Annotated in this window: 52 protein-coding genes and 4 pseudogenes (2 of these 56 cut by a window edge); 27 read left to right on the forward strand and 29 right to left on the reverse strand. The window is 63.0% G+C overall.

The window, feature by feature from the left end:
* On the reverse strand, window positions 1-477 hold the 5' portion of the coding sequence (locus ACVWWD_RS13750; RefSeq protein ID WP_015316499.1) for an FCD domain-containing protein. It extends 327 nt beyond the left edge of the window; only the first 477 of its 804 coding nucleotides appear in the window; the start codon lies at window positions 475-477; its stop codon lies beyond the left edge, outside the window.
* Between the two features lie 208 nt (window positions 478-685).
* Between ACVWWD_RS13750 and ACVWWD_RS13755 the strand changes: the two genes are divergently transcribed.
* From ACVWWD_RS13755 to glcF, 4 genes are all read left to right on the forward strand, one after another.
* Window positions 686-2,008 carry a DUF3422 family protein gene (locus tag ACVWWD_RS13755; protein ID WP_023771362.1) on the forward strand — a complete coding sequence of 441 codons (1,323 nt, stop codon included), beginning with the start codon at window positions 686-688 and terminating at the stop codon, window positions 2,006-2,008.
* Between the two features lie 156 nt (window positions 2,009-2,164).
* Window positions 2,165-3,661 carry an FAD-linked oxidase C-terminal domain-containing protein gene (locus ACVWWD_RS13760; RefSeq protein WP_352547302.1) on the forward strand — a complete coding sequence of 499 codons (1,497 nt, stop codon included), beginning with the start codon at window positions 2,165-2,167 and terminating at the stop codon, window positions 3,659-3,661.
* A 30-nt stretch (window positions 3,662-3,691) separates the two neighbouring features.
* A complete protein-coding gene (locus ACVWWD_RS13765; RefSeq protein WP_457103123.1) occupies window positions 3,692-4,897 on the forward strand; it encodes an FAD-binding protein in 1,206 nt (401 codons plus the stop codon).
* 10 nt (window positions 4,898-4,907) lie between these two features.
* On the forward strand, window positions 4,908-6,233 hold the full coding sequence (gene glcF / locus ACVWWD_RS13770) for a glycolate oxidase subunit GlcF (RefSeq protein WP_023782437.1): 1,326 nt from the start codon (window positions 4,908-4,910) through the stop codon (window positions 6,231-6,233).
* Between the two features lie 8 nt (window positions 6,234-6,241).
* Here glcF and ACVWWD_RS13775 read toward each other — a convergent pair whose 3' ends face one another.
* Entirely contained in the window at window positions 6,242-7,162 is a 921-nt protein-coding gene (locus ACVWWD_RS13775; protein WP_457103124.1) for a bifunctional 5,10-methylenetetrahydrofolate dehydrogenase/5,10-methenyltetrahydrofolate cyclohydrolase, read from the reverse strand.
* A gap of 287 nt (window positions 7,163-7,449) precedes the next feature.
* Window positions 7,450-8,193 carry a L,D-transpeptidase gene (locus ACVWWD_RS13780; protein WP_023771357.1) on the reverse strand — a complete coding sequence of 248 codons (744 nt, stop codon included), beginning with the start codon at window positions 8,191-8,193 and terminating at the stop codon, window positions 7,450-7,452.
* 212 nt (window positions 8,194-8,405) lie between these two features.
* Here ACVWWD_RS13780 and ACVWWD_RS13785 point away from each other — a divergent pair, with 212 nt between their 5' ends.
* On the forward strand, window positions 8,406-9,044 hold the full coding sequence (locus tag ACVWWD_RS13785; protein WP_023771356.1) for a DNA-3-methyladenine glycosylase I: 639 nt from the start codon (window positions 8,406-8,408) through the stop codon (window positions 9,042-9,044).
* Between the two features lie 11 nt (window positions 9,045-9,055).
* Here the strand turns inward: ACVWWD_RS13785 and ACVWWD_RS13790 are convergent, their stop codons facing one another.
* A complete protein-coding gene (locus tag ACVWWD_RS13790) occupies window positions 9,056-9,307 on the reverse strand; it encodes a hypothetical protein (protein WP_023771355.1) in 252 nt (83 codons plus the stop codon).
* 253 nt (window positions 9,308-9,560) lie between these two features.
* Here ACVWWD_RS13790 and hisS point away from each other — a divergent pair, with 253 nt between their 5' ends.
* From hisS to ACVWWD_RS13810, 4 genes are all read left to right on the forward strand, one after another.
* Entirely contained in the window at window positions 9,561-11,084 is a 1,524-nt protein-coding gene (hisS, locus tag ACVWWD_RS13795) for a histidine--tRNA ligase (protein WP_352546765.1), read from the forward strand.
* Window positions 11,081-12,202, forward strand: coding sequence for an ATP phosphoribosyltransferase regulatory subunit (locus ACVWWD_RS13800; RefSeq protein ID WP_352546766.1), 1,122 nt, complete (start codon window positions 11,081-11,083; stop codon window positions 12,200-12,202). The genes hisS and ACVWWD_RS13800 overlap by 4 nt, the downstream gene beginning before the upstream one ends.
* Window positions 12,199-12,897, forward strand: a complete 699-nt coding sequence (gene hisG, locus ACVWWD_RS13805) for an ATP phosphoribosyltransferase (RefSeq protein ID WP_352546767.1) — start codon at window positions 12,199-12,201, stop codon at window positions 12,895-12,897. The genes ACVWWD_RS13800 and hisG overlap by 4 nt, the downstream gene beginning before the upstream one ends.
* Before the next feature lie 92 nt (window positions 12,898-12,989).
* The gene (locus ACVWWD_RS13810) at window positions 12,990-14,762 is read left to right on the forward strand and encodes an AMP-binding protein (RefSeq protein ID WP_352546768.1); all 1,773 of its coding nucleotides are present in this window, start codon (window positions 12,990-12,992) and stop codon (window positions 14,760-14,762) included.
* A gap of 7 nt (window positions 14,763-14,769) precedes the next feature.
* On the opposite strand, the gene ACVWWD_RS13815 is transcribed toward ACVWWD_RS13810, so the two are convergent.
* A complete protein-coding gene (locus tag ACVWWD_RS13815) occupies window positions 14,770-16,314 on the reverse strand; it encodes an alpha/beta fold hydrolase (protein ID WP_457103626.1) in 1,545 nt (514 codons plus the stop codon).
* 174 nt (window positions 16,315-16,488) lie between these two features.
* Between ACVWWD_RS13815 and ACVWWD_RS13820 the strand changes: the two genes are divergently transcribed.
* Complete coding sequence (locus ACVWWD_RS13820) at window positions 16,489-17,130, forward strand: class I SAM-dependent methyltransferase (RefSeq protein ID WP_023771349.1); 642 nt, start codon at window positions 16,489-16,491, stop codon at window positions 17,128-17,130.
* Between the two features lie 16 nt (window positions 17,131-17,146).
* Here ACVWWD_RS13820 and ACVWWD_RS13825 read toward each other — a convergent pair whose 3' ends face one another.
* On the reverse strand, window positions 17,147-17,434 hold the full coding sequence (locus ACVWWD_RS13825) for a hypothetical protein (protein WP_352546771.1): 288 nt from the start codon (window positions 17,432-17,434) through the stop codon (window positions 17,147-17,149).
* A 24-nt stretch (window positions 17,435-17,458) separates the two neighbouring features.
* Here ACVWWD_RS13825 and ACVWWD_RS13830 point away from each other — a divergent pair.
* Window positions 17,459-17,815: pseudogene (locus tag ACVWWD_RS13830) on the forward strand (ATP-binding cassette domain-containing protein); the annotation flags it as partial.
* Between the two features lie 19 nt (window positions 17,816-17,834).
* Here ACVWWD_RS13830 and ACVWWD_RS13835 read toward each other — a convergent pair.
* A complete protein-coding gene (locus tag ACVWWD_RS13835) occupies window positions 17,835-18,743 on the reverse strand; it encodes a hydrogen peroxide-inducible genes activator (RefSeq protein ID WP_023771345.1) in 909 nt (302 codons plus the stop codon).
* A gap of 178 nt (window positions 18,744-18,921) precedes the next feature.
* Here ACVWWD_RS13835 and katG point away from each other — a divergent pair, with 178 nt between their 5' ends.
* A complete protein-coding gene (gene katG / locus ACVWWD_RS13840; protein ID WP_352546773.1) occupies window positions 18,922-21,132 on the forward strand; it encodes a catalase/peroxidase HPI in 2,211 nt (736 codons plus the stop codon).
* 68 nt (window positions 21,133-21,200) lie between these two features.
* On the opposite strand, the pseudogene ACVWWD_RS13845 reads toward katG, so the two are convergent.
* Window positions 21,201-21,878, reverse strand: a pseudogene (locus ACVWWD_RS13845) (MIP family channel protein).
* Window positions 21,879-22,194: 316 nt separating this feature from the next.
* Between ACVWWD_RS13845 and ACVWWD_RS13850 the strand changes: the two are divergent.
* The 5 genes from ACVWWD_RS13850 (at window position 22,195) to guaA (ending at window position 26,953) form a co-directional block, all read left to right on the forward strand.
* The gene (locus ACVWWD_RS13850; protein WP_352546774.1) at window positions 22,195-23,484 is read left to right on the forward strand and encodes an RsmB/NOP family class I SAM-dependent RNA methyltransferase; all 1,290 of its coding nucleotides are present in this window, start codon (window positions 22,195-22,197) and stop codon (window positions 23,482-23,484) included.
* Between the two features lie 73 nt (window positions 23,485-23,557).
* On the forward strand, window positions 23,558-24,010 hold the full coding sequence (locus tag ACVWWD_RS13855; protein WP_352546776.1) for a TspO/MBR family protein: 453 nt from the start codon (window positions 23,558-23,560) through the stop codon (window positions 24,008-24,010).
* 93 nt (window positions 24,011-24,103) lie between these two features.
* Window positions 24,104-24,562 (forward strand): PaaI family thioesterase, encoded by a 459-nt coding sequence (locus tag ACVWWD_RS13860; protein WP_015316525.1) that lies wholly within the window; start codon window positions 24,104-24,106, stop codon window positions 24,560-24,562.
* A gap of 104 nt (window positions 24,563-24,666) precedes the next feature.
* Entirely contained in the window at window positions 24,667-25,335 is a 669-nt protein-coding gene (locus tag ACVWWD_RS13865; RefSeq protein ID WP_352546777.1) for a 5'-methylthioadenosine/S-adenosylhomocysteine nucleosidase, read from the forward strand.
* Between the two features lie 55 nt (window positions 25,336-25,390).
* Window positions 25,391-26,953 (forward strand): glutamine-hydrolyzing GMP synthase, encoded by a 1,563-nt coding sequence (gene guaA / locus ACVWWD_RS13870; RefSeq protein WP_023782420.1) that lies wholly within the window; start codon window positions 25,391-25,393, stop codon window positions 26,951-26,953.
* 35 nt (window positions 26,954-26,988) lie between these two features.
* Here the strand turns inward: guaA and ACVWWD_RS13875 are convergent.
* From ACVWWD_RS13875 to ACVWWD_RS13885, 3 genes and pseudogenes are all read right to left on the reverse strand, one after another.
* Window positions 26,989-27,138 (reverse strand): annotated as a pseudogene (locus tag ACVWWD_RS13875) (helix-turn-helix transcriptional regulator); the annotation flags it as partial.
* Window positions 27,139-27,523: 385 nt separating this feature from the next.
* On the reverse strand, window positions 27,524-27,985 hold the full coding sequence (locus ACVWWD_RS13880; RefSeq protein WP_352546779.1) for an IS3 family transposase: 462 nt from the start codon (window positions 27,983-27,985) through the stop codon (window positions 27,524-27,526).
* Window positions 27,986-28,055: 70 nt separating this feature from the next.
* Window positions 28,056-28,949 (reverse strand): LysR family transcriptional regulator, encoded by an 894-nt coding sequence (locus ACVWWD_RS13885; protein WP_352546780.1) that lies wholly within the window; start codon window positions 28,947-28,949, stop codon window positions 28,056-28,058.
* Window positions 28,950-29,049: 100 nt separating this feature from the next.
* Here ACVWWD_RS13885 and ACVWWD_RS13890 point away from each other — a divergent pair, with 100 nt between their 5' ends.
* Both ACVWWD_RS13890 and ACVWWD_RS13895 read left to right on the forward strand, forming a co-directional pair.
* On the forward strand, window positions 29,050-29,844 hold the full coding sequence (locus ACVWWD_RS13890) for an SDR family NAD(P)-dependent oxidoreductase (protein WP_352546782.1): 795 nt from the start codon (window positions 29,050-29,052) through the stop codon (window positions 29,842-29,844).
* Window positions 29,845-30,010: 166 nt separating this feature from the next.
* On the forward strand, window positions 30,011-30,172 hold the full coding sequence (locus ACVWWD_RS13895) for a proline racemase family protein (protein ID WP_435052987.1): 162 nt from the start codon (window positions 30,011-30,013) through the stop codon (window positions 30,170-30,172).
* Window positions 30,173-30,503: 331 nt separating this feature from the next.
* Here ACVWWD_RS13895 and ACVWWD_RS13900 read toward each other — a convergent pair whose 3' ends face one another.
* The 7 genes and pseudogenes from ACVWWD_RS13900 to ACVWWD_RS13930 all read right to left on the reverse strand — a co-directional run bounded on the left by ACVWWD_RS13900 (window position 30,504) and on the right by ACVWWD_RS13930 (window position 35,562).
* Window positions 30,504-30,971 carry a metallophosphoesterase family protein gene (locus ACVWWD_RS13900; protein ID WP_352546783.1) on the reverse strand — a complete coding sequence of 156 codons (468 nt, stop codon included), beginning with the start codon at window positions 30,969-30,971 and terminating at the stop codon, window positions 30,504-30,506.
* 11 nt (window positions 30,972-30,982) lie between these two features.
* Window positions 30,983-31,890, reverse strand: a pseudogene (locus ACVWWD_RS13905) (MBL fold metallo-hydrolase).
* Window positions 31,891-32,197: 307 nt separating this feature from the next.
* Entirely contained in the window at window positions 32,198-32,830 is a 633-nt protein-coding gene (locus ACVWWD_RS13910; RefSeq protein ID WP_023782414.1) for a class I SAM-dependent methyltransferase, read from the reverse strand.
* An 88-nt stretch (window positions 32,831-32,918) separates the two neighbouring features.
* Entirely contained in the window at window positions 32,919-33,332 is a 414-nt protein-coding gene (locus ACVWWD_RS13915; protein WP_352546786.1) for a nuclear transport factor 2 family protein, read from the reverse strand.
* A 63-nt stretch (window positions 33,333-33,395) separates the two neighbouring features.
* Window positions 33,396-33,995 carry an NADPH-dependent F420 reductase gene (locus ACVWWD_RS13920; protein ID WP_352546787.1) on the reverse strand — a complete coding sequence of 200 codons (600 nt, stop codon included), beginning with the start codon at window positions 33,993-33,995 and terminating at the stop codon, window positions 33,396-33,398.
* A gap of 31 nt (window positions 33,996-34,026) precedes the next feature.
* Entirely contained in the window at window positions 34,027-34,779 is a 753-nt protein-coding gene (locus ACVWWD_RS13925) for an SDR family NAD(P)-dependent oxidoreductase (RefSeq protein ID WP_352546789.1), read from the reverse strand.
* Window positions 34,780-34,827: 48 nt separating this feature from the next.
* The gene (locus ACVWWD_RS13930) at window positions 34,828-35,562 is read right to left on the reverse strand and encodes an SDR family NAD(P)-dependent oxidoreductase (protein WP_352546790.1); all 735 of its coding nucleotides are present in this window, start codon (window positions 35,560-35,562) and stop codon (window positions 34,828-34,830) included.
* A gap of 228 nt (window positions 35,563-35,790) precedes the next feature.
* Between ACVWWD_RS13930 and ACVWWD_RS13935 the strand changes: the two genes are divergently transcribed.
* Window positions 35,791-36,687 carry a LysR family transcriptional regulator gene (locus ACVWWD_RS13935; RefSeq protein WP_352546792.1) on the forward strand — a complete coding sequence of 299 codons (897 nt, stop codon included), beginning with the start codon at window positions 35,791-35,793 and terminating at the stop codon, window positions 36,685-36,687.
* A 64-nt stretch (window positions 36,688-36,751) separates the two neighbouring features.
* Here the strand turns inward: ACVWWD_RS13935 and ACVWWD_RS13940 are convergent, their stop codons facing one another.
* From ACVWWD_RS13940 to ACVWWD_RS13965, 6 genes are all read right to left on the reverse strand, one after another.
* On the reverse strand, window positions 36,752-37,492 hold the full coding sequence (locus ACVWWD_RS13940) for a ribonuclease activity regulator RraA (protein WP_352546793.1): 741 nt from the start codon (window positions 37,490-37,492) through the stop codon (window positions 36,752-36,754).
* Window positions 37,493-37,515: 23 nt separating this feature from the next.
* The gene (locus tag ACVWWD_RS13945; protein ID WP_352546794.1) at window positions 37,516-38,679 is read right to left on the reverse strand and encodes a mandelate racemase/muconate lactonizing enzyme family protein; all 1,164 of its coding nucleotides are present in this window, start codon (window positions 38,677-38,679) and stop codon (window positions 37,516-37,518) included.
* A gap of 33 nt (window positions 38,680-38,712) precedes the next feature.
* On the reverse strand, window positions 38,713-39,810 hold the full coding sequence (locus ACVWWD_RS13950) for an ABC transporter ATP-binding protein (RefSeq protein ID WP_352546796.1): 1,098 nt from the start codon (window positions 39,808-39,810) through the stop codon (window positions 38,713-38,715).
* 10 nt (window positions 39,811-39,820) lie between these two features.
* A complete protein-coding gene (locus ACVWWD_RS13955; RefSeq protein WP_023771325.1) occupies window positions 39,821-40,711 on the reverse strand; it encodes a carbohydrate ABC transporter permease in 891 nt (296 codons plus the stop codon).
* Window positions 40,708-41,667 carry a carbohydrate ABC transporter permease gene (locus ACVWWD_RS13960; RefSeq protein WP_352546797.1) on the reverse strand — a complete coding sequence of 320 codons (960 nt, stop codon included), beginning with the start codon at window positions 41,665-41,667 and terminating at the stop codon, window positions 40,708-40,710. Before ACVWWD_RS13960 ends, ACVWWD_RS13955 begins: the two co-directional genes overlap by 4 nt.
* A gap of 75 nt (window positions 41,668-41,742) precedes the next feature.
* Window positions 41,743-43,221, reverse strand: a complete 1,479-nt coding sequence (locus tag ACVWWD_RS13965; RefSeq protein WP_031240557.1) for an ABC transporter substrate-binding protein — start codon at window positions 43,219-43,221, stop codon at window positions 41,743-41,745.
* Window positions 43,222-43,405: 184 nt separating this feature from the next.
* Between ACVWWD_RS13965 and ACVWWD_RS13970 the strand changes: the two genes are divergently transcribed.
* The 5 genes from ACVWWD_RS13970 (at window position 43,406) to ACVWWD_RS13990 (ending at window position 48,393) form a co-directional block, all read left to right on the forward strand.
* Window positions 43,406-44,116 carry a GntR family transcriptional regulator gene (locus ACVWWD_RS13970; protein WP_457103125.1) on the forward strand — a complete coding sequence of 237 codons (711 nt, stop codon included), beginning with the start codon at window positions 43,406-43,408 and terminating at the stop codon, window positions 44,114-44,116.
* A 56-nt stretch (window positions 44,117-44,172) separates the two neighbouring features.
* Window positions 44,173-45,339 (forward strand): mandelate racemase/muconate lactonizing enzyme family protein, encoded by a 1,167-nt coding sequence (locus ACVWWD_RS13975; RefSeq protein ID WP_457103126.1) that lies wholly within the window; start codon window positions 44,173-44,175, stop codon window positions 45,337-45,339.
* A 55-nt stretch (window positions 45,340-45,394) separates the two neighbouring features.
* Window positions 45,395-46,753, forward strand: a complete 1,359-nt coding sequence (locus ACVWWD_RS13980) for a mandelate racemase/muconate lactonizing enzyme family protein (RefSeq protein WP_457103127.1) — start codon at window positions 45,395-45,397, stop codon at window positions 46,751-46,753.
* Between the two features lie 104 nt (window positions 46,754-46,857).
* Window positions 46,858-47,184: an NIPSNAP family protein gene (locus tag ACVWWD_RS13985; protein WP_457103128.1), complete on the forward strand. Its 327-nt coding sequence runs from the start codon at window positions 46,858-46,860 to the stop codon at window positions 47,182-47,184.
* Between the two features lie 9 nt (window positions 47,185-47,193).
* Entirely contained in the window at window positions 47,194-48,393 is a 1,200-nt protein-coding gene (locus ACVWWD_RS13990; protein WP_457103129.1) for a mandelate racemase/muconate lactonizing enzyme family protein, read from the forward strand.
* 111 nt (window positions 48,394-48,504) lie between these two features.
* On the opposite strand, the gene ACVWWD_RS13995 is transcribed toward ACVWWD_RS13990, so the two are convergent.
* The 5 genes from ACVWWD_RS13995 to ACVWWD_RS14015 all read right to left on the reverse strand — a co-directional run bounded on the left by ACVWWD_RS13995 (window position 48,505) and on the right by ACVWWD_RS14015 (window position 53,464).
* Window positions 48,505-49,098: a DJ-1/PfpI family protein gene (locus ACVWWD_RS13995; RefSeq protein WP_015319191.1), complete on the reverse strand. Its 594-nt coding sequence runs from the start codon at window positions 49,096-49,098 to the stop codon at window positions 48,505-48,507.
* Between the two features lie 68 nt (window positions 49,099-49,166).
* A complete protein-coding gene (locus tag ACVWWD_RS14000; RefSeq protein WP_023771318.1) occupies window positions 49,167-50,117 on the reverse strand; it encodes a substrate-binding domain-containing protein in 951 nt (316 codons plus the stop codon).
* A 55-nt stretch (window positions 50,118-50,172) separates the two neighbouring features.
* Window positions 50,173-51,171, reverse strand: a complete 999-nt coding sequence (locus ACVWWD_RS14005) for an ABC transporter permease (protein ID WP_457103130.1) — start codon at window positions 51,169-51,171, stop codon at window positions 50,173-50,175.
* Window positions 51,159-52,751, reverse strand: coding sequence for a sugar ABC transporter ATP-binding protein (locus tag ACVWWD_RS14010; RefSeq protein ID WP_023771316.1), 1,593 nt, complete (start codon window positions 52,749-52,751; stop codon window positions 51,159-51,161). Before ACVWWD_RS14010 ends, ACVWWD_RS14005 begins: the two co-directional genes overlap by 13 nt.
* Before the next feature lie 11 nt (window positions 52,752-52,762).
* A complete protein-coding gene (locus tag ACVWWD_RS14015) occupies window positions 52,763-53,464 on the reverse strand; it encodes a GntR family transcriptional regulator (RefSeq protein WP_352546810.1) in 702 nt (233 codons plus the stop codon).
* 152 nt (window positions 53,465-53,616) lie between these two features.
* On the opposite strand from ACVWWD_RS14015, the gene ACVWWD_RS14020 reads away from it, so the two are divergent.
* Together ACVWWD_RS14020 and ACVWWD_RS14025 are read left to right on the forward strand one after the other, a co-directional pair.
* Entirely contained in the window at window positions 53,617-54,843 is a 1,227-nt protein-coding gene (locus tag ACVWWD_RS14020) for an iron-containing alcohol dehydrogenase (RefSeq protein ID WP_457103131.1), read from the forward strand.
* Window positions 54,844-54,860: 17 nt separating this feature from the next.
* Window positions 54,861-56,033 carry the 5' portion of an NAD-dependent succinate-semialdehyde dehydrogenase gene (locus ACVWWD_RS14025; RefSeq protein WP_457103132.1) on the forward strand. Its footprint extends 315 nt past the window's final position, so only the first 1,173 of its 1,488 coding nucleotides appear in the window; its start codon is at window positions 54,861-54,863; the stop codon falls past the right edge of the window.

The raw sequence follows: 56,033 nt of genomic DNA on the forward strand, positions 1-56,033 counted from the left end.
GATCGCATGGTGGAATTCTACGTCGATTTCTGCCTCGTCGTCGAAGTCGCCGGTGCGATGCGCCTCATCCATGCGCGCCATGATGCGGTCGAGCAGGGCAAGGTCTTCGGGTGTGGCGCGCCGCGCCGCGTATTCGGCGGCTATGCCCTCGACCTCGCGGCGATACTCCAAATAGTCCGTCACCGCCTTGCGATGCGTCGAGATCAGATCCGCCACCGGCTTGGTAAACAACTGGCCGATAATGTCGGCGACATGCGTGCCGCCGCCGGCCTTGGTCGTCAGCAACCCACGTCCTTCGAGCGCCTTCAGCGCATCGCGCAGGATGGGCCGCGATACATCGAACTGGCGCGCCAGTTCGCGCTCGCCCGGCAGCCGGTCGCCGGTGCGCAGCACGCCTTCGAGGATGAGGCTTTCGATCTGCTGCACGACTTCGTCGGCGGTGCGCGAATGCTCGATCCTGGAGAAAATATCGCTCAAAGGCAGCGCCTGGGGAACGGAATGAATGTCGCGCAGATTAAAGCGTCTGTCGCCAACTGGTCAAATTATTTATCCAATTCGTCTGGTTCGGTCGATTTTCGCATCGCGCCGGCATATCGCCTCGCGCTAAACTTTGCTGTTTACGTGCCTTGTCGATTGCCGCAAGACGGCACCATTGCACGAAGGGTCGAAACCAGGGGGACCAGACGTGTCGGACGAGACGTCCAATCTTGAATTCCAGCCGCGCAGCCAAGGCAGCGTCCTGGGTTTTCCGGCGCATGAAGGCCGGCCCGGCGCGCTCGGCGAGGTTCATGCCCGTCCGCATCCGCTCGTCGAGAAGCCGCGCGTCCTCGTCCAACTCTCCTTCATGACCGAGGGAGGCTCCGCGGTCGACCATGCCGTGCTTTCGGAACTGTCGCGCCGCCTCGGCATCGCGGCCCCCGAGCGTCATGCCCGCCACCACGCCATGAAATGGGGCAAGGGCACGCTGCGCTGGGAGCGGCATACGGAGTTCTCGACCTATCTCTGGGAAGGGCCGCTGGCCGAGAATGGCCGGGGGCAAGAGGATTCGCCGTTCGGCAATGGCTTTTCGCCGCCGGGAACCGTCATCTCGGGCATCCGGCTCGAGATCCGCAAGTGGACGCAGGCGAACGAGAGGCTGATCGCCGGCTTCGACCCGACCAGCCTCTGTCACTCGCTCGTCGAGCGCGGCAGCGCGGCTATTGTCACCGACTTCCGCCAAGACGGCGATGGCATGACCCGCATGCTGGTCCTCGATCGGGGTCTGACCCCGGCCAGCACCGGCGCGCTGTCGCAGCGGCTGATCGACATCGAGACCTACCGCACGCTTGCCATGCTCGGTTTGCCGCTGGCGCTCACCTTGTCCAGCCGCGCCCGCCGCATCGAGGACCGCTTGGCACAGACGACCCTGGAAATGAAGGTGGCCGAGACCCGCGACAGCCAGACGCTGCTCGCCGACCTGACGGAGCTTGCCGCCGAACTGGAGGCTGATGCCGCTTCCAGCCTTTACCGCTTCGGCGCCAGTCGCGCCTATGACGGCATCGTTACTGAAAGGCTCGAGGCACTGGATGAGGAGCCAGTGCAGGGCTACGACACCTGGGCGGGCTTTCTGCTGCGGCGCATGGCGCCAGCCATGCGCACCTGCCGCTCGGTCGAGGAGCGCCAGGCCAACCTGTCGCGAAAGCTGACCCGTGCCACCACGCTGTTGCGCACCTGGGTCGATGTCGAGGTCGAGAAGCAGAACCGCGACCTGCTCGCCTCGATGAACAACCGCGCCCGGCTGCAACTGCGCCTGCAGCAGACCGTCGAAGGGCTCTCGGTCGCCGCCGTCTCCTACTATGTGGTGGGCCTCATCGGCTATGTCGCCAAGGGCGCGTCGGTCTTTGGCCACGCCTTCGCGCCGGAGGTCGTTACCGCCGCATCGGTGCCGGTCGCCATCCTGCTCGTCTGGTGGGGCGTGCGCAGGGTCCGACAGATGCATTCCGAGCCGGCGAAGCATCCGGCCGAATAGACCGCGCCAAGCTTCGAAGCGCGATAGATGTGCAGCGGCAGATTGCCGCTGCGGAAGCCTTGCTTGCATCCGCCCCCGGATGCCATCAAAGCAAGGTTTGCAACAAATGTCGCTAGCTGGTAAATCATTTTTACCAGTTGAGTGGAGGAAGCGCCGATGTCCGGCCTTGCCATGCCCAAGCCAAACGCCGAGACTCTGCGCCGGCGAAGCGAAATCGTCGCCGACATGCGCATCATTGTGCCGGGCGAGGGCGTGGTCGACGCGGCCAATGAAATGCGGGCCTTCGAAAGTGATGGCCTGACCGCCTACCGGCAAGTGCCGCTGGTGGTGGTCCTGCCCGAGACGGTGGCGCAGGTTTCCCGTCTGCTGAGATACTGCAACGACCGCAACATCCGCGTCGTGCCGCGGGGATCCGGCACCTCGCTGTCGGGCGGCGCGCTGCCGCTGGAAGACGCGGTTCTGCTCGTCATGAGCCGGTTCAATCGCATCCTCAAGATCGATTTTCCCAACCGCATCGTTGTCGCCCAGCCCGGCGTCACCAATCTCGGCATCACGTCAGCCGTCGAGCAGGAGGGCTTTTACTACGCCCCCGATCCATCCTCCCAGATCGCCTGCTCGATCGGCGGCAACGTCGCGGAGAATTCCGGCGGCGTGCACTGCCTGAAATACGGCCTCACCGCCAACAATGTGCTTGGCATCGAGATGGTGCTGATGAGCGGCGAGGTGGTGCGGCTCGGCGGCGGCCACCTCGATGCGGAAGGCTATGACCTGCTCGGCGTCATGACCGGTTCGGAAGGTCTGCTGGGCGTCGTCACCGAGGTCACCGTGCGCATCCTGAAAAAGCCGGAGACGGCGCGGGCGCTGCTGATCGGCTTTCCGACCAGCGAGCAGGGCGGCCAGTGCGTTGCCGACATCATCGGCGCCGGCATCATCCCGGGCGGCATGGAAATGATGGACCGGCCGGCGATCCATGCCGCGGAAGATTTCGTCCATGCCGGTTATCCCCTCGATGTCGAGGCGCTGCTGATCGTCGAACTCGACGGGCCGGGCGTCGAGGTCGATCATGTCATTACGGCGGTCGAGGCGATCGCCATTCGCAACGGCTCGACCACCTGCCGCATCTCGCAGTCCGAGCAGGAGCGGCTGAGTTTTTGGGCCGGCCGCAAGGCGGCCTTCCCCGCCGTGGGCCGCATCTCGCCCGACTACTACTGCATGGACGGCACGATCCCACGCAAGGAGTTGCCGCGCGTGCTGGCCGGCATGCGCCAGCTGTCGCAAAAATATGGGCTCGGAGTCGCCAATGTCTTTCACGCCGGCGACGGCAATCTGCATCCCCTGATTCTTTATGACGCCAACGTGCCTGGTGAACTCGACAAAGCCGAAAGCTTTGGCGCTGACATTCTGAGGCTTTGTGTCAAGGTCGGTGGCGTGCTCACCGGCGAACATGGCGTCGGGGTCGAGAAGCGCGACCTGATGCCGGAAATGTTCACCCAGGTCGATCTCGACCAGCAAATGCGCGTCAAGTGCGCCTTCGATCCCAACCATCTGCTCAATCCCGGAAAGGTGTTCCCGCAACTGCGCCGCTGCGCCGAACTGGGGCGCATGCATGTGCATCGCGGGCTGGTGGCGTTTCCCGACATTCCGAGGTTTTGAGCTGATTGGGCCTCGGAACCAGGTGCGACTATGACCATCTTCACCCCCGCCACCTCAGCCGAAGTCCTCTCCACCGTTGCCTGGGCGGCGGCGGAGGAGACGTCGCTCGAAATTCTCGGCCACGGCTCCAAGCGCGGCATCGGCCATCCGTTGCAGACCGAGCACACGCTCGACCTGTCGAAACTCTCGGGCGTGACCCTCTATGAACCCGCGGAATTGGTGCTGTCGGCCAAGTCAGGCACGCCGCTGGCCGAGATCGAAAGGCTGCTGGTTGAAAACGGCCAGCAACTCGCCTTCGAGCCGATGGACTACGGCCCGCTGCTCGGCGGCGAGCCGGGCAAAGGTACCATCGGCGGCGTGCTCGGCGCCAACCTGTCCGGTCCGCGCCGGCTGAAGGCGGGCGCCGCGCGCGATCATATCCTTGGCATCAATGTCGTCTCCGGCCGGGGCGAAACCTTCAAATCGGGCGGCCGCGTGGTCAAGAATGTCACCGGCTACGACATGTCGAAGCTGATGGCCAACAGCTGGGGCACGCTATCCGTCTTTACCGACGTCACTTTCAAGGTGCTGCCTGCGGCCGAGACCGAAGTCACGCTCGCTGTCCGTGGCCTGCTCGATGATGGAGCCTGCGCCGCCATGGCCTTGGCCCTTGGTTCCAGCGCGGAAGTGTCGAGCGCTGCCCATCTGCCGGAGCGCATCGCCGCCCGCGTTGCCGGCGGGATGCTCGGCAGTGAAGCCGCCACGCTGCTGCGCGTCGAGGGCTTTGGCCCCTCCGTTGCCTATCGCATCACCGCGCTGAAGACCCTGCTCGGCAAGGCCGGGCCGCTGGAGGAGATTTCCGGTGAGACCTCCAAGGCAATCTGGCGCGACGTGCGCGATATCAGGCCCTTCGTTGATGGCAGCGAGAAGCCGGTCTGGCGGGTCTCGATGACGCCCGCCCGCGGGCACCTGATGGTTCTGACTCTACGCATGCAGGCCGCCGTCAGTGCCTTCTACGACTGGCAGGGCGGGTTGGTGTGGCTGCGCATGGAGGAGGGTGATCCCGAAGCCACCCTGCTTCGCGGACTGTTGCGGGAACATGGCGGCGGCCACGCGACGTTGGTGCGCGCCGCCCCCGCCCATCGTTCCGCCCTGCCGGTGTTCGAGCCGCAGGCGCCGGCGCTTGCAGCGCTCAGCCATCGCCTGAAACAGGAATTCGACCCGAAGAACATCCTCAATCCCGGCCGCATGGCCTAGGACATCAGAGATGCAGACCAATTTTTCGCCCGCCCAGCTTGCCGACCCTGACGTCGCCGAGTCCGAAAAGATCCTGCGCAAATGCGTGCATTGCGGTTTCTGCACCGCCACCTGCCCAACTTACGTAACGCTTGGCAACGAGCTCGATTCACCGCGCGGGCGCATCTACCTGATCAAGGACATGCTGGAAAACGGCCGTCCCGCCGACAAGGAAATCGTCACCCATATCGACCGCTGCCTGTCCTGCCTGGCCTGCATGACCACCTGTCCTTCGGGCGTCAACTACATGCATCTGGTCGACCATGCGCGGGCCCATATCCAGGAAACTTACAAGCGGCCGCTGCTCGACCGGCTGACCCGCGCCATGCTGGCCTTCGTGCTGCCCTATCCCCAGCGCTTCCGCGCCGCGCTCAAGCTTGCGAGGCTGGGCAAGCCGTTTATCGGCCTGTTCGAAAAAGCCCCGGCGCTGAAGCCGCTCGCCGCGATGCTCAAGCTCGCGCCTGCATCGATCCCCGCGGCCTCGCCGATGGCCTTGCCGGGTGTCCATGCCGGGCCGGGGGCGAAAAAGGGCCGCGTCGCCATCCTGACCGGCTGCGCGCAATCGGTGCTCGACCCCGCCATCAACGACACCACCATCTCGCTGCTGACACGGCTCGGTGTCGAGGTTGTGGTGCCGCCGGGCGAGGGCTGCTGCGGCGCGCTGGTCCATCACATGGGGCGGGAGGAAGCCGCCCTTGCCTCGGCTAGGCGGAATGTCGATGCCTGGACGCGTTCCATTGAGCGGGGCGGGCTCGACGCCATCGTCATCACCGCATCGGGCTGCGGCACGACGATCAAGGACTACGGCTTCATGCTGCGGCTCGATCCGGCCTATGCCGACAAGGCCGCGCGCGTGTCGGCGCTGGCCAAGGACATCACCGAATATCTGGCAAGTCTCGAGCTCCCTGAACCGGTGCGCAAGCCGGGCACGGTGGTCGCGTATCATTCGGCCTGCTCGATGCAGCACGGCCAGAAGATCACCCGCGAGCCGAAGGAGCTGCTCGCCAAGGCCGGTTTCATTGTGCGCGAGCCGCGCGAAGGCCATCTCTGCTGCGGCTCGGCCGGCACCTACAATATCCTGCAATCCGAGATTTCGGCTAGGCTGCGCGATCGTAAGGTGAAAAATATCGAGGCGACTGGCGCTTCGATCGTCGCCACCGGCAATATCGGCTGCATCACGCAGATCGCATCCGCCGCCAGCATGCCGGTGGTGCACACGATCAAACTGCTCGACTGGGCCTATGGCGGGCCGAGGCCGGATGGCATTTTGGATGAGAGCCTGGTCGCGGCGGAGTAGGCCGGGCGCTACTCCGCAGCTAGCCTGTCCGCCACACCGTATGTCGCCTGATAGAGCGCGCGCTGGCGGCTGAGCGCGACCATGGTATTTCGCAGCAGGATCGCCACCGTCAGCGGACCGACGCCTCCCGGCACCGGCGTGATCCACGAGGCCACTTCCTTGACGCTGTCGGTGTCGACGTCGCCGACGATGCGGCTCGTGCCGTCCGCTCCGATCTCCGAATTGATGCCGATGTCGATGACGGCGGCACCTGGCTTGACCATATCGGCCTTGATCAGCCGCGGCTTGCCGACGGCGACGAACAGCGCGTCCGCGCGCCGCGCATGGGCGGCGACCGACCGTGTCATATGATGGCAGACCGTCACCGTCGCGCCCTCGCTCATCAGCAGGAAGGCGATCGGCTTGCCGACGATTTCCGAATGGCCGACGATGACCACTTCCAGCCCCTTGAGATTGAGGCCGGTTTCCTTGAGCAGTTCGACCGAGGCGGCCGCCGTGCAAGGCGCTAGATCGAGCTGGTTGTAGACGATGTTGCCGATGGAGGCCGGATGCATCCCCTCGACGTCCTTCAGCGGATGCACGGCCGCCTGCAGCATCTTGATCGGGATATGCGCGGGAACCGGCCGCTGGATGATGATGCCGGTGACACGCGGATCGGCATTCAGCCCATGGATGGCTGCTTCGAGTTCACCTGAGGTGATTGTGGCGGGAAAGCGCCGTTCCTCGAAATCGATGCCGGCAAGTTGAGCCTTGGCACGCTGGTTGCGCACATAGACCTCGACGGCGTCGGTATCGCCGACGGTGATCGAGATCAGTTTGGGCGGAAAGCCCTCGGCCTTGGCAATGGTCGCGTCCTCGCGCACGGCGGCGATGATGCGCTGGGCAACGGGGCCGCCCCTGAGATAACGGCTGTCGTCGGACAGGGACATGGTTCGAACCTTTGGTGGGAAATTGTGCACTGCGATAGCAGAGCATGGCCCGGAAATCAGCCCTGAAAACGAAACACCGTGCCTCCGGGGCGACCTGTCGCACCGTGAACGAAAAGGGCAGCCCGGTTACCCGTGCTGCCCTCTCGTGACTGGCCGTATCCCCACACGGCCCGTCCCCCGCTAAGTCGTTGCCAGTCTAAGCACGTCTTGCAAAACTGCGCTATGGCTTGAGGGCAACAGTGCGCCAAAACCTGCTCAGTACTGCTTAACCGGCTGATTCGATGCCACTATATCACCTCGACGGTGGTTCCGACATTGACCCGCTCGTAAAGGTCGACCACGTCCTCGTTGCGCATCCGGATGCAACCCGATGATACAGCGCCGCCGATCGTCCAGGGCTGGTTGGTGCCATGAATTCGGTACTCGGTCGTGCCGAGATAGAGCGCGCGCGCGCCGAGCGGGTTTTCCATGCCGCCGGCCAGATAGGTCGGCAGGTAGCGGCCCTTGGCCGCTTCGCGCTTGATCATCTCGGCCGGCGGACGCCAGTCCGGCCAGACGCGCTTGTTGGTGATCTTGTGCGTGCCCGACCATTCGAAGCCGGGCTTGCCGGTGCCGACGCCGTAGCGCCGCGCCTTGCCGTTTTTCTCGACTAGGTAGAGGAAATTCTGCGTGGTATCGATGACGATGGTGCCCGGCTTCTGGGCGCCGTCATAGGCGACTTCCTGCGGCAGGTAGACGGGGTTGATCTGCCGGCGCATGACCATGCGTTTGGCCGGCGCCTGCACGGCGGCCGTCTGTACGCTGTCGGGCTGTGCCGGCTGCAGGGTGCGTTGGCGCGGCTGCTGCACGGCCTGTCGGTTCTGCCGCACGATTCCCGGTGCATGGCCGAGCTGCAGCACCCAAGGCGCGGAAAGGTCGGGGCTCACCATCACCGGTGGCCTGTCGGCATAACGGTCATTGGCGGTTGAGGGCGTGACGCCGGCGGCAAACACAGCCACGGCGCCGAGCAAGGGAAACAGAATTCTCTTCATCGGGAAGGCACCTTGATCGTCTAATACGCCGGGCAAGAACACTCCCGGCTTGCGCGATCATTGGCGGCGAGCAGCAACCGAAACATGAATCGGAATGCGTAAAATGCCGTTCTGCCAGTAAACTCTTTGGGTGTGGTTACCGCCCGGTTCAGGAATCTGGTAAAGCCACGGTAAAGACAGCGCGCAAGCGCGTTAACGGATGGACTTCTTGGATGAGCAATGAAAACACCGGCCTGCTTGCCGGTCCTGACGGTGTCGTCCGGTGCTTCTGGCATGGCAATCTGCCCGATTACCTGCATTATCATGACCATGAATGGGGCCGGCCAGTGGCCGACGACCGCAGGCTGTTCGAGAAGATCTGCTTGGAAGGGTTTCAGTCGGGTCTGTCGTGGCTGACCATTTTGCGGAAGCGGGAGAATTTTCGCGAGGCCTTCGCTGGCTTCGACTTCGACAAGGTCGCCGCCTTCAACGAACGGGATGTCGAGCGCCTGCTCGGCAACGCCGGCATTATCCGCCATCGCGGCAAGATCGTCTCGACCATCAACAACGCCAAACGCGCCCGCGAGATGGTGGATGAGTTCGGCTCGCTGGCCGCCTGGTTCTGGAAGTTCGAACCCGGCAAGGAGGAGCGGCCCAAGAACGTCGACCTCGCCCATCTGCGCGCCAACCCGACCACCGCGGTCTCGGTGCGCATATCGAAGGAGCTGAAGAAGCGCGGCTGGAGCTTCGTTGGCCCGACCACGGTCTACGCCTTCATGCAGGCGATGGGCCTCGTCAACGATCACCTCGAAGGCTGCGTCTGCCGCAAGGGGGTCGAGAAGGAACGGAAGGCTTTCCAGCGGCCGAAATAGCCGCGGACGGCTCAGGTGCCGTTGGCGCTGGCGAGGAACAGCCCGGCGACGATTGCCGCCACCGTGGCGACCGTCGGATAGATCACCAGCAGACCGGTCACCAAGGTGTCGCGCAGGGAAGGCTCGTTGCTGGTGCCTGCCGGCACATCGAACGGCCCGGCTGCCTGGCCATCTATCTTCGGTGCATGGGTGCCCGCCGGGCGCAGGCGCGTCGGCACTTCGCCGGCCTCGCTGTGGGCATCAAATTCCGTTGCGCTGGTCATGTCCCGAACCCCTTCGTTTCGGTGCGCTATATCGGCCGCGATTGTGTCGGCACGATGCCGCGCTCGTGGCCGCATTGTTTCATTTGTGGTGCGGTTTTGTTTCAAAGGGGTTCGACTGTTGCCGCGCTCGTCGGAGATGGCGCCGGGTGCCGACCCTTGCTGCTCCGGGCCTCTTCGGTTAGGACACGCCCGTTGCGAAAATCGCAACATCGTTGACCTCTAGACACTCCACGAAAACACCGAGCGAAATCCCATGGCCGACAAATCGGAAAAGACGAAAGCGCGGCTGCCGCGCGGGTTTGCCGACCGTAGCGCCGAGGATATCCGCGCCGTCGAGAAGATGATGGCGACGATCCGCTCGGTTTATGAGCTCTATGGCTTCGAACCGGCCGACCAGCCGCTGATCGAATATACCGATGCGTTGGGCAAATTCCTGCCCGATCAGGACCGGCCGAACGAAGGCGTATTCTCTTTCCAGGACGACGACGACCAATGGCTGTCGCTGCGCTACGACCTGACCGCGCCGACCGCGCGCTTCGTCGCCGAGAATTTCGAACGCCTGCCAAAACCCTACCGCAGCTACCGTTCCGGCTGGGTGTTCCGCAACGAAAAGCCCGGGCCCGGCCGCTTCCGCCAGTTCATGCAGTTCGACGCCGACACGATCGGTACGCCGGGCGTCGCGGCCGACGCCGAGATGGCGATGATGATGGCCGACGTGATGGAAGCGCTCGGCATCAAGCGCGGCGACTACGTCATCCGCGTCAACAACCGCAAGGTGCTGGACGGTGTGCTCGAGGCGATCGGTCTTGGCGGCGAGGAAAATGCCGGACGAAGGCTGACGGTGCTGCGCGCCATCGACAAGCTCGACAAGCTCGGTCCGAACGGCGTCCGGCTTCTGCTTGGCCCGGGGCGTTGGGACGGCGGCAAGGAAGGCGAGGGCGACTTCGCCAAGGGCGCCGGGCTGAATGACACCCAAGCGCAGGCTGTTCTTATGGCGACAGCGCGAAATGTGCAGGCGGGCCAGGATGCCAGCGTCAGCGGGAACGCGGTCTACCAGGGGGGCGTTGGCGAACTCGCGACCATCGAAGCGCTGGTCAGGGCTGCCGGATATGCCGAGGACCGCATCGCCATGGATCGTTCAGTCGTGCGCGGCCTCGAATATTATACCGGCCCAGTCTTCGAGGCCGAGCTTCTGGCCGAAATCCCCAACGAGGACGGCCAGTTCGTGCGGTTCGGCTCGGTCGGCGGCGGCGGCCGCTATGACGGTCTGGTCTCGCGCTTCCGTGGCGAACCGGTGCCGGCGACCGGTTTTTCCATCGGCGTCAGCAGGCTGATGACGGCGCTGAAAAATCTCGGCAAGCTCGACAGCGCCGACGTGATCGCGCCGGTTGTCGTGCTGGTCATGGACAAGGACACCGAAAGCCTCGGCCGCTACCAGAAGATGGTTGGCGAATTGCGCGCCGCCGGCATTCGCTCCGAAATGTATCTCGGAGGCGCCGGCATGAAGGCGCAGCTCAAATATGCCGACCGGCGCGGTTGTCCCATCGCCGTCATTCAGGGCGGCGACGAGCGGGCCAAGGGCGAATTGCAGATCAAGGACCTGATCGAAGGTGCGCGCATGTCGGCGGAGATCACCGATAATGCGGAATGGCGTGCCTCGCGCCCGGCGCAGGTGACGGTGGCGGAAGGCGAACTGGTCGCCGAGGTGAAGAAGATTTTGGCTGCGCAGGCTGCCGATCGTGTGAAGGGTGGCGCGTCGCGCCCATCCAGTCCATGACCACCCGCTACCCCGCAATATCAGCCGACATCATCACCCTCTTCGCCGCGCGCGACACGCATGCGGTGGAAGTCGCGGTGCTGCAGCCGGCCGATCCCTTCCTCGACATGGCCGGCGAGGATCTGCGCCGCCGCATTTTCCTGACCGAAAGCGAAACCGGGCAGACGCTCTGCCTGCGGCCCGAATTCACCATCCCCGTCTGCCTCGACCACATAGCCAGCCAAGCCGGCACGCCGCGCCGCTATTCCTATCTGGGCGAGGTGTTTCGCCAGCGCCGCGAGGGCGGCAATGAGTTCTTCCAGGCCGGCATCGAGGATCTCGGCGACCGCGACACGGCCGAAGCCGATGCACGCTCGGTCGCCGACGCCCATGCGTTGCTGTCGCTAGTGCTGCCTGGCCAGTCGCTGGCGGTCACGCTTGGCGACCAGGCTATTTTCGAGGCCGTGCTGGCGGCGCTCGGCCTGCCGCGCGGCTGGCGCATGCGGCTGGCCCGCGCCTTCGGCTCGGCGCCTATGCTGGAGGCAGCACTCGCCGATCTCGCCAACCCGCCGCGCAACAGCCAGCTCTCCGGGCCGGTCGCGGCGCTTGTCCTCGATGGCGATCTGGAGCGTCTTTCCCAGCATATTGCCGGCGGCATGGAGGAAGCCGGCTTGTCGGAATCGGCCGGGCGCGCGCCGTCGGATATCGCGCGGCGGCTGATCGAGAAGGCCGAGTTGCGCAGCGTGCGGCTGTCGAACGAGGCTTTCGCGGCGCTGAAAGGTTTTCTGGCGATCGACGTGCCGCTCGATGGCGCGGCCCAGGTGTTGGAAACCTTCGCGACCGGCGCCGGACTTTCGCTGGGTGCGGCGCTGGAAAAATTCTCGGCCCGCGCCAAGGCGATGGAGGCGCATGGCTTGCCTTCCGAAAAAATCCGCTACGACGCCGCTTTCGGCCGTCCGCTCGACTACTACACCGGTGTCGTCTTCGAAATCGCGGCCGCCAACGGCGAGCGCGCCCTGGCCGGTGGCGGGCGCTACGACCGGTTGCTGACGCTGCTCGGCGCCAAGACCGCGATCCCCGGCGTCGGCTTTTCGGTGTGGCTCGACCGCATCGAGGCGTTGCGGGGGGTGGCATCATGATCACGCTCGCCGTTCCCTCGAAGGGTAGGCTCAAGGAGCAGGCGCTGGAGGTGTTGGCCAAGGCCGGCCTCGCCGTCAGCCTGCCCGGCGACGAGCGAAAGTATCACGCCCGCGTCGAGGGCCTGGACAATGTCGAAGTGCTCTTCCTGTCGGCCTCCGAAATATCGGGCGAAATAGGCCAGGGCGCGGTCGATCTCGGCATCACCGGCGAGGACCTGGTGCGGGAAAGTCTCGCCGACTGGGAAGCGCGGGCCGAGATCGTCGCCCGCCTCGGCTTCGGCCATGCCGATGTCGTGGTCGCGGTGCCCGAGATCTGGCTCGATGTCGACACCATGGCCGATCTCGACGATGTCGCCGCCGACTTCCGGCAGCGCCATGGCCGCAGGCTGCGGATTGCGACCAAATATTGGCGGCTGACGCAGCAGTTCTTCTCCCAAAAGCACGGTATTCAGGTCTATCGCATCGTCGAGAGCCTCGGCGCCACGGAGGGCGCGCCGGCGGCCGGCCTTGCCGACGTCATCGTCGACATCACCAGCACGGGCTCGACGCTGCGCGCCAACCATCTCAAGGTGCTGGGCGACGGCGTGGTCCTGAAATCGCAGGCCTGTCTGGTCGCGTCAAGGAAGATACGTGCAGCTGCCGACGACGGCGTTTTGCGCGACATCGTCGCGAAAATGGCGGCAGCGGTCGCATAGCGATCCTCAGGGAAGGGGCTCCAGGACCATCGATGGGATTTCCAGCATCCCGGCAGGCTGATAGGTTCGGCCAGTCTTCGGAGGAGCCAGCGATGCCGGTCAATCTCGACGAACTCAAGAATGCCACCAATCTGCGCGGACGCGGCGCGCGCGCCGGCAGCGTTTTTATTGCACCGGTCGATGGCAGGGCGCATGTCTCGGGCGATCGCAAAGTGCCGTTGCTCGACAAGACCATTCCTGAGCATTTCTCCGACACCGTCAGCAAATACGGCACGCTCGATGCCGCTGTGTTCGTGGGCCAGGACAAGCGCTTCACGTGGAGCGAATTGTCGGACACGGTGGATGCGCTGGCCGCCGGCTTCTTGGCGCTCGGCCTCCAGAAGAGTGACCGGATCGGCATCTGGGCGCCCAACCGCTGGGAATGGCTGGTGACGCAGTTCGCCACCGCCCGCATTGGCCTGATCCTGGTCAACATCAATCCGGCCTACCGGCTGACCGAGCTGGAATATGCCCTGAACAAGGTTGGCTGCAAGGCACTGGTGACGGCGGCGAGCTTCAAGACATCGGACTATCTCGGCATGATCGAGACTCTGGCGCCGGAGATCGCCACGGCGACACCCGGCAAGCTGAAGGCCGTGAAATTGCCGGCGCTCAGGATCGTCATCCGTATGGGCGAAGAGAACTCGCCAGGCATGTTCAATTTCGGCGACGTGCTGGCCATGGCCGGTCGCGACGAGCATGATAGCCTCGACCGCATCTCGGAAGGGCTGAAGCCGGGCGATGCAATCAACATCCAGTTCACCTCAGGCACGACAGGCGCACCCAAGGGCGCGACGCTCACCCATCTCAACATCGTCAACAACGGCAATTTCGTCACCTCGGCCATCAAGCTCACTGTTGACGACCGGCTCTGCATCCCGGTGCCGCTCTATCACTGCTTCGGCATGTCGATGGGCACGATGGGCTGTGTGTCGAAGGGTGCGACCATGGTTTTCCCCTGCGAGGGGTTCGATTCGGGCCTGACGCTGAAGGCGATCGCGCGGGAGCGCTGCACCGGCCTCTACGGCGTGCCGACCATGTTCGTCGGCATGCTCGACCATCCGGATTTCCCGACCTTCGATCTCTCCAGCCTACGCACGGGCATCATGGCCGGTTCGCCATGCCCTGTCGAGGTGATGAAGAAGGTGGTGTCGCTCATGCACATGGCTGAAGTGACCATCGCCTACGGCATGACCGAGACCAGTCCGGTCTCGTTCCAGAGCAGCACCGACGATCCGCTGGAAAAGCGTGTCTCGACTGTCGGGCGCATCCACCCGCATGTCGAGGTCAAGGCGATCGACGCCGGCGGCGCCACCGTTGCGGTCGGCGCGCCGGGCGAGCTTTGTACGCGCGGCTATTCGGTGATGAAGGGCTATTGGGACGACGACGAAAAGACCCGCGAGGCGATCGATAGCGATGGCTGGATGCACACCGGCGACCTCGCCACCATCGATGCCGAGGGCTATTGCAACATTGTCGGCCGCGTCAAGGACATGGTCATTCGCGGCGGTGAGAACGTCTATCCCAGAGAGGTCGAGGAATTCCTCTACCGCCATCCCAAGGTGCGGGAAGTGCAGGTCTTCGGCATCCCGGACGCCAAATATGGGGAGGAGCTGTGCGCCTGGATCGTCTTGAAGCCGAGCCAGATCGCCACCGAGCAGGAGATCAAGGCCTTCTGCGCAGGCCAGATCGCCCATTACAAGGTCCCGCGCCACATTCGCTTCCGCACGGAATTGCCGATGACGGTGACCGGCAAACCGCAGAAATTCCTGATGCGTCAGGCGATGGTCGAGGAACTCGGGCTGGTGGCGCAGAAGACGGCGTGAGGCCGGATCAACCGTGTCGCACAAGCTCGCCGATAGCGTCGAGCAGCGCCTGTCGGTCGCCGGCCCAGAACCAGTGGTCGTCGCCGTCGACCTCGATGAACCGCGCGCCCGGAATCCTGGACGCGAGGAACCGCCCGGCCTCGATGCGCACGGCGCGGTCGCCGGAACGGTGGAGGATCATCGTCGGGGCGGAGACTTTTTCCAGGAGGTGACGGACATCGGCGTCCCGCAACGCCTCGAGCAGCCCCGCGAGCGCGCCGGGACTGGAGGCTGCCCTGAGCAATCCGGCCCACCAGGTCCTCGCCTGACGGTCGCCAGCGAGGCTCGGGGCGAAGGTTTCGATTTCCGCCGGGCCACCCCAGCCCGCCAGCAGGCGTTGCTTCCACAGATCATACTGCGCGACGGTCAAGGCGTGGGGATAGTCAGGTGCGCGGCTGCCCTTCGCGAGCGAGCCCCACAAGACAAGGCCCGTCAGCCGATCGGGATGCTGGACCGCAAAACGGATACAGCCTGGCCCACCCTCCGACGCGCCGACCAGCAAGGCCCGGCGGCTGCCGGCCGCGTTCATGACCGCCAGAATATCCTGCGCCGTCGCCTCGACCGTGGGGCGGGCACCGGCTCGGTCGGAAAGCCCCATGCCGCGCCGGTCGAAGAGGATCAGGCGACCCAGGCGCGAAACCGCGGTCAGCCAGGCGCGGCAACCCGGGTCTTCCCAGATACGCTCGACATGCGAAATGAAGCCGGGAACAAGCACGATGTCCGTCGGGCCGCTGCCAAGGACCTGGTACGCGATGTGGATGCCGCCCACCGCGACATAGCGCGTCCTGGGCACATCCAGGGCGGCGTCCTGAGTTGGCCGGCTCAGCATGGCAAGCGTGGCGGGGTCCGGCGCTACACCGAGTTCGTCCCGCAAGAGCCGGATGCACGTGCCGATCTGCCGCTCGGCCGCCGCCCTGTCCCCGGCCGCCAGATGGGCACGGGTCAGATGTCGGTGCGCGCTTTCGCTCAAGGGGTCGAGTGCTGCCAGCCGTGTCGCGTGAACGACCGCGCCGCGAGGCTGGCCGTTGGCCATCTTGGCGTCGACCAGCCGCTCCAGCGCCTGCACCAGGCGGCCGCGCAACGTCTCTCGCCGAAAGAAGACCCATTCCTCGAATTGCGGACAGTCCGGCAGCGAGAAGCCGGCGAGATAATCGTCTTTGTGGATCTCGGCTGCCTTGTCGAGTGCGCCGGAGTTGCAGGCCTGCTCGAAAATCCTGGTGTCGATCTCGGCGGACAACGCCGGGTGCAGGCTTAGCGAGACGCCTGTGGCGACGATGATCTCGCTGCCGAACGCGATGCGGATTTTGTACAGCGTACGTCGAAGGCGGGCGCGTGTGGCCTGCTCGTCGGCTTCTGGCCATAATAACGTGGCGGCGACCTCGCGCGCCACCGGCCCGCTGGCCTCGGCGAGATAGATGAGGAGGGCTGCCGCCTTGCGCAGGGCGAGTTCCACCCGCCGGCCGTTCAAGCGGAACTCCGGAAAACCCAGAAATCGGAATTCCAATCGCTCCATCGATCCGACCACGGCCATGCAGGGACGTTGAGGGGACGCCGGCCTTCTATCCATTCCCACGGCATCGGGCCGATCGGGCCCGATCATGAGACTCCCTTGGAGCGAGAAATGTCACTGGTCAATACTCTCACCCGCCCTGTCGGTACCGCCAACACACGGCAAGGAGGCTGAGACATGTGCCAATCCTGTCTCTCCTGGTACGCGCGCTGCATTGCTCCCTACCTCGTCCACGCCGGCTGTTCGGCCCACGCTTTCACGGACATGCGAAGGCGTCTGATCCCGCGGGCGGGGGGCGTCGTCGTCGAAGTCGGTTTCGGCTCCGGCCTGAACCTTCCCTATTACGACGCCGCCAGGGTGAAGCGGCTGGTCGGCGTCGATCCCGATGGCACGATGCTGGGCCTTGCCGAACCGAAGAGCCGTTCCATGCCATTCGATGTCGACTGCATCCGGGCCAGTGGTGAAAGGCTGCCCTTGGCCGACAGCTTCGCCGACACGGTGGTCGTCACCTATGCCTTCTGCACCATTCCGGACCCCGAGGCGGCGCTGACCGAGATCCGGCGCATCCTCAAGCCCACGGGCCGGCTGATCTTCATCGAACACGGCCAGGCCGAAGGGCCGCGTTGCCGCCGGTGGCAAGAGCGTCTGAACCTGATATGGGGCCGGCTCGCCGGGGGTTGCCACCTCAATCGCGATCCATTGCACCTGATCCGGACGGCGGGCTTTCAAACCGTCGAAGCGCAGCGCGAGCGGTTCCAGCTACCCTTCTGGCAGTTGGGAAGTCACCATGCCGGCATTGCGATACCCCTAGCGGGTTGACTGGACAGGTCGTCCGCTAACGCCGTCCGCGCCGAATTTCCGCCGGCCGTGGCGCCGAACCCGGCTCCTGCACCAGCGGCCCCAGCAGCACCTCGCCGAACAGTGGCTGGTAGCTGCGGCGCACCGCCGGGTCCTCCTTGAAGGACAGCGCACATAGCCCGATCTGGTGGAAATAGGTGATGCGGGCCCTGACCAGGCTTTCGTCCTCCGGATAACCCATGGCGCGGAAGGAGCGGATCAGGAGTTCGATGTGCAGGTTGACCTCCCGCGCCAGCTTTTTCGAAGTTCGTGACCAGTCGCGCACGGCGAGGTCGAGCAGGGGACTGAACGGCGTGTCGGCTTGGCCGACAAGGTCGACCGCTATCCCCGCGAATTGTTCGGGGCCAGCAGCAGCGTGTCGCGATCGCGCGCGCCATGGCGATGATGCCCAAGGTGCTGCTCTTCGACGAGCCGACTTCGGCGCTCGATCCGGAACTGGTCGGCCGAGTCCTGCAGGTCATGCGCGACCTTGCCGTGAGCGGCATGACGATGGTTGTCGTTACCCACGAGGTCGGCTTTGCCCGCGAAATCGGACCAACTCGCGTTCATGGACGGCGGCGTGATCGTCGAAGGCGGCGCGCCGCGCGAGATGATCGCCAACCCGGCGTCGCCGCGCACCCGCGAGTTCCTGTCGCGGGTGCTGTAACGAGCGTTAGGGCAACCTCTCAGGCCGGCAACAGCACCGGGCCTAGTCCCCGAATAATCTTGGCTAGCTCGACGCATTCGCCGTGCCGCGCATTGTTGCTTCGCCAGGCTAGGCAGATCATGCGCTGCGGCATCGGCTCCTGGAACGGCACGATTTTGAGGTCGGGGATGGTGCCGGCGGGGCCAGTCGCCATTTCGGGGATGAGCGTGACGCCGAGCCCGTGCGCCACCATCTGCAGGAGCGTGGTCAGGCTGGTGGCGCCATAGCTTGCCATCGCCACCGGCCGCACATTGCCGCAGACGGCCAGCGCCTGTTCGCGCAGGCAATGGCCTTCTTCCAGCAGCATCAGTCTTTCCAGCGCTGGGCTCTCGGGTGGAACCGGCGGCGAGGCAAAGGCCGGATCGTCCGACGGCACGGCCAGGAAGAACCGGTCGGGAAAGAGCGCCTCGGTGATCAGTCCTGGATGGTCGAGCGGAAGCGCGGCGATGAAGGCGTCGAGTTTTCGCGATGCGGTGTCCTCGACCAGGGAGGTGGTTACCGCCTCGCGCAGCTCGAGCAGTAAGGCCGGGAAATGCTTCTTCAGTTCGGGCAAGGCGCGCGGCAGAAGATAGGGCGCGATAGTCGGGATGATGCCCAGCCGGAAGCGTCCCTCCATGGCCGTGCGGCCGCGCCTGGCCGTCGTTTCCACGTCACGTATGTCAGCCAGGATGCGCTCGATACGCGGCAACAGGGCGATCGCTTCGTCCGTCATGCGCACCGACTTGCCGCCGCGTTCGAACAGCCGGCAGTTCAGCCGTTGCTCCATTTCGGCGATCTGGGAGGAAAGCGCCGGCTGGCTGACGCCGGCAAGTTTCGCCGCACGCCCGAAATGCAGCGTCTGCGCCAGCGCGTCGAAATAATGCATCTGGCGAACTGTCAATCCGATCATAAGGTCAAGACCATGATAAGAAAATCCTATCGAAATAAACAGGAAAGACAATTTGTTTTTATCATCGTCGTGGCCTAGGCTGGAATGGCTCCAGATTGGCGCGGGCCGCTGGCCGCCCCCAAAATCTCGGCAAAAAATCAAACTCGGCAATAAAACCTCGGCAAAATTGGAGTGAGAGATGGACGCGAAAACCGACGACAGCAGCGCGGGCAAATGCCCTGTCGCGCATGAATCCGCCGGCCGGACCAACCGTGACTGGTGGCCGAACCAGCTTGACCTCGGCGTTCTCCATCAGCAGTCGAACCTGTCGGACCCGATGGGCGAGGACTTCGACTATGCCAAGGAATTCGCCAGCCTCGATCTCGATGCGGTCATCAAGCACCTGCACCAAGTGATGACGGATTCGCAGGATTGGTGGCCCGCCGACTTCGGCCATTACGGGCCGCTGTTCATCCGCATGGCATGGCACAGCGCCGGCACCTACCGCATCGGCGACGGCCGCGGCGGTGCCGGAGCGGGCCAGCAGCGTTTCGCGCCGCTCAACAGCTGGCCTGACAACGCCAATCTCGACAAGGCGCGCCGCCTGCTCTGGCCGGTCAAGCAGAAATATGGCCGCAAGATTTCCTGGGCCGACCTGTTGATCCTCACCGGCAACGTCGCGCTGGAATCGATGGGCTTCAAGACCTTCGGCTTCGCCGGCGGCCGCGCCGACGTCTGGGAGCCCGAGCAGGACGTGGACTGGGGTTCGGAAACCAAGTGGCTCGGCGACGAGCGCTACTCGGGCGACCGTGAGCTTCGCGGCCATCTCGGCGCCGTGCAGATGGGCCTGATATATGTCAATCCGGAAGGGCCGAACGGCAAGCCCGATCCGCTGGCCTCGGCCCGTGATATCCGGGAAACCTTCGCGCGCATGGCGATGAACGACGAAGAAACCGTCGCGCTGATCGCCGGCGGCCACACTTTCGGCAAGACCCATGGCGCCGGCGATGCCTCGCTGGTGGGCGCGGAGCCGGAAGGTGCCGGCATCGAGGCGCAGGGCCTCGGCTGGTCGAGCAAACATGCGTCAGGCATTGCCGGCGACGCCATCACCTCGGGTCTCGAAGTCACGTGGACCACGACGCCGACCAAGTGGAGCAACAACTTCTTCGACAATCTGTTCAATTTCGAATGGGAGCTGACGAAGAGCCCCGCGGGCGCCCATCAGTGGACGCCGAAGGGTGGTGCTGGTGCCGGCACGGTGCCGGATGCGCACGACCCCTCGAAGCATCACGCGCCGGCCATGCTGACCACCGACCTCGCGCTGCGGGCCGACCCCGCCTATGAGAAGGTCTCGCGGCGTTTCCATGAACATCCGGATCAGTTCGCCGATGCCTTCGCCCGCGCCTGGTTCAAGCTGACCCATCGCGACATGGGTCCGGTGGTGCGCTATCTCGGCCCGTTGGTGCCCAAGGAAGAGCTGATCTGGCAGGACCCGATCCCGGCGCTCGACCATGAACTGGTCAGCGAGCAGGACATCGCATCGCTGAAGGCCAAGATCCTGGCCTCCGGCCTGTCGGTTTCCGAACTGGTCTCGACCGCCTGGGCCTCGGCTTCGACATTCCGCAACTCCGACAAGCGCGGCGGCGCCAATGGCGCACGCATCCGGTTGGCGCCGCAGAAGGACTGGGAAGTCAACCAGCCGGCCGAACTGTCGAAGGTGCTTGCAAGGCTCGAAGGCATCCAGACGGAGTTCAACACCGCGCAAACCGGCGACAAGAAGGTCTCGTTGGCCGACCTGATCGTGCTCGGCGGTGTCGCCGCGGTCGAGAAGGCCGCGAAGGATGGCGGCAACGTCGTGAAGGTGCCGTTCACGCCCGGCCGCATGGATGCATCGCAGGAGCAGACGGACGTCCACTCCTTTGCCGCGCTCGAGCCGAAAGTCGACGGCTTCCGCAACTATGTCGGGGGCAAGCAGCCCATGTCGGTTGAAGCCATGCTGGTGGACCGCGCGCAGTTGCTGGGCCTGACGGCGCCGGAACTGACCGTGCTTGTCGGCGGCCTGCGGGTGCTTGGCGCCAACACCGGGCACTCAAGGCACGGCGTGTTCACCGACAGGCCGGGTACGCTGACCAACGACTTCTTCGCCAACCTGCTCAGCATGAGCACGGTCTGGGATCCGGCCGCCGGGTCCGAGCCGGGTTCGGAAGAAGTGTACGAAGCGCGCGACCGCAAAACCAAGGCAGTCAGGTGGACCGGCACCCGTGCCGACCTTATCTTCGGTTCGCATGCGCAGCTGCGGGCATTGGCCGAGGTCTACGGATCGGCGGACGCCGGGCAGAAATTCGCCCGGGACTTCGTTGCGGCATGGACCAAGGTGATGAACGCCGACAGGTTTGATATCGCGGCCTAACCCGAGCTTCAGAACCTACGAAAAAGGCGCGGGCCGTGGCCTGCGCCTTTTGCATTCAGGCCTTGGAATCAATCCTTCTCGAACACGCGCGCCTTGGCGATGACGCCGGCAATGGCGCCCCCGATCAGCGGTGCCACGATGAACAACCAGAGTTGGCTGAGTGCGGCACCGCCGGTAAACAGCGCCGGGCCGATCGAGCGCGCTGGATTGACCGAGGTACCGGTGACCGGGATCATGGCGAAGTGAATGCCCGCTAGCGTCAGGCCGATGACCAAGCCGGCAAACGCCGTCGAGTGCTTTCAGCGGTAACGCCAAGGATCACCGTGACGGAGGTGAAGGTGCCGATCAGTTCCCATAGGAACGCCGAGCTCATCCCCCATTTCGTCTCGTCCCAGCCATTGGCGCCGAAGCCGCCGGTATGGCCGCCGGTTTGGCCGGAAACGATGATCCACAACGCCAGCGAGGCGATGATGGCGCCGATGATCTGCGCGATCTAATAGGGGATGACATCCTTGGCCGGCAGCCGGCCGGCGAGGAAACACGCCGAGCGTCACCGCCGGATTGAGATGCGCGCCGGAAATCGGGCCGATCGCATAGGCCGCCGCGATGAGGCCAATGCCGAATGCCAGACCGATGCCTTCCTGGCCAAGCGGCAGCGCGCCGCCGAAGCCGCCCGTCACCACGGACGCCGTACCGATGAACACCAACAGAAATGTGCCTAGAACTTCCGCCAGATAAGTCTTCATTGCCCTCTCCTCGTGACGATCCGCCGGTCCACGTTTTCCGCGCCGCGAATCATGGCGGGAAGAGTATTCCCAACCGAAAAACTTGGAAAGCAGAGCTCTGGCGCCACTCGCCATCCTTGCGGCCGTCGGTTGAGAACATTAGAGATCTTTCATCTACTAGTCTAACTGCTGCTAACCGCCGCGAAGATTTACCGTCGGACAGGTTTCGCCGACCACTGCCAGCTTGCGCTGGCGGCGAGACCGGGCGGGGTTCAATCCGGACGTGAAAGGCTCTAAGAGCAGATCGGGATAATGTGATCGATTGATGGAATGACGAATGCGACTGGGCGGACGGCTGGCTGCGGCCATTGAAGTGCTGGAGGACATTGGTCGGCGTCACCGGCCGGTGGCCGACGCGCTGAAGGATTGGGGCCTGTCCCATCGCTTCGCCGGCGGTGGGGATCGCGCCGCGATCGGCAACATCGTCTACGACGCCCTGCGCCACAAGCGCTCCGCCGGTTGGTTGCTGGGCGAAGACACGCCGCGTTCCATCGGCTTCGGGGCGCTGCTGCTCGAATGGAGCCAGACGGCGCAGTCGCTCAACGCAGCGCTCGAAGGTGACAAGTTCGCGCCGCCGCTACTGGACGCCACGGAACTCAAGGCAATCGCGGAGCGCCGGCTTGCCGACGCGCCGCCCGCTGTTCGCGCCGACATACAAGATTGGTGCGAACCGCTTTTCCAGCGGGCCTTTGGCGACACATGGGTCGAGGAGGGCGCGGCGCTCGCCACACGTCCGCCGCTAGACATCCGGGTCAACACGCTGCAGGCCGATCGCGCCAAAGTGTTGGCCGAACTCGCGCAGACCGGTGCCAGTGCCGCGCGAATGGCACCCAACGGCATCCGCATCCCGCCGATCGACGGCGACGGCCGGCACCCGAATGTGCAAGCCGAGCCGGCCTTTCAGAAGGGCTGGTTCGAGGTCCAGGACGAGGGGTCGCAAATTGCGGCGGCGCTTGCCGGCGCGACGGCAGGCATGCAGGTGCTCGATTTCTGCGCCGGCGCCGGAGGCAAGACGCTGGCGCTGTCGGCGGCGATGGACAATCACGGTCAGATCTTCGCTCACGATGCCGAAAAGGCGCGCCTGGCGCCAATCTTCGACCGCATTCGCCGCTCGGAAAACCGCAATGTGCAGGTCGCCACCAAGCCGGCCGAGCTTGCCCCGCTGGCCGGCCATATGGACATCGTGTTGGTCGACGCGCCCTGCACCGGCAGCGGCACCTGGCGGCGGCGTCCCGACGCCAAATGGCGGCTGACGCAGAGACAGCTTGACGCCCGCAAGGGCGAGCAGGCGACGATCCTCGATGCCGCCAGAACCTACGTCAAACCCGGTGGCCTGCTGGTCTACGTAACCTGCTCCGTGTTCGACGAGGAGAACGGCGAACAGGTCGCCGCGTTTCTAAAGCGACACGGCGGCTTTGCCTCGGTCGATCATCGCCAGCTCTGGGACAGCCGTTTTCCGGGCCACACCGCCGCGATGCGAATCGGGGCCCGGGGCGGCATTTCGCTCTCGCCGGCGCTGAGCGGCACAGACGGATTCTATTTTTGCGCCATGCGCCGGGCCAACTGACGCTGCCGTTGACAGCTGCCCGCAGCGCCCCCAAATGCGGATGAGCGGCGTTGCGCCGCCACAGGGTGAATGTTTGCAAAGATATCTGTCGCTTCTGCTGTTCCTCGTCCTGGTGCTGGGCGGAGGCCTGCTGATCGGTTTCGCCACCTTGCCAGGTGCCTGGTATGCATCGCTAGCCAAGCCTTCGTTCAATCCGCCCAACTGGGTTTTCGCGCCTGCCTGGACACTGCTCTATGTGCTGATCGCCGTGGCCGGCTGGCGAACATGGTCGCGGGACCCGGCCGGCACCGGGATGAAGATCTGGGGCGCTCAGCTCGTCCTGAATTTCCTGTGGTCGCCAACCTTCTTCGGCGCAAAAATGATGGGGACTGCTCTGGTCATCATCATGCTTCTTTTAGCCGTCATCGTGTTGTTTATCGCCAGCGTCTGGACCCGCGATCGGCTCGCCTGCTGGCTTTTCGTGCCCTACGCGGCATGGGTGGCGTTCGCCACCTTGCTCAACGCCTCGCTTCTTTGGTTGAACTAGCTGGTGTGCGGTTTGCTGCAGTGCAGCAAAAGCATTTGCCTGCCGCTCATGCCTCTGCGATAAGCTTTCCCGGCAAACGTGAAGGCAACGGCGATGGCAGCAAAGATCGTACCGGCTCCGGACTATGAGGATCGCGTCAGGGCGTCCTTCGCACGCCAGCAGGCGATGGCGACGATCGGCGCCGAACTGACATTGGTGACCCCCGGCATCATCGAGATCGAGATGCCCTATTCGGCGGCGCTGACCCAGCAGCATGGGTTCCTACATGCCGGCGTCATTTCGACGGCGCTGGACTCGGCTTGCGGCTATGCGGCGTTCTCGCTCATGCCGGAGAATTCCGGCGTGCTGACCATCGAATTCAAGGTCAACCTTCTGGCGCCGGGCCGGGGTGAGCGTTTTCTGTTCCGCGGTTCGGTGACCAAACCGGGCCGCACCATCATCGTTGCCGACGGCCAGGCCTATGCCTTCGCCGCAGACGGCGAGGCTAAGCTGATCGCCACCATGACCGGGACGATGATGACGGTGCTAGGCCGCGATGGTATCGCTGGGTGAGTGGCCGGTTCGCCGCAGGCGAATTCATCGTGGCGGTCGCACGGGGCTGCCGCGGGCAGAGGCCAGGCCGTTGGTCATAATCTAACGCAAGCAGGAGGATCGCCATGACTGGCAACGTCGTGCGCATCGGCGGCAAGGATGTCCTCTTCGTCATGGCGGCGCAGGCCGAGTATGGCCCGCACCTGCAGCGGCTGTTCACGCCGCTGATGACGGGCGTGGGCCCGGTCGAGGCCGGCGTGCGGCTGGGCGCCGAACTCTCCTGGTTGAAATCGGACAAGGCATTGCCCGATCTGGTGGTATCGCTCGGCTCCGCTGGTAGCCGGACCCTGGAACAGACCGAAATCTACCAGGCCGTCTCGGTGAGCTATCGCGACATCGATGCCTCGCCGCTGGGCTTCGAAAAAGGCGCGACGCCGTTTCTCGACCTCCCGGTGATCGTACCGTTGCCGTTGCGTATTCCCGAAATCAGGGAGGCGACACTGTCGACCGGCGGCGCCGTCATTACCGGCGCGGCGTATGACCCGATCGCCGCCGACATGGTCGACATGGAGACCTTCGCCTGCTTGCGCGCCTGTCAGCTTTTCGACATCCCGCTCATCGGGCTCCGCGGCATTTCCGACGGCGCGGCTGATCTCAGGCACGTCGGCGACTGGACCGAATATCTGCACGTCATCGATGAAAAACTGGCCGACGCCGTCATGCGGCTCGAACAGGCGATCGGTTCGGGCTTGCTCCGGCAGGATTCACCTCGTGACGAGGCGACACCGCTCTGAGAGTCAGGCGACGCAACCCATTGCACTGACTCGTTTCTTTCTCTAAAGGCTCGCCATGACGACAGCCAATCACACCGACACCGTCCTGATTGTCGATTTCGGCAGCCAGTTTACGCAGCTCATCGCCCGCCGCATCCGCGAGGCCGGCGTGTTTTCCGAGATCGTGCCGTTCCAGTCGGCCGAGGCGGCATTCAAGCGCATCAGCCCAAAAGCGGTGATCCTGTCCGGCGGCCCGGCTTCGACCTCCGATATCGGCAGCCCGCGCGCGCCACAGGTCGTCTTCGATGCCGGCGTGCCGGTGCTTGGCATCTGCTATGGCCAGATGGCCATGTGCGTGCAGATGGGTGGTGTCGCTGAAAGCTCCAACCATCGCGAATTCGGTCGCGCCTTTGTCGAAATCGAGAAGGACAGTCCGCTGTTCGAGGGCCTCTGGGCCACTGGCCAGCGCCATCAGGTGTGGATGAGCCATGGCGATCGCGTCATCGCCCTGCCGCCGGGCTTCGAGGTGTTCGGCAAATCGGAAAGCTCGCCCTTCGCCATCTTCGGCAATGTCGAGCGCAGGATGTACGGCATCATGTTCCACCCCGAGGTGGTGCATACGCCGGATGGTGCGAGGCTGCTCAGGAACTTCGTCCACAACATCGCCGGCATCGAAGGCGACTGGACGATGCGCGCCTATCGCGAGCACGCGGTCGAGGCGATCCGCGAGCAGGTCGGCAAAGGCAAGGTCATCTGCGCGCTGTCGGGCGGCGTGGATTCCTCGGTGGCTGCCCTTCTGATCCACGAGGCGGTCGGCGACCAGCTGACCTGCATCCTCGTCGACCATGGCCTGATGCGCAAGGACGAGGCCGCTGGTGTGGTGGCGATGTTCCGCCAGCACTACAATCTGCCTTTGATCCTGGTCGATGCCTCGGACAAGTTCATCTCGCAGCTGGAAGGCGAGTCCGACCCGGAAACGAAGCGCAAGACCATTGGCCGGTTGTTCATCGAAGTGTTCGAGGATGAGGCCAAGAAGCTCGGCGGCGCCGATTTCCTGGCGCAAGGCACCCTCTATCCCGACGTCATTGAAAGCGTCTCCTTCACCGGCGGCCCCTCGGTCACCATAAAGTCGCACCACAATGTCGGCGGCCTGCCCGAGCGCATGAACATGCAACTGGTCGAGCCGTTGCGCGAACTGTTCAAGGACGAGGTGAGGGCGCTGGGCAAGGAACTCGGCCTGCCCGAAAGCTTCATCGGACGCCATCCGTTCCCAGGCCCCGGCCTCGCCATCCGCTGCCCGGGCGGCATCACGCGGGAAAAGCTGGAGATCCTGCGCGAGGCCGACGCAATCTATCTCGACGAAATCCGCAAGGCCGGCCTCTATGACGCTATCTGGCAGGCCTTCGCCGTGCTGCTGCCGGTGCAGACTGTCGGCGTCATGGGCGACGGCCGGACCTACGAATTCGTCTGTGCGCTACGCGCCGTGACCTCCGTCGACGGCATGACGGCTGACTTCTACCACTACGACATGGCCTTCCTGGGCGCCGCCGCCACGCGTATCATCAATGAAGTCCGCGGCATCAACCGCGTTGTGTATGACGTCACGTCGAAGCCGCCTGGCACAATCGAGTGGGAGTGATTCAGGCCTACCCAAACGCTGAACGGACGCCGCGAGACCACGCATCTCGGGCTTAGAGCGAGGCGTCGCGGAAATTCGCCGCGCTGTTCCATTTCGTAGATCGTACTGTCTGCAAACGGCACCATTTCGCGAAGCTGGTGTCTCCGGTTTGTACGCTTCAGTGCTTCTTCATTCGACCTTGTCATCTCGTACTCCTCAGCTGTGAGCCGAAATTAAAGGCGATTGTATGCGATGCGAAAAGAGCCTCAGCTCGGACGTCGTGCAAAAGGCGGTTTCGACTGTGAAAGGGACAGGTCCACCTACGCCGATGGTTCGACTGAAATAAAAGATCGACTGCCTCGTTCGTGATGTATTGAAAGGGGGGCCATCGCCGGTCGGGGATTGGTAGCGGTAGAGCGCTGCATCCCGAGACCCACTATCGAAGAGGCGTTCTTCTGCTATCGGAGACACAACCTTAGTCGAAGATTTTCCAATTTGTGACAGAGTGAACCTTGCCTCCGAAGGCACAGGTCACAGGTTCGAATCCCGTCGGATGCGTCAGATACCCCGGGTCCGTTCCGGACACATGGGTTACGGTTTATACCGGAGACATGGGCAACACTTTGGCCCGAAGGGGTTTTGGAGTGGTTCGAGCCTGCATGCCTCATCGTCGAAGTATTCCAGATCATAATCCATGAAGGAAGCCGGCCAGATATGGTCCTCGACCTGTTTGATGCCGACGGTCTGGCCGGCAAAGAAGGCTGAGATTGATCTTCTTTCGGTCGAAACAGATGCGGCCGTAGTGGTGACGGTGACGGCCTTGTCGTGAAACGGGTAATCGAGGTCAGGCAGGCCAGTGTAGCGGCGTGGTGACGGCGTGTAGCGCCCGGCCGGGCAGTGCATGTCGAGCGCCTGGTGCCGCCGCTCATTGTTGAAGCACTCAATGAAGTCGTCGAATTTGGCCCGTTGCTGAAGAAAGCTTGAGCAACGGTCATAGCGTGTCGAGTGCTGGCTAGGTGCTGGTGTGAAGGCTGCTTGGAACGCGTCAGTCAACAGCTTTGCACTGTTCGCGCTGCAGGCGAAGCCTCCCCACCGATGACGATAGGCGTTACTTCGGCCTAGGCTAGAGACGCTGCGGGACGGCTGCTGCAAAGAAGTCGGTCGCGCGGCGTACGCGTGCCGGCACGAACCGACGCTTCGGCCAGACGAGGCTGATGTCTCTGACGTCGTCGAGAAAGTCGTCGAGTATCGTGATCACGTCAGGATGATTGAGCTCATCGGCGAGCGAGACCTTGGCGAAGAGGCCGATTCCGACTCCGGCTAGAACTCCAGCCCGGATCGTTTCGACGCTGTTGGACGATAAGTTGCCGCGAACGGTCACGCTGAACCGTCCGTGTTGGCCTGTAAACGGCCATTTCGCCAATTCCGTCAGGCCACCGTATAGAAGGCAATTGTGCCCACTCAGGTCTGCGGGGGACTTCGGCATCCCATGCTTCTCGAAATAGCGACTGGATCCGACGCAAACGAGGGGCGTGACCGCCACCCGGCGGACAACCGCGTCTGAGTCTTCGACAGGCCCCACCCTGATCGCCAGGTCGATCCGATCTTCCACCATGTCTCGCACGAAATCCGAAAGAACGAGATCCACCTGAAGGCCGGGATAAAGCGACAACAACTCGGGTATCAGCGGCAGGATATGTAGGCGGCCAAATGTGGAGGCCGCGCTGATCCTGATCAGGCCCGAAACAGTCTGCGTGCTGCTCGTGAGTTCGCTATCGGCATCGTCGATTTCATCAACGAGCGGCTTCGTCCGGTCATAGTATCGCTGCCCCTGGTCCGTCAGGGTCACGCTGCGGGTGCTCCGATTGAACAGCGCCACGCCGAGGCGTTTCTCGAGTGCCGCGATTGCCTTGCTGACTGCGGGCTGTGACTCGCCGGTCCGACGCGCAGCAGCCGAAAAGCCGCCCGATTCGACCACCGCGATAAAGGCATTCAACTCGTGAAATCGGTCCATCATATTCTCCCAAGGCATCAGTCCTATGGAAATCAGCGTTATTATCAATGTTTTTCACATGACTTAAATGAAGCGTCTACCAACCCTTGAAAGGAAATGTGCCATGGAAATCGATAGTACCGGACGCAAGGCGGTTGTTACTGGGTCTACGGCGGGCATTGGCCGAGCCATTGCCGAAGGGTTGGCGCGTGCGGGCGCCTCGGTCGTCATCAACGGTCGCCGCGAGGACAGGGTCGCCGCAACGCTTCGCGAGTTGCACGCGCTTTTCCCGAAAGGCGAATTCGTCGGTGTCGTCGCCGATCTTGCCACCCCGGAAGGCGCGGCCGAGTTGTTCGCGCGGGTGCCGGATGCGGATATCCTCGTCAACAATGTGGGCACGGGGCGCCCGAAGCCGTTCTTCGATATTGCCGACAAGGAGTGGATTGGCCTCTTCGAGCTCAACGTCATGAGCGGCGTCCGCGCTTCCCGCCACTATGCGTCGGGCATGGCGAAGCGCGGCTGGGGGCGTGTCGTCTTCATCAGCAGCGAGTCTGCGCTCGCAATCCCCAAGGACATGATCGATTACGCCATGACCAAGACCGCTCAGCTCGCCATCGCGAGGGGACTGGCCGAGGAGGTCGGCGGAACGGGCGTCACCGTCAATTCGGTTCTCCCTGGTCCAACGAATTCGGAGATCATGAGCGGTTGGATGAAGGCGGCCGCGGAGGCGCAGGGCATTACGCAAGAGGAAGCCGAGCAGCAGTTCCTGAAGACGTTGCGCCCGACAACACTCCTCAATCGCTTCACGACAACTGAAGAGGTCGCGAACCTGGTCGTCTATGTCTGCTCGGAACAGGCGTCGGGGACAACAGGCACGTCCTTGCGTGTCGACGGCGGTGTCGTGCGGACAATCGCGTAAGGCTTCCATTTCGCGCAGCGCTTGACGCGGCTCCGGGAAGGGCAAGGCACCCGTCCCCTATCGGGGCAGACCACGGCCCAGGTCAAATGCACCTGCCTTCGTACGCATATCTCCTATTCAACAGCGATGTAGGCAGGCTGATAATCGGCTCCGAATTGATTGTCAGATCGAGTCGGAGGTCGATGTTGGGGGCAGAGCCGGAATCGTCCCGGTCATTTCAGAAAGCGCGTGGATACCAGGTATCCACCAGGACATGCTCGACCCAACCGATCCGTTTCCAACGGGCAATCGGGTTCCCGACACCTGGCCGCTTGAGAACGTTATTTGAAGGCGATGGTGCCGATCCTTATGCTGCCTTCTGTTGCCTGAGCCCCGAGATGGCACCGCCGTTGGAGCATTGATCGGTACTTTTCTACGCGGTTGGGACGCGCTGTCGATCATCGCATTGTGCAAAGAATCGTCCGATTGGTCTCGATAGTTGGTGAAAACCTCAAAATTTTTTTTGTGGCGATTTTCCTTCAAATCAAAAGCGCAATTTTCTGACGGATCCGGTGTCGGTATTTGCGCGGCGATTAGTAATATTTAACAGCGATTTCAAGTGGTTGTGAAAATCGAGGAGACAGTCGGAGTCGCGGGCGTGGTGTCGGCGCTGAATTGGTTCAGCCGCTTGCCAAGCTCAATATCGAAGGCTCTATGCTGTCTCGAGTAATGTCGGCCGTCGCAAGGGTGACAGGCAGCTTAAACCGTCGTGGGCCAGCGCTGCCCGGATTCAAATAAAGCACGCCATCCACTGTCTCCATCCTCGGCACATGCGAGTGACCGGACACGATCAAATCGATGCCCTGGGCAACCGGGTCGATCTGCAGCGTCTTGAGATCATGAAGCACGTAGATTGCTCGCCCGGCAAGACGTACGAGCTCGGTTTCCGCGTATGGCAGCGCCCAGCCACCGGTGTCCACGTTTCCTCTGATCGCGGTAACCGGCGCGATAAAGCGAAGCGCCGTGATGATCTCGGGGCGACCGATGTCTCCTCCATGAATGATGTGGTCGACCCCGGCCAGGCAACGCGCCGCCTCCGGCCTCAGCAAGCCGTGCGTGTCCGAGATGACGCCAATTCTGAATGTCATGGCTCTGCCACTTAGACGGTGAGGGTGGTGAAATCCGTTGCGACAAGGCTGTTCGCAAACGCCTGAACGGCTTCCGCGAGAATTTCTTCGTCGCGATAGCGGCCGGAGATGTGCGTAAGAACGAGCTGTTTTACATCGCTGGCCGCTGCCAGCGATGCTGCCTCCGCAGCTGTCAGATGTCCGTAGTCGCGCGCCATCGTTGCATCTCGTTGCAGGAATGTGGCTTCGATGACAAGCAGGTCGGCGCCGCTCACCTTGTCGGCCATTCCATCAGTGGTTTCGGTGTCGCCTACAATGACCAGCTTCTTGCCAGCCTCGGGTGTTCCGAGGACTGCTTCGGGAGCAATCGTTCGGCCGTCGGGGAGAGAAATTGAGCGGCCTTCGGCTAAATCCTTCCGGATCGGACCGTCTGGCACACCGAGAGCTACCAAGCGCTCCGAACGGAGGTGACGACGCGCCGGCGTCTCGAAGACGAAGCCATAGCTGTCGGAGTCGCGATGGCAGCTTGAAAGCAATCGACGGTGAACTCATCCACCTCGAACACGCGTCCGGGGACAAGCGGCACGAGTTGCAGCGGGATCGGCGCGCGTCCCTCACCCCAAAGGCCAGCGAGCATGCGGGCGACGACGTCAAGAGTGTCCGCGCTGCCATGAATGGACACATGGTTCTCGCTCTGCCGAAGCCGAAGCGTCGAGAACAAACCTGGAATCCCGAGCACATGGTCGAAATGCGCGTGGGTGAGGAGCAGGCGATCAAGTCGCCTGAATCCGGCGCCGCTGCGCTGAAGCTGACGCTGGGTGCCTTCCCCGCAATCGACCAGCACCCGTTGACTGCCGGCTTCAACGAGCAGCGCCGGGTGATTACGCTCGGCCGAGGGCACGCTGGCCGAGGTCCCGAGGAAGATAAGCCTGAAGGTCATGCGAGCAGTCTACCTCGGGGACAACGAGACCTCAAAGCGGGCGAAAGAGCGGTCCTTGATAGACGTTCGCGTAGCCGGCTTGGTGCAACAAAAGAGTGGGCGTGAGCGCATTTGGCATCGCGTGTCGCGTATCACGCCGGATAGGCAGTGAGATACCTCACAATCCTCTCCGATCCGTGTTCAAGAGGGCTGCGCTACGCCCGCACCTTTGCTCAAGAGAACGGACGGCCAAGGCCCCTCCGTGTGGAAGCGGCAACGCTTTCACGGTTGCGGGAGCTGAGCCCAGCGCGGGGCGGATCACTCACTGTCAGGGCCTCAGGAACCGATAGGCGAAGCGATCGGTCTTGCCCTTGATCGAAGGATCGAACACCTTGATCGAGTGCGGATCGTCCTTGTTCGCCAGCATGGTGCTTTCCGCGTCCAGGACGAAACCGGCCGCCTCCACCTCCTCGCGAACGGATGCAGGCTCGATCCGATGCAGCGACTGTGCCTCGCTCGTGCCGGCCCCAACGGCGGCGGCGTGGTCCACGATGACGTAGGAACCACCGGGCTTCAGCCGCTCGTAGACGGCTCGATTAAAGTCGGCCGCCGTCGCGCCCCTGGCCTGAATCAGAGCGGTGTGGAGATCGTGATAGAACAGATGCAGCCATATAACGTCAGCTGGCTGCGTGACCTCCGGCATCGCCACAAGGTCCGTTGAGACGGCTTCGACATTCTCTCGGCCCGGCTCCTTCGCGAGCGTCCGCATGCGGCCGACCGGATCGTCCTTGAAATTAGCGACTTCGGCCGGCACGAAGCTGTAGACACGTCCTTGGGGTCCCACGATGTCTGAGAAGACGCGGGTCCAGTCGCCGCCGCCCGGGTAGACGTCGATGACGGTGAAGCCCGCATCTGCGCGTGCGAACCGGATCAACTCGGATAGCTTGGATTGGTCGTACATAGAGATCTCCTTTCGATTGAGCATTCGAGGGGGCGATCCGCCGCTGATCCGCCGTCTACCCCATTCCGATGGCCGCGGATGGCCAGCGCTACGCCGGTCCGGACGCGTCCATCTGCGAGGCACGTGCCAGTGCTTGTGTGTCGACGTATTCCCGGATATTGGTCAATCTGCCGTCCCGGACCGTGATGGCGAAGATCCAGTCGTCCTCGAACGTCTTGTTCGTGGCTTTGATCCTTCCCCTCGCGGAGCCGACGACCAAAACCCGGTCTCCTAGCGCTATGAACTCCCGGGGTTCAGTGGACGTTTCTATCGACTTGGATGCCGTCTCAAGCAAATTCGCCAGCCCCGCGTGTCCGCGGTACGTTCCGGCCAGCGGCCAGTCCTCGCCCGGAATGATCCACTCGATGTCTTCGGCGACCAGCGCCAGCAGAGACTTCCTGTCGCCGCGGCCGATCGCGGCGAAGAAGTCCTTCACGGTCTGGATGGTCTTCTCGATAGTCATGGGAATTTCCCTATTTCGCTCGGACCGGATCACGTGACCCTGCCGGTGGGCACGTCGTGTTCGTCAGTCGAACTTGACCAGGTCCTTAAAGAACAGATGACCCCAACTATTTCCGCGCGCCTGGACCAGCAGCCCACCTTCCGAAAGCCCGCCAAGTTTGATCGGCGAGAAGCCGAGATTTTCCGCGAGCGTACCAATCTCCGCTGCGGCAGCGTTATCGTCGCTCGCCAGGAACACGACTCTCTTGCCACCATGCACTGCTGGATCTTGGTCAAGGGAGGCAGCGATCAAATGGTTGAAGCCCTTGACCAGTCGTCCACCGGCGAAAGCCTGCGCGATGAACTTGGAAGAAGGCTGTCCTCCCAGGTCCTCGGGGGGCACGCCGTAGGCATTGGTCACATCGACGATGGTCTTCCCCTTCCAGGTGGACAGCGCCTTCGCGACATCCGGATGCGACTCGAAACGGACTGCCAAAAAGATGATGTCCGCCTTGACCGCGTCCGCCAGCTTTTTGGGGACGATCGTAGGCCCGATCGCGGCCGCGTCGCCCGCAAAGCTTTCCGGGTCGCGCGTGGTTGCGACGGCTACCTCGATACCCTTGCGAGCAAAAGCCTTGGCGAGGGCTCGGCCGATATTGCCGAAGCCGATAATTGCGTAGCTCATGATGTTTCTCCGATCTTGTGTGGTGCCGAGGTCAGACCTGGGCCATGCCTCCATCGACGGCGAAATCCACGCCGGTGATGTAAGAGCTTTCGTCAGAGGCAAGGAACGTGACGGCAGCCGCGATTTCCTCTGGCTTGCCCCTGCGACCCATTGGGACCTGTGAAGCAAACTGGGCGGCCGCTTGCTCGGCTTGCTCGGGGGTAAGGCCCGTCGTTGTCGCCAATGCCGGGGTCTCGATTGGTCCGGGACTCATTGAATTCACGCGAATTTTGCGATCTTTCAGCTCCAGTGTCCAAGCGCGCGCGAAGTTTCGCACCGCCGCTTTACTCGCAGCGTAGGTGCTGAACCCTGGCAGCCCCAACACGTTGGAGACCGAAGAGGTCAGAATGATCGAACCGCCGTCACTGAATAGTGGAAGCGCCTTCTGTACCGTGAAAAACAGCCCCTTCACATTGACATCGAAGGTCTGGTCAAAATGGGCCTCTGTCGCTGCGGCGAGCGGTGCGATTGTCCCCGCTCCCGCGTTCGCGAAGAGAATGTCGATGTGGCCGTGTTCCTCTTTCACGACCGCGTAGACCCGGTCCAGATCCTCCAAGCGCGACACGTCGCCTGCGACCGGCGTAACGTTTCTCTCGATGAAGGCTGCGGCCTCCTTCAGCTCTGTCTCTCGTCGTCCGGTGATCACGACGTGCGCGCCTTCTTCAACGAAGCGCTTGGCTGTCGCCAACCCGATCCCGCTGCTTCCGCCGGTGATGACAGCGACCTTATCTTGTAGCTTTTTCATGATCTTTTATCCTTCGTTGTGTGGGCCAGGCGCGGGAACGCGCCGGCGTCAGAGTTGCGCCAGGCCGCCGTCGACGGCGACCTCGCTGGCGGTCATGAAGCTGCTGTCCGACGACGCGAGAAAGGCAGCCACCGCCCCGATTTCCGCCGGATCGGCCATGCGCTGCAGCGGAGTCATCGAGGCGAAGGCCTTCTGTCCTTCCTCGCCCAGCGCTTCCTTCGCGAGTTCGGTCGCCGTCGCCCCGGGCGACAGCACGTTTACGCGGATGCCGGTGCCCTTCAGGTCTTCCGCCCAGCTCCGCGCGAGGTTGCGCACTGCCGCCTTGCTCGCGCTGTAGGCAGTGAACCCCGGGGCGCCCGTGGTGCCGGCGCTCGACCCGGTCAGGATGATCGAACCACCCGGGCCCATCAGCGGCAACGCCTTCTGGACCGTGAAGATCGTACCCTTCACATTGGTGTCGAAGGTTTCGTCAATGTGCTCGGCGGTGATCTGGCCGAGCGGAAGCGGGGCTCCAGCCCCGGCATTGGCGAAGACGATGTCGAGGCTCCCGCGCTCGGCCTTGACCGTAGCGTAGAGCCGGTCGAGGTCGGCCTCATCCGAGACCGAGCCTTTCACCGCACGGGCATTGGGTCCGAGGTCGGCCACAGCGCCATCGAGCGCTTGCTGCCGGCGGCCGAAGATGAAGACGAAGGCGCCCTCCTCGACGAAGCGCTTTGCAGCGGCGCGGCCGATGCCGGTGGCGCCGCCGGTGATCACTGCAGTCTTTCCATTCAGTCTGTTCATGTCGTGCGTCCTTCGTTTCGCCATCTTGGGTCTTTGGCTGTGCGGTAGGTCAACCCGAGAGCCTGAAGATGGGATCGCCGAAGTCGGGCGGTGAGTGCGGAATCGTGCATATCGGTGGTGCGAAAACGATCCAGCCAGAAGATTGAACGCCGCACCGGCCGCGCGCATGACAGCTCAGCGTGCTAGAATGGGCTTCGGAAGGCGCAGCTGGCGGCGCGGGAATGCACCATGATTGACTGGGATGACGTTCGCTACTTTCTTGCCGCCGCGCGCGGAGGCTCAGTACGGGCCGCCGCCGAGCGCCTCGGGGTGTATCACTCGACCGTGCTGCGACGCATCGCTCAACTCGAGGAACGCCTCGGGGCGCAAATGTTCGAAAAGCTGCCTTCGGGCTACCGCCTGACGGCTGCGGGCGAGGAGGTCCTCGAACTCGCGAACCAGATGGAAGCGTCGTCGCACCAGCTGGAGACGCGCGTCTTCGGTCGCGACCAGAGCGCGCGCGGGCTTTTGCGGGTGACAGTTCCACCGTTCCTCGCCACACACCTGCTCATGCCGGATCTCGCCGACTTCGCGCGTATGCATCCGGACATCGAGATGGAAATCTTGACCACTGGCGAGGTGGCGAATCTGACTAACCGAGAGGCCGACGTCGCGATCCGCATTGTCGCCGACCGCAAGACCCTGCCGCTCAATCTTCACGGCCTGAAGGGACCGGAGGTGTTCAGCGGCGTCTACATGTCTCGCAATCGACTGGCCGCCTTGCGTGCGGGCACGCCTGATCCCCTCCGGTGGATCGTAATAGACGATCATGGAATTCCGGACTGGGCGCGCGAGGGAGAAGTTCACACCACTGGAGCTCCGTTCAGGACTCCGGATGCCGAGACGCAGATCATCGCGGCGCAGCAAGGGATCGGGATGACGAAACTGCCGTGCTTTGTCGGAGATATCGACCCCCTGCTGGTGAGGGTGCCGGGCGCCAACCTGCCCATGCATGGGACACTCTGGGTTCTCACGCAGGGGGAGACACGCAAGACGAAGCGCGTTCGGCTTTTCACGGAGTTCGTATCGCGCAGGCTCGCCGCCTACGCTCCGCTCATCGCGGGACTGTCCGTAACGCGTGACTAACGCCCGTCCGAGACCCGGCGGTTCGCTTGCCCTCCACGAGAAATTTCGGGGTCTCGATCGTCCATCAAAATTTTGGGTTGCTTGCCCGCCAGGCCTCGTACTCTTCGGTCGCACTTGGGTGCAGCGGATAATAGCGTTGCAACGAGCCGCCCTCCATGAGCTTCATGCGTGAGAACTCCTCCCAATCGTGATGCTTCTTGGATTCTTCGATCACCTTCGCGGCCATCGCAAGGGGCAGCACCACCACCCCATCATCGTCGGCGACGATGATGTCGCCGGGGATCACAGTGACACCGCCGCAGGCAATCGGAACGTTGACGGCATTGGGATAGATGCTGGTTTGAACATGGTAGTTGGGCGTCCAGCCGCGCAGCCATAAGGCCAGATCGAGCTTTTCGACATTGGGCCGGTCGCGCATGCAGCCGTCGATGACGATACCCGCGCCGCCTCTGCCCTTGAAATACGTCGACATCATATCGCCGAAGACGCCCGAACTCATGTCGCCGCGCGCATCGACCACGACCACATCCCCCTCATGTGCGTGGTACAGCACATGCCGGTGCAGCTGTGTTTCCGGATCGGCATATTCTCCCTCGTTGAAAAGATCGGGCCGTTGCGGCAGGAACTGCAGCGTCAGTGCCGGCCCGACGATCGATCTGCCGTGGTTCTGCGCCACCGGGCCGACCATATGCGGATTGCGGAAGCCCATATGGCCAAGCGTGCCGGCAACCGTCGCGGCGCCGATCTCCTTTAGGGCGTCGATCAGATCCTTCGGCGGCCGCGTGATGTCGGAAGTATGCGTCATCGTGGACTCCGATTGAAAGGGAACTACCAGTTCGTGACAGAACCATCGCGGCGCTTGAGGTGGGGCGCTTCCCAGAAATGGAAGCTCTGCGCCTGGACGGCCTCTTCGTTGACCTCGACGCCGAGCCCCGGCAGATCGCCCACCGGGTAGTCGGGGCCGTCGAGCCGTGGTTGCACCGGGAAAAATTCGGAATTGTCGAAGCCAAGCCTTGCTTCGGGAGCCCTGGTCTCGAGCCACGCGAAGTTGGGGACAGCGGCGGCCAGATGCACCGTCGCGGCCGTGCATACTGGACCAAGCGGATTGTGCGGCATCAGGTCCACATAGTGCGCCTCGCTCCAGCCGGCGATTTTCATCGCCTCGGTGAACCCGCCGACATTGCAGATATCGAGCCGGTTGAACTGGTGGATGCCGCGCTCGATGTAGGGCAGGAACTGCCACTTGCTGGCAAATTCCTCGCCAATGGCAAAGGGGATGTCGGTCATCGTGCGCAGGGATTCGTAGGCTTCCGGCGTCTCGTCGCGTATCGGCTCCTCGAGAAAATCGAGCACGCCGCGGTCGAGTTTGTTGCAGAAGCTCGCCGCCTCCGCCACCGACAGCCGATGATGATAGTCGATGCCGAGGACGACATCGTTACCCAGCGCCCGGCGCGCCTTGTTCAGCATGGTCGCGGTAGCGCCGATCGACTCGCGTGGCTCGAACACGTCCCTGCTGTTTTGCCCCACGGGAAAGAAGCGGATCGCCTGCCAGCCTTGTGCGCGCAATTCGCGGGCCCGCTCGATGGCAACATCGCCCTCGGCCTCGTCTCCGGTCGAGGCGAAGGTGGGGATCCGGTCGCGCTGTTTGCCGCCCAGCAGCTCATGGACCGGCACGCCCAGCGCCTTGCCCTTGATATCGTGAAGGGCGATATCGATGGCCGAAATGGCAGCCTGCAGAACCCGCCCACCTTCGAAATACTGGCTGCGATAAATCTCCTGCCAGATCCGCCCGATCTGCATGGGATCGCGGCCGACGAGAAACTCGCGATAGTGCTCGATCGCGCCGGCCACGGCCTTCTCGCGGCCGCTCAGGCCGCTCTCGCCCCAGCCGAAAATGCCCTGGTCGGTCTCGACCTTCACCAGCATCTGATTGCGCGTTCCCACCCACGCCGGATAGGGTTTGATCGCCGTGATCTTAAGTTTCGTAGTCATCCACGCCCGCGTCCCACACGCATCCGCCCTGTCTCAGTCGGCCTCGAGAGCCATTTCGGTCTCACCGTCGAACAGATGCATCCGCTCCTGGTCGAACTCGAGCCAGATCCGCTCGTCGGGCGCGACGGCAACGTTGGGCGGCACGCTGACGTTGACGATGGCACCGGACAGGAACGCCTGCACGAAGGTGACGTCTCCGGTTGGTTCCACCGTGTAGACCTTGGCCCGGATGCTGCCTTGCACCGAGCTCTTGTGGAGCTTGATCGTCGAGTGGCGTGCGCCGAGCACGATTTTCTTGGTCGTTGCCCTCGTGACCTTCTGGACGTTGCGCGGCGAGAGTCCGAGGCTCCAGCCCTCCGCGCTGGTCAACACGGTGTTGCCGTTTGCCGTCGATGTCTCGAGCGGAATGAGGCTCATTGCCGGGCTGCCGATGAAGCTGGCGACGAACATGTTCACCGGATGGGCAAAGACCTGCGCCGGTGAATCGTATTGCTGCAGGAAGCCACCGTTCATCACAGCCATCTTGTCGGCCATGGTGACGGCTTCGAGCTGGTCGTGCGTCACATAGATGATCGTCGCCTTGAGGTCCTGGTGGAAGCGCTTGATCTCGGACCGCATCTGTACGCGCAGTTTCGCGTCGAGGTTCGAGAGCGGCTCGTCCATGAGAAACACGGCGGGATCGCGCACGAGCGCACGGCCCAGCGCCACACGCTGCTGCTGCCCGCCCGAAAGTTCGCGCGGCTTGCGCTCGAGCAGGTGCGTCATGTCGAGCACGCGCGCCGCTTCCTTGACCTTCTTGTCGATCTCGTCCCTGGGCAGTTTGCGCATCTGTAGCGGGAACGCGAGGTTCATGTAGACCGACTTTTGCGGATAAAGCGCGTAGTTCTGGAACACCATTGCGATGTCCCGGTCCTTGGGGTCGAGGTCGTTGACCACCTGGTCGCCAATGAGGATGTCGCCCGATGTGATCGGGGTCAGCCCGGCAACGAGGTTGAGCGTGGTCGTCTTGCCGCAGCCTGAAGGGCCGACAAGCGCAACGAACTCGCCGTCGTTGACCGTCAGTGAAACATCGTTGACCGCCCTGAAGCCGCCATAGGTCTTGACGAGATCTTTGAGGACCACGTGGGCCATCGGCAACTCCCTAATGCTTGACCGCGCCTTCTGTCAGGGCGCGTACGAAGTATCGCTGCAGGACGAGGAACAGCACCACGACAGGCACACTCATCATGAAGCTCGCCGCCATCAGGCCCGGAAAGTCCGTGGTGTTTTCCGAGAAGAAGCGCTGGATGCCGACCGGCAGGGTCAACTGTTCATTTTTGGAGAGGAACGTGTAAGCGTAAATGTACTCGTTCCACGCGCCGATGAAGGAATAGATCGCGGTGGCGATAATCCCCGGGGTCGAGAGCGGCATCACGATCATGATGAAGGCCTGGAACCGTGTTGCCCCATCGATACGCGCCGCCTGCTCGAGCTGCACCGGGATGTTGTCGTAAAAACCCTTGAGCAGCCAGATCGCCAGGGGCAGGCCGAACGTGAGATAGGTCAAGATCAGCGAGCCATGCGTGTTCACCAGCCCGATCGCGCGCATCAGGATGAAGAGCGGCACGAGAAAGATCACCGCCGGGAACATGTTGCGCAGCAGCACGGCGAAGAACAGGAAGTTCCGGCCAGGGAAGGTGAAGCGCGAAAACGCATAGGCCGCGGGGACGGCAACGATCACCGAAAGGATTGTCGTGACGGTCGACACGAACAGGCTGTTCCAGAAGAAGCGCAGGAAGTCCTGGCCGACGCTGTTCTGTGGATCGAGCAGCTTCTTGTAGCTGGCAAGCGTAGGCTCGTTTGGCCACCACTGCGGCGGGAATTGCGTCGCCGCGAAGCCGGACTTGATCGAGGTGATCAGCATCCAGATCATCGGCACCGCAGTGTAAATCAGCATGAACAAGAGGAAGATGCGCCCGGCCCAGCGCCATCCGTCGACGCGCATGCGGCGATGGGGCCTGCCTCGGGAGGTTGTCTCCGCAAGCCTGCTCATGTGCTCCCCTCTTTCCGCTCATTGCCGCTTAGCGCCCGGACATAGAAATAGCCCAGCGTCATCAGGATGAGGAACAGGAGCACCGAATAGGCCGATGCCACGCCCCAGCGCTGGCGGCCGAAGGCGAGCTCGTAAATATGGGTTATCCAGATATGCGATGCGTTCGATGGTCCGCCTGCGGTCATGATCCAGGGGATGATGAAGGAATTGAAGTTGGCCACCGCGAGCAGCAGGATCGTCACCACCGAAACGTTGCGCAAGTGCGGGAAAGTGACGTGCCAGAAGCGCTGCCATGCACTGGCCCCGTCGACCTTGGCGGCGCGCAACAATTGCTCGGGGACCGTCTGCAGGCCGGCCATCATCATGATCATGGCGAACGGAAACTCGCGCCAGATATTGACGACGATCAGGGAGGGCAGCACCGTGCTGACGTTGTCGATGAAATTGGGTGGCCGGTCGGTCAATCCGAGGCCGACCAGCACAGCGCCGATGATGCCGAAATCCGAATGGTAGATCCACTTCCAGATATAGGAGGCGGCAACGGCGCTGATCACCCAGGGGATGATCAGGATGGCGCGCAGGACGCCGCGGCCGACAAAGTCTCGGTGCAGCGCCAGCGCCGTGGCAAACCCCAGGACAAAGGAGATGAAAGTGGATCCGAATGTCCAGATCAGGGTGTTCCAGGTTACTTTCCAGAACACATCGCTGGTGAGGATGGTGGTGTAATTGTCGAAGCCGATGAAGGTCTTGTCGCGGAGCTGCAGGCCAGGCGGCGTCTTATAGAACGACAGCTCGATCGTGTAGTAGATTGGATAGGCGATGACGACGAGCATCACGGCGATCGCCGGGAGCACGTATGCGTAGTCGGCGCGATGGGTCCAGATGTTCCGCAGCGCGCCGGACCTGCCGGGTTGCGATTTTCGGCGAGCCTCGGCCTTGCCGGTCACGATCGACACTGTGGCGTGCCCTTTTTTTCGGAACGAACCGGCCGCGCTCTCGGCGCAGCCGGTGGGTCGCAGGTCAGATTGGGACTAGAGCCCGCCCATCAGGTCTTTCACCTTCTTGGCCGCGTCGTCCGCTGCCTGGTCGACGGTCATCGCGCCGGTCAGGGCATTCTGCAGCATGTCCGGGACGATGATGTTCATAATTTCCGGGGATTCCGGCAGCGCCGGGAAGGGTATGCCATAGGGCAGCATCGAGGTCGTGACATCGAGGAACTTGATATGGTCCAGACGTTCCTTCATCCATTTGGTCTTGAAGCCATTGAGATTGCCCGGGTTCGAGCCGGCATAGGCCATCTTCAACGACCATTCAGGGCTCGTCCACATGCAGATCATCGCCTTGGCGGCCGGCTCGTCCACCTTGCCGCCCTCGACATATTCGGGCTTCAGGATGTGGATGTTCGAGCCGCCGAACACGACGGCGCGCTTGCCGTCGGGGCCAGTCGGAATCAGGCCGTAGCGCATGTTGTCGATGACGGTCTGCGCCTTTTCCTTGTCGGTGCCCGTCGCCTTCTTCTGCAGGTCAAGCATGACGTTGTAGTCGGACGGGTGCGAGATCATCATGCCTAGCTGGCCGGCGACGAACAGAGGCTGGTTATCGGCCTGCTGGTTGGTAAGTGCCGAAACCGGAACCGACTTGTCTCGGACATACATGTCGTATGAGGCTTCCAGCGCCGCCTTGCTCTGCGGGCTGTCGAGCTCCACCTCCTTGTAAGTCGGGTTCGCGGTGGCTTCGTCGAAGACGCCGCCGCCATAGGCCCACAGCTGCGGCATGAAGCGATAGGGTGTATTGCCGGCATTCTTGCGAGCCACGAGGCCGTAACCGGCAATGCCGAGCTTGTCGTGGATCTGCTTGGAATATTTGACGACGTCGTCCCAGGTTGCGGGAGCCTTGTCCGGATCGAGACCCGCACGCTTGAAGATGTCGGCATTCCAGATGAACGCCATCGTCTCGTTGTTGGTTGGAACGCCGTATGTGACCCCATCCCAGGTCACGGCCTTCATGGCGCCGGGCCAGAAATCCTCGGTCGAATAGCCCACATCCTCCGGCTTGAGCGGCTGCAGATAGCCTTTCGAGGCGAATTCGGTACCGCCCAGGATTTGCAGGCGCACCGCCATCGGCGCGGCATTGCCCAGGAGCGCGGTGCGGAATTTGTCGAGAAGGTCATTATAGGTGAGGGCCTGTTCCTCGAGCTTGATGTTCGGATAGGTCTTGCGGAAAGTCTCGAAGAAATCCTTGTAGTACTGGCGCAGCAGGTCGGGATCGCCCTCGAACACGCCCTGATACCAGAAAGTCAGTCGCCCCTTGTAGTCCAGCGGGGTGACCTTGGCGCAATCGGCGGCCGTGTCGAAATCCTGTGTTCCCGCGATGGAGCGCACATATTCGGGCGACCATTTGCTGATGTCGACCGGTGGCGCAGCCATCGCCGATGTGGACATAAGTGATGCCGTCAAAATACGGACGACAGTGCCGCGCAGGACCGCACTGCCGAGCATGATTCTCGTCATAGGTATCCTCCCTGGTTCTCCGCCCTGCGATCGCGAGGATGGTTCTTGCAGTACGGTGTATCCTCTCGACCGCTTAGTACGTTTTCAGAACCTGGATTGCCTGTCAACGCACCAGATCGTACATTGTTTGTGGGAACCGTGCGTGATATCGGACAGACTGTGTATTAATTTGGGGAGTCGGCCCTTGGCCGAAACAGACGATTTCAAAGCAAAGCCACCTCCGGGGATCGACGCCATCGGAGCCTCCAACGAGGGTGCCTCGCTTTACGAACTGATCAGGGAAGACATCATCGAGGGACGGCTCGCCGCCAACGAACGGCTTGTTGTCACCGATCTCGCCCGCCGCCACGGCACGTCGACCAATCCCGTGCGCGAGGCCCTGCAACTGTTGCGGGGCGAGGGGTTCGTCATCTTTTCTCCCAACCGCGGGGCGCGTGTAAGGCCCATCGATCAGGATTTCGTCCGCGATATCTACGAGATCGGAGTTCTGATCGAGCCAGCCTTGACGCGATGGTTTGTAGGTATGGCCACCGGTGAGGACATCGCCGAACTCGAACGTATCCAAGGCCTGATCGAAGAGAACAATTTCGCCGACACGTTCAGGCACAGTGAACTGGATACCGCATTTCACACGGTGATGTACCAGCGGCACTATAACCGCCATGCCGCCGAGCTCTGGTGGAAGCATCGCGAAGTGCTGCGAGCGGTGAGCCGGCGTTTCAATTTCACGCTCGCGCGGCGTGCCGCGATCATTCGTGAGCATCGCGAACTCATTGCGCTCATCAAGGCGGGGGAGGCCGACAAGGCGGCCGAACTCATCTCCCGCCATGTCGAGGGTTCCGGCCGGCATGTTCTCGAACAGATGCGTGCACGCAACGCCGCTCGGGCCGGATAGGACGAGGGGTCGAGTCTGGAACAGCGTGGTTGACCATTACTGAAAAGGCAGTTGAAATGAAAATCACGAGCGTTCGACCGTGGCTGATCAAGTCTGGTGCTTCCTATTGGGGGGAATTCCTGTTCGTCGAGGTGACGACAGACGAGGGAGTGAGCGGCTGGGGAGAGATCACCACCACCACGAAACTCGCCAACCGCGCCCTCTGCACGATCCTTCGACAGATCGGAGCCGCCGTGACAGGCGAAGATCCGGCGCGTATCGAATGCCTCTGGCACAAGATCTTCCGCGGCTTCACCTATATGGGTAGCCGCGGCGCCGCGGTCGAATGCGTGAGCGCGATCGACATAGCCCTCTGGGACATCAGGGGTAAAGTCCTCGGCAAGCCGGTCTACGAACTGTTGGGCGGGCCGGTCCGCGATGAGATCGCGCTCTACACCCACCCCAACCAGGCCAAATTCACCAGCAAGGACGCTGTGGTGCGCGAAATCCTTGACATCGTCGAGTCTGGACATACTGCTCTCAAGTTCGACCCCTTCCCCCACCAGGGTCGCGATGCCGACGGTGTGTCGCGCGAACAGCGGGACGGCTATCTCGACGGCGGCATGACCCGCAAGGACGAACGCGAGGCTGCCGAACTCACGGCTCTGATCCGCGAAACGGCGGGTCCAGACATCGACATCCTCATAGATGCGCATGGCCGCTTCGATGTTCCGACCGCCATTCGCCTCTGTCGCAGCCTCGAGGAAGCCGGCCAGATCGACTGGTTCGAGGAGCCATGCCCGCCCGAGAGCCTTAACGCCCTCAAGCAGGTTCGCGAGAAGGTCAGTGCCGCTATCTCTTGGGGCGAGCGTGGCCACACAAAGTGGGATTTCGTGCCGGTTCTCGAGAACAAGCTCGCCGACTACATCATGCCTGACGTCACCTGGACCGGTGGAATTACCGAACTCAAGAAGATTTCCGCTCTGTGCGAAGCCTACTACATCCCAGTCTCGCCCCATGACGCCGCGGGACCGATCAACGTGGTTGCGGGAGCGCAGGTGATGATGACCGTTCCGAACTTCTACAAGCTCGAAACGTCGGAGTGGAATTTGGGCAAGTACGATCATCTTATCGACAAGCCGCTCGATGTTTCGAACGGTAGCCTCAAGCTCTCGTTGAGGCCGGGTCTCGGCATCGAGATGAACCGCGATTACCTGCAAGCCCATGAGATCGAACTGGGCTAGCAGCGTTATCGGCGGCATGCGGGCGACAACCCGCAAATCAGAACGAGGATAAGTCATGCCAAAGACGGATGGAGCCGACGAGGCCCTCAACCGGGTCAACACCAACTCGAAGCCGTCCGAGCTTCGCATCACCGACATGCGGGTGGCCGAGATCGTCGGTGCGCCGTTCACCTCGGCGCTGCTCAAGATCTATACCAACCAAGGCATCGTCGGGCTTGGCGAGGTGCGCGACGGCGCCAGCGCCACCTACGCGCTGATGCTGAAGAGCCGGCTGCTTGGCGAGAATCCCTGCGACATCGATCGCCTGTTTCGCCGCATCAAGCAATTCGGCGGGCACGGTCGGCAGGGCGGCGGCGTCTCGGCGGTCGAGATCGCGCTCTGGGATCTCGCCGGCAAGGCCTATGGCGTTCCCATCTACCAGATGCTCGGCGGCAAGTTCCGCGATCAGGTGCGCGTCTATTGCGATACCGATGCCGAGCAACCGAGCGGCACCGAAACCGGAAAGCGCCTCAAGCAGCGCATGGACCGCGGTTTCACCTTCCTCAAGATGGACCTGGGCTTGATGCAGATCGCCCATGTCCCGGGCGCCGTGTCCGCGCCCGCCGGCGCGCTCGAAGGGTTTCATGCCAATCCGCGCGGCCGTGGCGGCACGCTTGAGGAGCGCAAGGCCCGCAATCTCGCCTACGACGCGCAGAACGTGCAGCACCCGTTCACCGGCCTGCATTTCACCGAAAAGGGGATCGACCTGCTCGAGCAGTACATCCACGAGGTTCGCGAGGTGATTGGATACGAGATCCCGCTCGCCATCGACCATGTCGGCCACATCTCGCTGCAGGACGGCATACGCCTGTCGCGTCGCATCGAGAAATACGCCCCGGCCTGGCTGGAGGATGTGATCCCCTGGCAACACACCGAGCAGTACCGGCAATTGCAGGGGGCCACCACGGTGCCGATGTGCACCGGCGAAGACATCTACCTCAGGGAAGGCTTCGAGCCGCTGCTCAAGAGCGGCGGCCTCTCCGTCATCCACCCGGACCTGCTCACCAGTGGGGGTATTCTCGAGACCAAGAAGATCGGCGACATGGCGCAGGATCACGGTGTCGCCATGGCCATCCATATGGCCGAAAGCCCGATCGCCGCGATGGCCGCCGCGCATGTCGCCACCGCGACCGAGAACTTCATGGCGCTCGAATACCACTCCGCCGATGTCGACTGGTGGGACGATATCGTCACTGGCCTGCCCAAGCCGCTCGTCAAGGACGGCTTCGTCGCCGTGCCCGACAAGCCGGGGCTGGGCATAGACGATGTGGTCGACGAGGTGATCAGCCAGCACCTGCAGCCCGGTGTCACGGGAATATGGCAATCCACCGAGCATTGGGACAATGAATCTAGCTGGGACCGGACCTGGAGTTAGCCCAGATCCCCTGCCATCATTCCCGCCAGGCTCACAGGGCCAACGACCGACCATTCGTGTCGACCTCTCCCAAGGGAGAGGCGTAGAAAGAAACGGACGAAACCATGATCTACGAACTGCGTGTCTATGACTGCCTGCCGGGGAGGCTGCCGGCTTTGCTCAAGCGCTTTTCAGACCAAACGCTGGCCATCTGGGAGAGGCATGGCATCCGACAGGCTGGGTTTTTCACCACGGCGATCGGCGAAAACAGCAATCGCCTCACCTATTTTCTAGCCTGGCAATCACTGGCCGAGCGTGAGGCGAAATGGACGGCTTTCGTCACCGATCCGGCATGGCACAGGGCTCGGGACGAGTCCGAGCGCGACGGGCAGATCGTTGCCAATATCAGCAGCCAGTTGCTCACGCCGACAGCTTTCTCGTCCGTGAGATAGGGCTGCGCCATGAAAATCACCGACCTGCGCTGCGCCGTCATCGGGCGGCATCCCATCGTTCGCGTCGTCACTGACGAGGGCCTCTACGGTCTGGGCGAAGTCGAGTTCACAAAGACCTATCTCAAGCCCTTTGTGCTGCATTTCCGCGAGGCGCTGATCGGCGAGGATCCGACCGATGTCGAGCGGGTCATGTTGAAGATCCGCCAACGCGGTTCTTTCAAGCCTTATGGCGCGGCGGTCAGCGCTATCGAACATGCGCTTTGGGACATAGCCGGCAAGGCCGCGGGCGTGCCGGCCTACAAGCTGCTCGGCGGCAAGGTGCGCGACAAGGTGCGCGTCTATAACGGCTCGATCCGCCAGAAGCGCACAGGCGACCGGCCGGAGGACTACGCCGCGGACGTCAAATGGATGATGGAGCAGCCGCAGAACTTCTTCATGGTTAAGCAAGGAATCTCGTTCCACTCCAACATGAAGGACACTATCGAGGGCTTCCATTATGGTGTGACGCAGAAGAAGGCCGGCTATCACGGTGCCATGGATCAGGGCGTGATCAGCGAACGCGGTTTCAACCACATGCTCGACTGCGTGATCGCGATGAAGGAAGTGCTGGGCGACAAGGTCAGCCTGGCACTCGACTGCGGCCCGGGCTGGATGCTGCCCGATGCGATCAGGTTCGCCCGCGCGGTCGAGAGGTACAATCTGATGTGGCTGGAGGACATGCTGACCGGCGACTATGTACCGTGGGTCAATCCGCAGGCCTACCGGGAACTGACCACCTCCACCTCGACGCCGATCCATACCGGCGAGCAGATTTACCTCAGGCACAATTTCAAGGAACTGATCGAGACGCAGGCGGTGCGCGTCATCGGCCCCGATCCTGCCGACATCGGCGGCATTGCCGAGCTCAAATGGGTCGCCGAGCACGCCTATATGCACTCGATCCTGATGGCGCCGCATGGCACGGCGAATGGCCTGCTGGGGCTCGGCGCGCTGATCAACGTCTGCGCCACCTTGCCCGCCAATTACGTGGCGTTCGAATACCCCAGTGCCTCGGACCCGTGGTGGAACGACATCGTCATCGGCCTGCCCAAGCAGATCGTGAAGGACAGCATGGTGGATCTGCTGGAAGCACCGGGGCTAGGCCTCGATATCGACGCCGAAGGCGCCAGGAAGTATTTGCTAGCGGAGGATGCCGGATTCTTCGATTGACCGGCGACGGTGGCCCTCGATCTCATCGACCGAGGGCCTACTTCAAAGACTCGTGGTTGCACGTCTCATCACAACAGAAGCCGGCGCATTGTTGACGTGCGCCGATCTTGTTTAATTATGGCGAATCTCGGTCCCGAGCACCTTCAGGCATTCGCGGATGAAGGCAGCGAGGGCTGTCCATCCCTTGGCCGACACCATGGTTCCGTCGACATAGGCCTCCGTCGGCGAGAGGTCGATGTAGGTGCCGCCGGCCAGCGTCACTTCCGGTTCGCAAGCGGCGAGCGCGCCGACCTTCTTGCCGCGGACGACACCGTCCACGGCAATCAGAATCTGGACCCCATGGCAGATCGTGAAGATCGGCTTCTGGGTATCGTGGAAGTGGCGCACCATGGCTTGCACCCGTTTGTCGGTGCGGATGTATTCCGGGCCGCGGCCGCCGGCGCAATATACGGCGTGGTATTGATCGAGCTGCTTTTCCGCTTCAGCAAACGTCTTGTTGATCACCTGAAAATGGCCGAGCTTTTCGGTGTAGGTCTGGTCGCCCTCGAAGTCGTGCAGGGAGGTCTTGATGAGGTCTCCGGCCTTCTTGTCCGGGCAGACCACGTGGACCGTGTGACCAACCGCTTCCATTGCTTGCTGGTAGACGAAGATCTCGTACTCCTCGGTGAACTCGCCGGTGAGCATCAATATTTTCTTGCCTGACATGATCATGTCCTCTTGTCGTGTGAAAGGGGCGGGGCGAGTCATGCTGCGCCCCGCATTGATTGCGTTCTTCAGAACGGAGAGTCGGGGAAGAAGTATTCCTTGGCGTTGTCCTTGGTGATCAGCGGCGCGTCCAGCTTGACGGCGCCGCGAACCGGGGCCTGGCCAACCAAATTGGCCATGGTCATGTATATGGCCGTCTTGATCATGGACGGAGGGTAGGGAGTTTCGACGGGGGTCATGCTGTCGCCGTCGATGACCTTCTTGACGATGTCCTTCATGCCGTTGCCGCCAAGCGCCAGCTTGATGTCGGTGCGGCCCGACTGCTTGACCGCCTCGATCACCCCCAGCAGCATGTCGTCGTCGTTCGCCCAAACCGCGTCGATATGCGGATATTTGGCGAGGTAGTCCTGCATCAGCTTGAAAGCTTCGTCGCTGTTCCAATGAGCGTACTGAATGTCGAGAACCTTGAGGCCGGTCCCGGCGATGGCGTCCTGGAAGCCCTTGATGCGCTCGTCGTCGATCACGGTCGGGATGCCGCGCAGGACAACCAGGTCACCCTTTCCGCCAAGCTTGTCGATCATGTATTTCGCGGTGTTGCGCCCGACGGCGATGTTGTCGCCGGCGACGTAGAGGCCCTGGATGGTGGGGTCGGTCAGGCCGCGGTCGACGACCGTGATGAAGGTGCCCTTCTCCTTGATGGCCTTGACCGGCTCGGTCAATTCTTCCGAGGAGTAAGGAAGGATCACCAGCGCATCGATCTTGCGTGAGGCGGAGAGATCCTCGATCGCCGACACCTGATCGGCCGCCGACGGCGACGTCTTTACGATGACCTCGACACCGGGGAAAGCCGCGTTGATTTCCTTGGCCGCCGTCTGCGCGTGATAGACGACGCCGGCGGTCCAGCCGTGGTCGGCGGCCGGTATCGAAACGGCGATGACTTTCTTGTCCTCGGCCATGGCATGGCCCGTCAGCAGCAGCGAGCCGAGCGCGGCCGCAGCCATCCATTTTTTACTGAACATTTTCTTCTCCCAGATTGGACCTGCAAAGACGCACCCGTGTGGTCCGGACGCGGGGCTATTTCGAATTCGAGAACCTCTGAATGAGCATCGCGATGATGATGATGACGCCCTGAACCGCGGCGACCAGGTACTCGGAGACGAAGTCCGACAGCACCATGAGATTGGCGATCAGCTCCAGAATGACGGCGCCGGCGACGGTTCCCCAGACATGACCTTTGCCGCCACGCAGCGCCGTGCCGCCGATCACCACGGCGGTGATCACCTGCAGTTCCCAAAGCTGCCCGGTGGTCGGCGTTGCGGCACCCAGTCGCGGTACGTAGCAGATCGCGGCGACGGCCACGCAGACGCCTTGGACGATGTAAGCAATGGTGCGCGTCTTGATGACGGAGATGCCGGAATAGCGCGCGACGTCCTCGTTTGCGCCGACCGCCGCACATTTGCGCCCATACTTCATCTTGTAGAGGACGAACGATGCGATCGCGGCGACGGCGACCGATATGAGGATCGGGATAGGGACACCACCGACGGTGCCGAAATAGACCGGCCGATAGGCTTCGCGCAGCGATCGGTCTATCGGTATCGTGCCGCCGTCGGTCAGATAGGTGATCAACGCGCGGAAAATGCCCATTGTACCGAGCGTCGCAATGAACGGTTCGATCCGGCCTATGGTGACGATCAGGCCATTGGCGAGGCCACACAGAAGACCGACCAGGATCGCCACGAGCATTCCAGCCGGGATCGCCCACAGGCCGGCGTGTGGCGCCACGGCATTCATGAACATGATGGTGATGCCGGTGACGAAGGCGGCCATCGAGCCGACGGAAAGATCGAGCCCTCCCGACGAGATAACGAACGTCGCGCCGACCGCGATGATGGCGATGAAGGCGCTGCGGGTGATGACGTTGGCAAGGTTGGTCGCGGAGAGGAAGTCTGGATTGATGAGAAAGCCGACCACCAGCAGGGCGGCCAATGCCAGGAAGGGACCCACGTCGGTCCAGGAGATGTTCAAATCACCGACGCGATGCGTGGATGGGGATCCGGTCATGACAGCCATTCTGTTCCTCCCTCGGCCTTCGGCCTCGGTTTCGGGCCGCTTGTCGCCAGCAGCGCCACATTGCTTTCGGTCATCTCGGCGCCTTGGACCTCGCCCGTCAGGCGGCCTTCCCGCATGACGAGGATGCGGTCGCAGATGCCGATCAGCTCCTGCATTTCCGACGAGATGACGATGCAGGCTTTGCCGCTGCCGACGATGGCGTGGATGAAGGCGTAGATCTGAGCCTTGTTGGCGATATCTATGCCGCGGGTCGGTTCATCGATGATGACCACAGAGGGGTCGGTGAGCAGCACCTTGGCGAGCAGCAGCTTCTGCTGATTGCCGCCGGAAAGCTGTCCCGCCTTCACGCCAGGGCTCTTGAGCCGGATATCGTAGCTCCGGACGGCCTCTGTCAGCGCGACCGACTCGCGGCGTCTGCTGAGAGCCAGTGCGGGGTGGAACCGTTCAAGTGCGGAAAGCGTGAGGTTGGGCGCCAGTCGTTCCTCGAGGAGCAGGCCCTTGCTCTTTCGGTCCTCGGTCAGGTAGCCGATGCCTGCATCGATCGCTTCGCGTTGCGAGCGGATCCGGACGGGCCGACCTTGGAGTTCAATCACGGCGTCGGCCGAACGCAGGCCCACCAGCCCTTCGAACAATTCCGTGCGGCCCGCGCCGATCATGCCGGCAAAGCCAAGAATTTCGCCCCTGTGGACGGTGAAAGAGACGTCTTCGGCGTAGCCCGGGACGGTGGCGTTTTTCACGCTCAGCATCGGCTCATCGGACGGTGCGCTCTTCTGCGGGTAGAGCGTTGCAAGCTCGCGGCCGACCATCAGGCGTGCCATGTCCATCTGGGTCAGGGCCGTGCCCGGACAGGTGCCGACCATCCTGCCGTCGCGCAGCACGGTCACCTTGTCGGCAAGCTGCTGCACCTCATCCAGCCGATGGCTGATATAGAGGACGGCCGTGCCGTTGGCCTTTAGCTGCCGGACGATTTCGAGGAGGCGATCCACTTCCTCGCCGGTCAGCACGGCGGTCGGCTCGTCGAAGATCACGACCTTGTAGTCGTCGAGCAGCGCGCGGGCGATCTGGACCAGCTGGCGGTCGGCCAGCGAGATGTCGCGCACCAGCGCGGTCGGCGAGACCGCGCAGCCGATCCGTGCCAGCTTTTCGGCTGCCAGGCGCCGCATGGCGCGGTCGTCCATCACATGGCGGCGCGAAAGCTCGCGGCCGAGAAATAGATTGTCCGTCACCGTAAGCGCTTCGGCGAGCAGGATCTCCTGGTGGACGAGGGCAATGCCGGCTTTTTGGGCCTGGTCGGGCTTGGCGAACGTCACCGGCCGACCAGCCATGGACAAGGTGCCGCGGGTCGGCTCGGCATAGCCGGAAAGCAGCCGCATCAAAGTGGATTTTCCGGCACCGTTCTCGCCGATGATGGCGTGGATTTCGCCCGGCAGGATGTCGAGCGTGACGTCGGAGAGCACGGTCACCGGCCCATATTGCTTCGAGAGACCCTGAGCGCGCAGCACCGGCTCCAGGACCCCTGGCGCATTGCCGCCAGGCAGCGCACTTCCTCCCTCTCCGGCAATATTGGCGGTAACGGACATTCGTTCAGGCCTCAATCGAAGGCCGGCAGCAGGCGATCGCGCGAGTGCTCGATGTGGGCGCGCATTGCTTTCGCGGCGGCATCCGGATCGGCAGAGCCGAACGCGGCGAGGATCGCCTCATGCTCGTCCAGCGCCTCCTCGGTCACGCGGGAATGGTACATCAGGCGGAAAATGTGGAAGTGGGTGTGTTGATAACCCAGCGTCTCGCGGATGAGCTCGTTTTCGGCGTATTCCATGATCTTGTCGTGGAAGATCGCGTCCTGCCTGGCGAAGTTCGAATAGCGCAGGCGCTCGTCCTTGCCCTCGCGGCGCGACATCACGCCTGCAGCCACCAGCAGCGTGCCGAGTTTGGCCTCATCCATCGTGGCAGCGGCTTTCGCCGCGCCGTGGGGTTCGAGCAGGAGACGCATTTCGTACAATTCGTCGAAACGGCGCCGCGTGATCTGCGGCGCGGCGCGGTATCCGATCAGGTGCGTCTTCAGAACCAGTCCTTCGCCTTCGAGACGGCCCAGCGCCTCGCGGATCGGGGTATGGGAAACGTCGAATTCCTTGACCAGATTGTCGACGGTGATGCGCGAACCGGGCGCGATCTTCAGCGACATCAGCTGCGCGAAGATGGCCTCGTAGACGTCCTCGGCTAGGCTGCCGGCACGCTGAATGCGGCCCGCTCCCGTGGGCGTTTCACCATTATTGCTCAAGCTGACAGGTTGCATTCTTTCGCCTCTCGACAGGAGATTGCTAACACGAGGGTTTGACCGATGCAATACTATATCCTATACGATTTTATCGGCGCCGTTCAGTTCAGGATCCTTCGGTGCGGATTGCAATGCGAGTTTCTCCGACACCCTCAAGGATGCAGCCTGTCATGAGCCTTCTCACAGCCCTCCGGCTCCCACGTGAAATTCTATTCGGAACGGGACAACGTCATGCCCTGCCAGCCGTGGCCGGCCGCCACGGCCGCCGCGCCCTGGTCTGCACCGACCAGCGTTTGGCCGGCACCAGCGTGTTCGCCGAAATGATGAAATCCCTGCGGTCGGCGTCAATCGACGTGCTGGTTCACGACGGTGTCCTCCCGGACGTGCCGCGCGATTCGGTGCCGGTCTGCGTCAAGGAAGCGAGGGGCTTCCGGCCAGACATGGTGATCGGCATCGGCGGCGGCAGCTGTCTCGATTTCGCCAAATGTGCCGCCTTGCTGATCAGCCACGGCGGCGAGCTGCGGCACTACTACGGCGAGTTCAAGGTCCCGGGGCCGACCCTGCCGATGATCGCCGTGCCGACCACGGCTGGTACAGGATCAGAGGTGACGCCTGTCGCCGTGATATCGGATCCGGACCGGACGCTCAAAGTCGGCATATCGAGCCCCTATCTTATCGCTGCCGTTGCCGTCTGCGACCCCGAACTGACAATGACTTGTCCGCCTGGCCTGACCGCGGTTGCCGGTGCCGACGCGCTCACTCATGCGATCGAGGCCTTCACGGCCATGCGCCGGGACGGGGACTTCAGCCTGCCGCAGCGCCACGTGTTCATCGGCAAGACGCCGCTGACCGACCATTTCGCGCTGCTGGCCGTCAAACTTCTCGGCCGCAGCTTGGAGAAGGCGTGCATCGACGGCGGCGACGCCGAGGCGCGCTCCGACGTGATGATGGGAGCGCTGGCTGCGGGTTGCGCGTTCGGCACCGCCGGCACGGCGGCGGCGCACGCGGTGCAATACCCGGCCGGCGCGCTCACCCACACGCCGCATGGGCTGGGGGTGGCGACAATGATGCCTTATGTCATGAGCTACAACAGCCGTGTGGCCGCGGGTGAGATCGCCGAGATAGGGATTGCTCTTGGCCTCGAGCCGAATGGTCGTGGCGTCGACGAAATGGCGGGCGCGACCATCGAGGAGATCAGGCGCTTGTTTGCGGCGATCGGCATCACCCCGACGCTGGCCGGTTTGGGACTCCCGGCCGACAAGCTCGACTGGACCGCCGAGCAGGCGCTCGGCATCGATCGCCTGATCAAGAACAACCCGCGCCCATTCGACCTTGCCGCCATGCGCCGCCTTGTCCAGGCGGCCTATGACGGCGATCTCACCGCCTGCGCCATGTGAACGTCAGGAACAAGACGATGAACCTTCCCTACAATGCCTTCCCTCTCGATCAGGATCCGTACGACGTTCGGGGCTTTCCGCACCGGCTCTACATTGGCGGAAAATGGCGGCCGTCGTCCGACGGCGGGCTCATTGAGGTCACCGATCCATCCTCCGGCGCGGTGATCGCGGCGGTCCCCGATGCGACCCTGGAGGATGCCGCCGCAGCGGTCGAGGCAGCGGCCAAGGCCGCCAAGGGGTGGCGCCAGACAGCGCCGCGCAAGCGCTCGGAGATTCTCAGGCGCTGTTTCGAGCTGATGGTCGAGCGGTCGGAGACGCTTGCCATGCTGATCTCGCTGGAGAACGGCAAGGCCCTGCGCGACGCGCGCGGCGAGGTCGCCTATGCAGCCGAATTCTTCCGCTGGAACGCCGAGGAGGCGGTTCGTATCACCGGCGAGTTCGGCACCGCCCCGTCTGGCGCCAACCGGATCGTCGTCGACTACCAGCCGATCGGCATCTGCATTCTCATCACGCCGTGGAATTTCCCCGCCGCGATGGCGACGCGCAAGATCGCACCGGCACTGGCGGCAGGCTGCACGGTCATTCTGAAACCGGCCAGCGAGACGCCGCTGACCGCCTATGCGCTGGCCGCGCTCTACAGCGAAGCCGGCGTACCGGACGGTGTCGTGAACGTGCTGACGACGTCGACACCCGGCCCCCTGACGTCGGCCATGCTGGCCGATCCGCGCGTCAGGAAGCTCTCCTTCACCGGTTCGACCGGGATCGGCCGGGCCTTGCTCGCCGAGGCCGCCAAACATGTGACTTCCTGTTCCATGGAGCTTGGTGGCAATGCACCCTTCATCGTCTTCGACGATGCCGATCTCGATGCGGCCATCGACGGCGCCATGATCGCCAAAATGCGCAATGCCGGCGAAGCCTGTACGGCGGCCAACCGCATCTACGTCCAGTCAGGTATCCACGATGCGTTCGCCGACGGCCTTGCACAGCGCATGGCTGCGCTCAAGATCGGCGCCGGCACCAAGGCGGACACCGAATGTGGACCCATGATCACCAAGAAGGCGGTCGACAAGATCGACCGGCTGGTCAAGGACGCGGTCAACCGTGGTGCCAAGGCGCTGTGCGGCGGCTCGGTGCCTGAAGGTGATGGCTTTTTCTATCCGCCGACCGTCTTGTCCGAAGTCTCGCCGGAC

Source organism: Mesorhizobium sp. URHB0026, from assembly GCF_054059755.1.

Bases quoted from the DNA above. Each gene is read 5' to 3' on its own strand.
- ACVWWD_RS13910 (WP_023782414.1), bottom strand. From the start codon at position 32,830: ATGTACGACCAATCCAAGCTATCCGAGTTGATCCGGTTCGCACGCGCA.
- hisS (WP_352546765.1), top strand. From the start codon at position 9,561: ATGGCCGACAAATCGGAAAAGACGAAAGCGCGGCTGCCGCGCGGGTTT.
- ACVWWD_RS13985 (WP_457103128.1), top strand. From the start codon at position 46,858: ATGATCTACGAACTGCGTGTCTATGACTGCCTGCCGGGGAGGCTGCCG.
- ACVWWD_RS14020 (WP_457103131.1), top strand. From the start codon at position 53,617: ATGAGCCTTCTCACAGCCCTCCGGCTCCCACGTGAAATTCTATTCGGA.
- ACVWWD_RS13850 (WP_352546774.1), top strand. From the start codon at position 22,195: ATGCGACTGGGCGGACGGCTGGCTGCGGCCATTGAAGTGCTGGAGGAC.
- ACVWWD_RS13900 (WP_352546783.1), bottom strand. From the start codon at position 30,971: ATGACATTCAGAATTGGCGTCATCTCGGACACGCACGGCTTGCTGAGG.
- ACVWWD_RS13760 (WP_352547302.1), top strand. From the start codon at position 2,165: ATGTCCGGCCTTGCCATGCCCAAGCCAAACGCCGAGACTCTGCGCCGG.
- ACVWWD_RS13860 (WP_015316525.1), top strand. From the start codon at position 24,104: ATGGCAGCAAAGATCGTACCGGCTCCGGACTATGAGGATCGCGTCAGG.
- katG (WP_352546773.1), top strand. From the start codon at position 18,922: ATGGACGCGAAAACCGACGACAGCAGCGCGGGCAAATGCCCTGTCGCG.
- ACVWWD_RS13920 (WP_352546787.1), bottom strand. From the start codon at position 33,995: ATGAGCTACGCAATTATCGGCTTCGGCAATATCGGCCGAGCCCTCGCC.
- ACVWWD_RS13915 (WP_352546786.1), bottom strand. From the start codon at position 33,332: ATGACTATCGAGAAGACCATCCAGACCGTGAAGGACTTCTTCGCCGCG.
- ACVWWD_RS13930 (WP_352546790.1), bottom strand. From the start codon at position 35,562: ATGAACAGACTGAATGGAAAGACTGCAGTGATCACCGGCGGCGCCACC.
- ACVWWD_RS13950 (WP_352546796.1), bottom strand. From the start codon at position 39,810: ATGGCCCACGTGGTCCTCAAAGATCTCGTCAAGACCTATGGCGGCTTC.
- ACVWWD_RS13800 (WP_352546766.1), top strand. From the start codon at position 11,081: ATGACCACCCGCTACCCCGCAATATCAGCCGACATCATCACCCTCTTC.
- ACVWWD_RS13865 (WP_352546777.1), top strand. From the start codon at position 24,667: ATGACTGGCAACGTCGTGCGCATCGGCGGCAAGGATGTCCTCTTCGTC.
- ACVWWD_RS13925 (WP_352546789.1), bottom strand. From the start codon at position 34,779: ATGAAAAAGCTACAAGATAAGGTCGCTGTCATCACCGGCGGAAGCAGC.
- ACVWWD_RS13790 (WP_023771355.1), bottom strand. From the start codon at position 9,307: ATGACCAGCGCAACGGAATTTGATGCCCACAGCGAGGCCGGCGAAGTG.
- ACVWWD_RS13965 (WP_031240557.1), bottom strand. From the start codon at position 43,221: ATGACGAGAATCATGCTCGGCAGTGCGGTCCTGCGCGGCACTGTCGTC.
- ACVWWD_RS13975 (WP_457103126.1), top strand. From the start codon at position 44,173: ATGAAAATCACGAGCGTTCGACCGTGGCTGATCAAGTCTGGTGCTTCC.
- ACVWWD_RS13820 (WP_023771349.1), top strand. From the start codon at position 16,489: ATGTGCCAATCCTGTCTCTCCTGGTACGCGCGCTGCATTGCTCCCTAC.
- ACVWWD_RS14010 (WP_023771316.1), bottom strand. From the start codon at position 52,751: ATGTCCGTTACCGCCAATATTGCCGGAGAGGGAGGAAGTGCGCTGCCT.
- ACVWWD_RS13885 (WP_352546780.1), bottom strand. From the start codon at position 28,949: ATGATGGACCGATTTCACGAGTTGAATGCCTTTATCGCGGTGGTCGAA.
- hisG (WP_352546767.1), top strand. From the start codon at position 12,199: ATGATCACGCTCGCCGTTCCCTCGAAGGGTAGGCTCAAGGAGCAGGCG.
- ACVWWD_RS14015 (WP_352546810.1), bottom strand. From the start codon at position 53,464: ATGCAACCTGTCAGCTTGAGCAATAATGGTGAAACGCCCACGGGAGCG.
- ACVWWD_RS13955 (WP_023771325.1), bottom strand. From the start codon at position 40,711: ATGAGCAGGCTTGCGGAGACAACCTCCCGAGGCAGGCCCCATCGCCGC.
- ACVWWD_RS13785 (WP_023771356.1), top strand. From the start codon at position 8,406: ATGAGCAATGAAAACACCGGCCTGCTTGCCGGTCCTGACGGTGTCGTC.
- ACVWWD_RS13765 (WP_457103123.1), top strand. From the start codon at position 3,692: ATGACCATCTTCACCCCCGCCACCTCAGCCGAAGTCCTCTCCACCGTT.
- ACVWWD_RS13945 (WP_352546794.1), bottom strand. From the start codon at position 38,679: ATGACTACGAAACTTAAGATCACGGCGATCAAACCCTATCCGGCGTGG.
- ACVWWD_RS14005 (WP_457103130.1), bottom strand. From the start codon at position 51,171: ATGGCTGTCATGACCGGATCCCCATCCACGCATCGCGTCGGTGATTTG.
- ACVWWD_RS13775 (WP_457103124.1), bottom strand. From the start codon at position 7,162: ATGTCCCTGTCCGACGACAGCCGTTATCTCAGGGGCGGCCCCGTTGCC.
- ACVWWD_RS13990 (WP_457103129.1), top strand. From the start codon at position 47,194: ATGAAAATCACCGACCTGCGCTGCGCCGTCATCGGGCGGCATCCCATC.
- ACVWWD_RS13810 (WP_352546768.1), top strand. From the start codon at position 12,990: ATGCCGGTCAATCTCGACGAACTCAAGAATGCCACCAATCTGCGCGGA.
- guaA (WP_023782420.1), top strand. From the start codon at position 25,391: ATGACGACAGCCAATCACACCGACACCGTCCTGATTGTCGATTTCGGC.
- ACVWWD_RS13815 (WP_457103626.1), bottom strand. From the start codon at position 16,314: ATGGAGCGATTGGAATTCCGATTTCTGGGTTTTCCGGAGTTCCGCTTG.
- ACVWWD_RS13890 (WP_352546782.1), top strand. From the start codon at position 29,050: ATGGAAATCGATAGTACCGGACGCAAGGCGGTTGTTACTGGGTCTACG.
- ACVWWD_RS13780 (WP_023771357.1), bottom strand. From the start codon at position 8,193: ATGAAGAGAATTCTGTTTCCCTTGCTCGGCGCCGTGGCTGTGTTTGCC.
- ACVWWD_RS14000 (WP_023771318.1), bottom strand. From the start codon at position 50,117: ATGTTCAGTAAAAAATGGATGGCTGCGGCCGCGCTCGGCTCGCTGCTG.
- ACVWWD_RS13995 (WP_015319191.1), bottom strand. From the start codon at position 49,098: ATGTCAGGCAAGAAAATATTGATGCTCACCGGCGAGTTCACCGAGGAG.
- ACVWWD_RS13940 (WP_352546793.1), bottom strand. From the start codon at position 37,492: ATGACGCATACTTCCGACATCACGCGGCCGCCGAAGGATCTGATCGAC.
- ACVWWD_RS13980 (WP_457103127.1), top strand. From the start codon at position 45,395: ATGCCAAAGACGGATGGAGCCGACGAGGCCCTCAACCGGGTCAACACC.
- glcF (WP_023782437.1), top strand. From the start codon at position 4,908: ATGCAGACCAATTTTTCGCCCGCCCAGCTTGCCGACCCTGACGTCGCC.
- ACVWWD_RS13935 (WP_352546792.1), top strand. From the start codon at position 35,791: ATGATTGACTGGGATGACGTTCGCTACTTTCTTGCCGCCGCGCGCGGA.
- ACVWWD_RS13835 (WP_023771345.1), bottom strand. From the start codon at position 18,743: ATGATCGGATTGACAGTTCGCCAGATGCATTATTTCGACGCGCTGGCG.